We start from the raw sequence: 57,671 nt of genomic DNA, 5'->3' as shown, positions 1-57,671 counted from the left end.
GGTGCCACCGGCGGTGCGCGTGAGCTTGGCGTCGTTGAAGGCCGCGCTGGCCATCAAGCGCAGGCCCTGCTGGAGCTCGCCGTAGGCGGTGAGCTCGAGGCCGCGGTTGCGCTGCTCGCCGCCGAAGCTGTAGACCAGCGTGGCCGGGTCGGTGAGGGCGTTGGGCCGCGTGATCTGGTAGACGGCGGCCTGCGTCGTGAGGCGGCCCCAGTCGACCTTCACGCCGGCTTCGTACTGCTTCGACTTCTGCGGTGCGAAGGTCTCGCCGACGTTGGCCGTGCCCGGGCCGGCCGTGCCGCCGCGCGTGAGGCCGGCCGTGTAGTTGGCGTACACCGAGACGTTCTGCACCGGCTTGAACACCAGGCCCACCAGCGGCGAGGTCGCGCTGGCCTTGTAGCGGCTGGTCGACGCGCCCGAGGTCTGCGAGAAGTTCTCCTGCTCGATGGTCTGGTCGCGCAGGCCCAGCGTCGCGAGGAAGCGGCCGTCGGCGAAGGACAGGGTGTCGGCCAGCACCACGCTCGACTGCTTGAGCTCGGCCGACTTCACCGCGGGCGTGCGCGGCGTGGTCACCAGCGGCAGCGGAGAGGGAAAGTAAAGGCTCGACGGATTCGTGGTGCGCGAGGTCGCATAGAAGAAGCCCGACTCCTGGTCGAGCAGGTTCACGCCGAGCGCCACTGTGTGGCCCACGCTGCCGGTCTTGAACCTGGTGCGCACGCCGGCGTCGGCCGCGGTGGTCTTGCTGTAGAAGTCGTAGTAGGCGTTCGAGACGTTGAAGCTGCCCAGCGAATTGGGCCGGCCGCTCGGGAACACCTGCTGGTAGTCGAGGTCGGTGTAGCCCACGCTGCCGTAGACCATGGTGCTATCGCTGATGTCGTACTCGATGCGCGAGATGGCGGTCTTGACGTTGTCGTTCAGCTCGGTGCCCGGGTAGAAGTTCAGGCGCGCCGACGGCGGTTCGGGAATGCGCGTGATGCCGGCCGCGAAGCTGGTCTGCGGGCGGAACTCGCGCGTCTCGCCCTTGCTCGCGAAGGCGTCGAGCGACCAACGCAGGCGCGTGCCGAGGTAGTCGAGGCCCAGCGAGCCGAGGCCGAGCTTCTGCTTGCCGTTGTCGATGTTGCCCTCGCCGTTGCGGAACACGCCGTTGACGCGCACGCCCCACTGGTTCTCGTCGCCGAAGCGGCGGCCCACGTCGAGGTGCGTGCCGAGCTGGCCCTTGCCCATGTAGGTGGTGGTCAGGCGCGTGAGCGGCGCATCGGCCGCGCGCTTGGTCACCACGTTGATGCTGCCGCCCACGCTGCCGCTGGGGCCGACGCCGTTGGCCAGCGCGCCCGGGCCCTTGAGCACCTCGACGCGCTCGATCATCTCGAGCGGCACGCGCGTGGTGGGCGTGAGGCCGAACAGGCCGTTGAGCCCGATGTCGGCATTGGGCACCGTGAAGCCGCGGATCTGGAAGTCGTCGCCGAAGCCGCCGCGCGAGGTCAGCGGGCGCACCGAGGCGTCGTTCATCACCACGTCGGCCACGCTCAGCGCCTGCTGGTTCTGGATCAACTCGGCCGTGTAGTTGGTGGTGCTGAAGGGCACGTTCATCAGGTCGGTGATGCCCAGGATGCCGAGGCTGCCGCCGCGCGCGAACTGGCCGCCGGCATAGGTCTTCTGCAGGCCGCCGATGGCTTCGGCTTCGCCCGAGACGACGACTTCGCCGAGCTGGCCCTGCGCGGGCGCGGTGGCGGTCTGGGCCGCGGTGCCCGCGGCGGCGAAGGCCAGGCAGGCGGCCAGGCAATGGCGCGCCAGCGGGTGGAGGGAGGAGGGCGGAAGGGAAGAAGCGGTGCGGGACGGAGAAGCGGCGGACGAGGGCATCGGTCAGGAATCGGCGAGAAAAGGCAGGCACCGGCGAGCCGGTGCGGAGGCGGGGCGAGGTCGGAATCGGGACGGCACGACGCGGGTGGGCCAGCGTGGCCGGGCTCTGGCGAGCTTGTTATGAATGAAAACGATTCTCATCATAGATTGGGGGCGCTGCAAACCTTCCTATGCCTTTTGACCTTTGTGGACAAATGTGTCCCGAAGACCACAGCCGCCCGCGGCCCGCCGCCGCGGCGCGAAGCCTCGCGCGGCGACGCGCCGATACTGTGGGCCGATGCCTCCCATCCCCGCGCCCCCGCCGCTTCCGCTGCTTCGCCGACGCAGCTGCCTGATGCTGGCCGCGGCCGCGCTGCTGAGTGCCTGCACCGCGCCGCCGCCGAGGTTCCAGGGCAGCTTCCTGCAGCCCTGGAAAAGCCACGAGTCGCTCTCCCTCGACGAATGGCGGCGCCGATTGCGCATCACGCGCGCACTCGGTTGCGACGAGATCGTGTTGCAGTGGAGCGCCTTGTACGGCGGTGCGTTCGACTGGGCGCCGCCCGACAGCCTGCTCGCCATGCTGTTCGAGGAGGCCGCGCGCGAAGGCATGGGCATCCGCATGGGCCTGCCCTACGACGAAGGCTGGTGGAAGGCCATGGGCTCGAAGGACCCGGCGGTGTTGCCCGCGCTGCTGGCCACCGCGCGCGATCGCTGCCTGCCGTTCATGGCATCGGCCCGCTGGCCGAAGCTGCCGGGCTTTCGCGGCTGGTACCTGCCGTACGAGATCGACCAGTACAACTGGGCGACGGCCGAGCGCCGGCAGCAACTGGTGGACTGGCTCGATGGGATCGCGACCGTCGCCCGGAGCACGGGCGGCCAGCCGCTCGCGGTGTCGACCTTCTTCAGCCGGCTGCCGACCGAGGGCTCGCTCGCGGAACTCTGGTCGCAGATCCTCGACCGCGTGCCGCTGCGGCCCATGTTGCAGGACGGCGTGGGCGTGGGCGGCATGGACAACCTCGGGGGGCTCGAGCCGCTGCGCGCGCTGTTGCGGCGGTGTGGCGTGGCCTTCGATCTGGTGGTCGAGCTGTTCGAGCAGTTGCCTGCGGCGCCGGGGGGCGAGGAGGGCTTCAAGGCGCGCGCCGCGACGCCCGAGCGCGTGCGACGGCAGATGGAGATCGCGCGCGGCTATGGCGCCGAGCGCGTGATCGCGTTCGCGATCGATCCGTGGATGGTGGGGGATACGCCGGAGGCGAAGCGCTTGCTTCGGGAGTGGGGGCTAAAGCCTTCCTAGATGGAGGTCGTGCGCAGGGATTGTTGGCTGTCGTTATGCCATCTCGCATGAAAATTGTTCCGTTTTTTCATCGCACCGCATGCGTCACATACCGAACGGGGATCGCTCGCAGATAGGTGCTGCACAATTACTGCACTCTTGTTCAAATCCGGAAAGCCATGGATCGCATCACTAAATCACTGTTAGATGAATCATCTGCAGAACATGACCTTGCTTCTCTTCCGGAGGACAAGAGGTTCGAGCATTTTGCGGCACTCCTGACTATCGGTCGATTCGTATCGGAAGCGCTAGAAACAACGGACGTAGTTGTCGGCGCGGCCGGCGACACTGGTATAGATGCTCTGGCCATCATCGCAAATGGCTCTTTGATTGAGAGCGCTTCCGAGGTCGACGAGTTGGCCGAGCGAAATGGCTACCTTGACGTAGCTTTCGTTTTTGTTCAAGCAGAGCGCTCGTCTGCGTTTGAGACTGCAAAGATCGGGCAGTTTTCCTTTGGCGTGCAAGACTTTTTTAAAGAAAAACCTGCGCTGCCCCGCGGTCGAGATGTTTCGGAACTGGCCAATATCATGTCAGCTGTTTACAGACAGAGCAGCAAGTTCAAGCGAGGAAATCCAGTATGCCGCATGTACTATGTGACGACCGGTACTTGGACTGGAGACGTTGCGCTTGAGGCGCGACGTAAAGCTGCGGTGGATGACCTTGTCGCATTAAGAATATTTAGAGCAGTTGAATTTTTTCCTATTGACGCGGAAGGAATTCAACGTCTCTACAGAGAAAGCAGAAATTCTATTTCCCGGGAGTTTGAATTTGCACAAAAAACGGTGGTGCCGACCATTGAAGGCGTAACCGAGGCCTACGTTGGATTACTGCCTGCACCTGAGTTTCTTCGACTTATTGAAGATGAAACTGGCGAGATGCTCAAGGGGATTTTTTACGATAACGTCCGGGATTGGCAGGACTTCAATGCCGTAAACAGTGAAATTCGCACTACGCTTGAATCTCAAGCGACTAGGGCACGCTTTGCACTTATGAATAATGGCGTGACCATAATTGCAAAAACAATGCGGACAACGGCCAATAGATTTTATATCGAAGACTATCAGGTCGTGAATGGATGCCAAACGAGCCATGTAATTCATGATCAAAGATTGTCAATAGATAATTCAGTAATGATTCCCTTGAGATTAATCTCGACACAAGATGACGAGGTTATTGGTTCTATCGTTAAGGCAACAAATCGCCAGACGGAAGTTCGAGAGGAGCAGCTTCTTGCATTGTCGGACTTTCAGAAGAAATTGGAGGCTTATTTCAATGCATTTGAAGAGTCTCAACGACTCTACTACGAACGGCGTTCACGTCAGTACAGCAATGCTGGAGGAATTGAGAAAACACGCATTGTCACCCCAGGCGGACTTATTCGTGCTTATGCATCCATGTTCTTGGAGGAGCCGCACCGTGCGACAAGAAGCTATCGGCGAATTCTCGATCGGGTTGGTGTTGATCTTTTTGCGGCTGGAGACAAGCTAGAGCCTTATTATCTTGCTGCGTTAGCGGCGTATCGCTTAGAGTATTTGTTTAGAAATCAGGTGTTGGATGGACGGTTGAGGGCGGCGCGCTACGAAATCCTTCTCGCCGTTCGATTGGCTGAGATGCCTTCCCCACTACCTCGTATGAATTCGCACGACATGGAGCGGCTGTGTAAGCCGTTAAGTGCCAAGCTGTGGAATGCGGGGTTGTCAGAGAAAATGTTCTCCGCTGCTTCGGAAATGGTTTTGAAAGCGGCGAAGAATGATTTGGACGTTGCCTCACTAAGAACTGAGCCCTTTACGGATGCACTCAAGGAACTCGCCATGCCTGCGCGAAGGCAAGTGCACAAGCGTGCGCGACTAAATCCTAGGCGCTAGACAACCGCGGAACCGCATCTTTGAGTGAATTGATTGAACCTCAATTCTTTAATAGTTTTTGATTCCTTGTTTTTCCTAATACGACGTCTAGGGGAATTCGCTGCGTCCGCGCTCAAAGAAAACGGATATGGCTTCGTTTTCAATGACTTATTAGGGGAAGTCGGTCTTTGGGGCAACATGATGAAAGTCGCTCGCTCTGTGGAGCGACAGCCAATTAGGGCGAGCAACTAGCCAACTCTCGCGCAAGTGGCTTAGTACGACAACGTCAAATTCAAGAACACCCCCTTCGCCCGCCCCGCCACCCCTCCCAGCGTGGTCCGGTACTGCAAGCTCGCATCCACATGCGAGCGCTGCGCGTTGTAGCGGTCCTCGTTGAACCAGTAGCGCAGGTTGATGCCCACGCCCGCGCCGGCCGACCAGCTCGATCCGCGGTCGGACAGGGCCACGCTGTCGAAGCCCGCGATCGGCACGCCGTTCGCGCGGTTGCGGTTGGAGAACCAGTCCGCGGCGAGCGTGACGTGGGGGAAGAACACGAGGCGGTCGTTGTAGTCGGTGACGAAGCTGCGCCCGATGCGCACCTCGCCCGCAGCAAAGCCCTGGCCGCGCTTGAGGCGGCCGCTGCCGTCGGCGAGCACGTTGCCGGCGGTGTCGCGCACGGTGTAGGCGGCCGGCATGTCGAGCAGCGTGTAGCCAGCCTGCAGGTAGCCTTCCATCGTGAACCAGCTGCGCGTGTCGAGCCGCCGGCCGGTGCCCTCGTAGAAGCCGTAGAGCAGGTAGGCCTGCCAGCCGCCCGAACCGGTATCGGCGCGATAGTCGAGGGCCGCGGAGCGGTTGTTGAGCTGGCAGCGCAGGCTCGCGGGCGCGGGATCGATGGCGCCGGAACGCGTGGCGCTGCCCAGCATGAACTGCCGCTCGAGGCCGAAGGTGAGCCCGGTCGCGGTGTCGGGCGTGTAGCGCACGCCGAGGGCGCCGCTGGTCGAGGGCAGCCCCGCGATGCCGCGGGTGCGCTGCTCGGGCGTGATGCCGATGCCGCCGCAGGGGTTCTGCACGAGCTGCGCGGCGGTCACGTCGGTGCCGGCGTGCAGGGTGGTCGAGAGGCGGCCGTAGACGTCGAAGATGCTGCGGTTGGTGTTGAGCATGCCGCTCGGGCGCCAGAACACCTCGGTGGTGTTGAAGCTCGCGTTGCCGGGCACGGCCACCGGCTGGCCGGGCAGTCCGAAGGAGGCGGCATGCGCGCCGCGGTAGCCGACGGTGCTGTTCACGCCCCATTCGCGCGAATAGCTGGCGATGGTGCTGCGCAGGTCGTGGAGTTGCTGACGGTCGAGCGAGAGCCAGCCCACGTCCTCGTCGTCGACGGCCTGGCGCAGCGTGGCGGCCGCTCCGGCGCGGTCGCCGGTGCCTGCCGCCGCCTGGGCCTCGTCGAGCAGGTTGCTGCGCGGGGCCTGGCCGGTATTGCGCGCCGCGACGAAATCCTGCAGCGCGAGCGCGGGGTCCTTGTTGGCGATGTGCAGGTAGCCGCGCTGACGCAACAGGGTGGCGTCGGCGGGTTGCGCGGCGATCGCGGTGTCGAGCCGCTGCAGCGCCTGCTGGCGTTCCGCGGTCGTGCCCGCGGCGAGCGTGGTGGTCAGCAGCTTCTGGCGCGATGCGTCGTCGGGCCGTTCGGCCGCGGCCTGCTTCGCCAGCGCGATGGCCTCGGAATAGCGCTTCTGCGCATAGGCCGCGTAGGCGCGCGTGGCGGCATCGCCGGCCTTCGGCGTGTCCCAGGGCGCGAGCGCGCAGGCCGAGCCCTCGGGCGTGTCGTTGCAGAGCTTCACGGGCGCATAGGCGGTGACCGGCGGCGTGGCGGGCGAGCCCCAGCCGCTCGAGGCATCCTCGGCCCGCTGGCGGCGCGAGCGCACCTGCGTGTCGTCGGGCGGCAGCGGCGCGAGCAGCGTGCGCGCGCGTTCGCCGTCGCGCGCGGCCAGCGCGAGATCGGCGCCGATCAGGCGTGCGTCGCGGCGCTGTGCCTCGTCGAGCTGCGCGTCGGCGATCACGGCATCGACATCCTGTTGCGCCTCGCCGCCGCGCGACAGCTGCTGGCGCAGGTAGGCGCGCTGCAGCCGCAGCGGCGCGCTGTCGTCCTGCGCTGCCATTGCCTCGGTGGTCGCCTGTTCGGCGCCTTCGAGGTCGGGCACGGCCTGCAGCGCATCGATCAGCAACTGGCGATGGCTCGCGACATCGGGCGCGATGCGCACCGCCTCGCGCGCCTCGTCGACGGCCGCGCGCGGCTGCTGGCGCGACAAGGCGTCGTAGGCCTTCTGCGCATGCTGCAGCGCGATCGATCGGCCGGCCTGCCGCACGCGCGCGGCGATCTCGGCGGCGTTCGGCGCGCCCAGGTCCAGCGCGGTGGCCGCGGCCTGCACGAGTTCGTCGTGGCGCTGCTGCCGCGCGAGCGCGTCGAGCCACAGCAGTGCCCAGGGGCCCTGGCTCGGATCGGCGCGCACGGCTTGTTCGGCCGACTTCGCCGCCTCGGCATCGCGACCTTCGGCGTAGTCGCGGTAGGCCTGCGCCGCGAGCGGGAAGCCCGCGCGGTAGGCCTCGGTGCCGGGCGTGCCGTCGGCGGGCGTGGCGCGCAGGTTGGCCAGTGCCGTGCGCAGCGCCGCGTTGCCATGGCCCTGGTCGATGGCACGCTCGGCCGCGCGCGCGGCCTCGTCGGCGCGGCCCAGCTTCTGCAGCGCATACACGCGCAGCAGGTGCACGCGCTGCGCGGCGGGTTGCAGCCGCAAGGCGGCATCGGCGCGCGCGAGCGCGGTCTCGAAGTCGCCGCGGCCATAGGCCTTGAAGGCCTGGTCGGCCAGTTGCCAGGCACGGCCATGCGACGAGCGCTTGCGCGGCGCGGTGCGCGTCGGCACCGGCGCGGCGCCGGGCGTGGAAGCGGTTGAGGTCGAAGGCGCGGCCGGCAGCGAATGCACGGCGGCGAACGCGGGCACCGCGGGCCAGGCCGCGGCCAGCGCGACCGCCAGCAGCGTGCGGTTGTCGAGCCCCTTCATGCCGGCACTCCCTGCGCGCCCTGCGGCGCGAGCGGCGCCAGCACCGAATCGCCGCGCTGGAACGAGATCGCCTCCTCGAGCGTGCCCGCGTCGAGCCAGCCCTGTTCGAGCAGGATGCTGCCGAGCTTGCGGCCCGTGCCGCGCTGGATCGTGAGCGCGTTGTCGAGCTGCGTCTCGTCGATCGCGCGCCACGACAGCAGCACCTCGCCCAGGCGCTGGCGCTGCTGCACCAGCTGGTCGGCCGAGGGGAAGTCGTGCATGGTCTTGTCCCACACCAGCCGCTTGCCGAACAGCTTGTGCGAGAGGAACAGCTTCCACGCGCGCGCCGCGGCCATGGCATTGATGAAGTTGCCGATCACCATGCGCGGTATCGACAGCAGCCCGTGCTCCCAGCCATAGAGCGCCGACACGAAATGGAAGCGCTGCGCGAAGCGCAGCAGCAGCGCCACGGCATTGAGCTCCATCACCGTCATGAGCCAGCCGCCCGACTGGAAGATCGACGGGTAGTAGACGGTCCACCAGCCCATGGCGTCGGCGAAGAAGAAGACCAGGAAATTGAGCATCAGCAAATAGCCGAGGATGGCCACGAAGGCGGTGAACAGGCCCTTGCGGTCGCGGAACAGCAGGTACTTGGTGGCCAGCGAGCCGGCCCAGCCCATCTGTTCCCAGCCCTGCAGGCCGATGCCCAGGGTCCAGCGCGCCTTCTGCCGGTAGGCGGTACGGAAGGTGTCGGGGAAGTACTCGCGCACGCCCAGCGGCATGCGCAGCGAGCCGAGCTTCTCGCGGCCCGCGCCGAACCAGGCGGTGCGCCGCGTCACGTACTCGACGTCGAACTTGCCGAAGATCTGCTTCATGCCGAGCCGGCCCAGGCGCGCGCCGATGTCGTAGTCCTCGGTCAGGCTGGCGGTGTTGAAGGGCTGGTTGTCGAGCTCCGCGGCCAGCGTCTGCAGCGCGCGATGCGAGAAGCAGGTGCCGACGCCGGCCGAGGGCACCATGCGCGACAGGCTCTCGCGCACCACGAGGTCCTTGCTGTGCCACTCGGCGAACTCGTCCATGTAGGTGCCGGCCACCAGCTCGAACCAGTGGCGCTCGAGCGAGGTCACGGGCAGCTGGATGAAGTCCATCCGCGGCAGCAGGTAGTTGAAGTACTTGAGCTCGAGCGGATGCAGCACGTCCTCGCTGTCGTGCAGCACGACGCCCGCGAAGGGTTCGCCCATGGTGCGTTCGTGCTGGAACAGCGCCTGCACCACCCAGTTGAGGCAGTCGGCCTTGCAGGTGGGCCCGTCGTGCGGCACCTCCACGCGCACCAGCTGGCGGTAGCGCCGGCGCATGCGTTCCACCTCGGCGATGGTGCGCGCGTCGTTGCGGTAGGTGCCGACGAAGATGGCGTAGTTCTTGTACTCGAGCGTCGACACCATGTTGGCGAGCATCGGCGCGATCACGTCGTACTCGAGCCAGGCCGGCACCATGATGGCCATCGGCTGCTCGCGCGCCGCGCGCAGCTGCGCGGCGGTCAGGCGCCGGTAGCGGCGGCGCACGGTCAGCGAGCGGTAGATCTCGCGCACCCAGTACCAGGCGTCGACGAACAGGTCGTCGATGCTCGACAGCAGGATCACCACGCCGACGACCGCGGTCACGATCTCCAGACCGCGGTAGTAGTCGGCCAGCAGGAAGGGTCCGTAGAGCTCGAACATGCGGCTTCGGTCGGATCCTTACTGCTGCGACTTGCGCGCGTGGCGGCGCCGCGCGCGCCAGGCCAGCAGGATCAGCAGCAGCAGCGCGAACACGGCCACGCCGATCACCGGCATGCCCCAGGCGGCGTACGAACGCCATTCGAAGAACGCGCCTTCGCCGCCGCGCCGAGCGCTCTCGTCCGCGGGATTGCCGCTGTCGAGCCAGCTCACGGGGCCGTCGGCGCCGAGCATTGCGATGTCGCCGCGGTTCAGCACGAAAGGCTTGGCCGGCACCACGGGGCGCGCGCCGATCGGCTGCCATTGCATGCCGTCCTGGCCATGGGCGCGGCTCACCTCGATGGCGCTCAACTGCGACAGGTCGTCGAGCTCGAGCCACGGCGCCTTGCGGCCGTGGATGCGCAGGCTCGCGTCCTTGACCTCGACCTTCGAGGCGGCGCCGTCGACCGCCACCTGCAGCGCGAGGAAGGGCTTGCTCGGCGAGAAGGCGCCGGACTGGGTCACCACCAGCTCGGAGCGCACCGGCGTCACGCCGGCGGCCACCGCCATGCGCACCAGCCGCGCGAGGCTCGCGGGCGCGTCGGCCAGCCAGGCCTGCGGCACGGCGACCTGCGGGTTGCCCGACATCAGCGGCAGCAGGCCGACGAAGCTGCCGTCGGGCTGCGCATCGCCCGCGCGCACGAAGCTGGTGGGCAGCACGTTGACCGGGAAGCCCTGCGGCATCTCCTGGCAGTCGTTCGAATAGGGCTGGCGCTGGAAGGACACGCGCACCACGTTGCTCAGGCCCAGCGCATAGCCGGGAATGCGCGCATCGAGGCGCTCGGGTCGACCATCGGCCTCCAGGCGCTTGGCCGACAGCAGCACGTCGTTCCAGAACACCGAGGCCACGGGACGCGTGGACGAAGCGCCGGGCGCGGCCGCCACGTCGATCACCAGTTCGGAAGGCATGCGGCCGTTGGCCGCGACCACGCCCAGCGGCAGGGTGGCGGTCCACTCGCCGCGCGACACCACGTCGAAGCCGGCCTCGCTGGCGCCCAGGCTGTTGAGGCGGATCGCCGGACGTTCGCTCGCATCGGGCGCGTCGGCCGTGCGCACGCCCGCCTGGCGCGACACCAGCAGGTTGCGCCAGGTCTCGGCGAAGACGCCGGCGGCCTGCGCGCCTGCGTTCTCGGGCACCACGATCACCGGGTGCGCGCCGAGCGTGGCGAGGCGCACCTGGCCGGCGCTGGCGGCGTCCGCGGCGAGCGCGGTCTGCTGCTCGCGCCAGAGCGCGAAGGCGCGCAGCGCGTCGGTGTCGCCCGCGAACTGCACGGCCAGCGCCTCGAGCGCCTTGGCGATCTGCTGGCGCAGCGCCGCATCGGCCACCAGCACATCGCCGCTGGCCGCGGTGGCGCCGAGCACCAGCAGCGCGCCGACCTCGGCCTCGTTCTTGAGTTCGTAGCGCGCATTGCCGCCGGCGAGACCGGCGAAGGCCGGCAGCGCGGCGAGCCCCGCGGGCACCTGCCAGCCCGAGGTGTCGACGATGTCGCCGGCCACCGGGAAGGCCTGGATCTGCACGCGGCGGTTGGCCTGCTCGAGCGCGACGCCGAGGCGCCAGGCGCTGTCGTAGCTGGTCTTCGAGAGATTGCGCGAAGCCACCAGCAGGACCGGGCGCGCGGGCAGCGTGGCCCAGGCATCGGCGAGGCTGGTCAGCGCGCCGCTGTTGAAGCGGTAGTTGAAGCGCGTCTCGGGCGAGATCGCGAGCACGTTGCCGGTCGAGCGCTCGAGTTCGCAGACGCGGCGCGCCACGTTGTTGGACCACTGGACGCCGAGGCGCACGAAGTTCGCCGTGCGCGCGACGCCGGTGTCGACCTTGAGGTTCTGGCTCGCGTCGCCCTCGGCTGCCTCGATGCGGCGCGCCTGCACCGGCCGGCCGTTGACCGTCAGCAGCATCGAGGTGCTGCCGCCCTCGGCCTTGTGATAGCGGCCGCTGAAGTCGATGCTGGCCTCGGCCAGCGCGAGGCCGCGCGGCACCGGCAGGTAGAACTCCTGGCGGCTGTCGAAGCCGTTGAGCAGCACGGTGTCGCCGATGCCGAGGTCCGACAGCGCGAAGCTGCGGTTGACCCAGGTCTCGCCCTGCAGGCGTTGCAGCGCATCGCTCGCGGGGCTGGCGTGTGCGAGGAAGGAGGTGCTCAGGGCGAGCAGGGCGATCGGGGCGATCCGTCGTGAGAACAGAGAAGGCATGGAGAGACTCGGCAGGAAAACTTGAATAAAGAGGGGCGGCGTTCGGCGCTCAGGGCACGAACTCGGCGGTGTGCCGTTCGCACAGCACGTCCACGATGCGCTGGCTCGCGCGCGCGTCGCCGTAGGGATTGCCGCGGCGACAGAACTCGGCGTGCACGGCGGGGTCGTCGAGCAGGCGGCGCGCCTCGCCCACGATGCGCTCGGGCGAGGTGCCCACCAGCCGCACGGTGCCGGCGGCCACGGCCTCGGGGCGCTCGGTCACGTCGCGCATCACCAGCACCGGCTTGCCCAGCGAGGGCGCCTCTTCCTGCACGCCGCCCGAGTCGGTCAGGATCAGGTAGGCGCGCTGCATGAACCAGACGAAGTCGAGGTAGCCCAGCGGCGCGATCAGGTGCACGTTGGGCAGGCCCGACAGCTGGGCCTTGACCACGTCGTGCACGTTGGGGTTCAGGTGCACCGGGTAGACGATCTGCACGTCGTCGCGCAGCGCCAGTTCGCGCAGCGCGGCGCAGATGTTGCGAAAGCCCTCGCCGAAGTTCTCGCGGCGGTGGCCGGTGACCAGCACCAGCCGGCGCCTGGCATCGACCCAGCCGTGGCGCTTCTCGAGCGTGGCGGCCAGCGGGCGGTCGGACTCGAGCCGCTCGACCGTGGCCGCGAGCGCGTCGATCACCGTGTTGCCCGTGACCCAGATGCGCCCCGGCGGCTTCTCGGCGAGCAGGGCATCGCGCGAGGAGGGCGTGGGCGCGAACATCCAGCTGCTGACCGAATCGACGAAGCGGCGGTTGAGCTCCTCGGGGAACGGCGAGCGGATGTCGCCGCTGCGCAGGCCGGCCTCGACGTGGCCGACCGGAATGCGGCGATGGAAGGCGGCCATGGCGCAGGCCGCGGCGGTGGTGGTGTCGCCGTGCACCAGCACGCAGTCGGGTTGCTCGGCCTCGAGCACCGCGTCGGCGCCCGCGATCAGGCGGCCGTAGAGCCCGTTGAGCGACTGGTTGGGTCGCATCACGTCGAGGTCGTGGTCGGCCTCGAGGTCGAACAGCGACATCACCTGGGTCAGCATCTCGCGGTGCTGGCCGGTCACGCACACGGTGCTGCGCACGCGCGGCTCGCGGCGCAGGGCGGCGACGAGGGGGGCCATCTTGATGGCCTCGGGACGGGTCCCGAAGATCGACAGTACGTGCATTTCGAGGAGTCAGTGGCTGGTGCCGACGCACAGCCTCCCCGCGTGTGGACGCAAGGCGGCGGCAAGCCGGACACGAACAAATGAATAAAGGGGTACTCGCGTACCCCCTCAGGGCGGGACCGGTCTGCGCCGTCTGACCCTCGAAGCGGACAGTGTAACTAAAGATTTAACAAATCATCAACAACTGAAAACGGAAGTGTCTACTTTTTGGCAGTTCTGGCCGCCAAGGCGGCGGCCAGCCGGCTCGGCTAGGCGCGTCGCGCCACGTCCACCACCGCGGCCGCGAAGGCCTGCGGCGCTTCCTGCGGCAGGTTGTGGCCGATGCCGCCGTCGACCTGCCGGTGCTCGTAGAAGCCCGAGAACTTCTTCGCGTAGCTGGCGGGCTCGGGGTGCGGCGCGCCGTTGGCATCGCCTTCGAGCGTGATGGTCGGCACGGTGATCACGGGCGCCTTGGCGAGCCGGTCCTCGAGCGGCTGGTACCTGGCCTCGCCCTCGGCCAGGCCGAGGCGCCAGCGGTAGTTGTGGATCACGATCGCGACGTGGTCGGGGTTGTCGAAGGCGCGCGCGCTGCGTTCGAAGGTCGCGGCATCGAAGTTCCACTTGGGCGAGGCGAGTTGCCAGATCAGCTTCGAGAACGCGTTGCGGTTCTTGTCGTAGCCCAGGCGGCCGCGCTCGGTCGCGAAGTAGTACTGGTACCACCACTGGAACTCGGCCTCGGGCGGCAGCGGGTTCTTGCCGGCCTCCTGGCTGCCGATCAGGTAGCCGCTGACCGACACCAGCGCCTTCACGCGCTCGGGCTGCAGCGCCGCCATGATGCAGGCCGTGCGCGCGCCCCAGTCGCAGCCGGCGACCGTCGCGCTGCGGATCTGCAGCGCGTCCATCAGCGCGAAGATGTCGGCCGCCACCACCGACTGCTGGCCGTTGCGCGGCGTGTCGGCCGAGAGGAAGCGCGTGGCGCCGTAGCCGCGCAGGTAGGGCACGATCACGCGGAAGCCCGCGGCCGCGAGCAGCGGCGCGACGTCGACGAACATGTGGATGTCGTAGGGCCAGCCATGCAGCAGGAGCACCGGCGCGCCGTTGGCGGGGCCGGCCTCGAAATAGGCCACGTTGAGCACGCCCGCATCGATGTGCTTGAGCGGCTCGAGGCGCCGCGGCGTGCCGCCGGCGGACGGCGTGTTCGACTGCGCGAACGCGGGAACGACCGCCGCGAACTGGGCCGTGGCGAGGCCGATGGCGGCCTTGGCGAGGAACGAGCGGCGCTCGAGCGGGGAGGAAAGCGTCATGGGAACTCCTTGCGAATGGTGGTGGATGGCATCGGGCCGAAGGCCTGTCGCGCCGGTGTCGTTCGCGGTGCCTGGCGATCGATGGCGCGGATGTTCATTCGCGGGAGCGGCCGGGGGCCGGGGCTGCGTATCGCTGTGTATCCGGGGCGGGTTCGCAGACAGTAAATTTCGTTTTTTCGCGAGGAGGGTCGCTATGTCCAAGGAATCCGTATTCACGATGAAGCTGGAGTCTGAGCTGCGCGACTTCGTGCGCAATCAGCGCGAGGTTCCGGAGCTCGAAGCATTTGTGGCGCGAAAGGTGGAGGCCGGTCGACGCGACGTGCGAGTCGGAGAGGGGCGCCCGCATGACGAGGTCGAAGCGGACTTCGGCGCGCGACGAAAGCAACTGCTCCAACGAAGCATCAAGGCTGACGCGTGACGGTTCGGCGGACTCCTCAGGAATGAGACTATCGATAACTTGAGCCGTCGCATCCGCGCGGCCCGCCTGCCTGCCGACTTGCCCGCGCGGGCAGCTCCTACGTGACGCGGCCGCGCGCTCCATAGACTCGTTCTCAGTCATTGAAGACCCGGACAACGAGAGGACCATCCGAATGAGCTTCGAGGAAAGAATCGACCTGTGGGAGCACGCGTTCATCTGCCGTGCGGAACCCGACGGCAGCGGCCGCTACCTGGCGCGGCTCGACTATGCGGGCGGCCCCGCCTTCATCGCCGATGAACTGCCCGCGGACGACCTCGGGCACGGCAGTGCCGAGGAGGCGCTGCGGCAGGCCCAACTGCAGGCCATGCGATGGGTGCACGACCGAACGGGCGACGCGCAGGGCCATTTCTGACATTTCTGAGCCTCGCGCTTTGAGCGCCGAGCCTCGGCAGGCTCAGGTTGCCGGCGATTGCAGCGCGGCCGCGAGGAATTCCACCAGCGCCGCCACGCGCCGGCTCGGCGCACCGCCCGGAAAGACCGCGAACAGGTCGATCGGCCCCGCCACGTAGCCGCCCAGCACCCCCTCCAGCGCACCGGCCTCGAGTTCGTGCCGGATGTCCTGCCGGTTCTTGAAGATCACGCCCACGCCGTTCACGGCCCATTCGCGCAGCACCGAGCCGTCGCTGGCCTCGCGGTCGCCCGACACCTTGACGTTGAAAGGCCGACCGCCGTCGCGGAAGGTCCAGGCCGCGAGCGGCGCACCGGGGCGCGCGAGCACCAGGCAGTTGTGCTGCGCCAGTTCACTGGGATGCGTCGGCCGGCCGTGCGCGTTCCAGTAGGCCGGCGCGGCGCAGACCAAGCGCTCGCCGGGCACCAGCAGGCGGGCCTGCAGGTTCGAGTCGGGCAGCGGACCGAAGCGGATCGCGAGGTCCATGTGGGTCTCGATCAGGTCGATGGTGCTGTCGCTGAGATGCAGCCCGATGCGCACGCGTGGATGGCGCTGCTGGAAGGCGTCGAGCAGCGGCCGCAGCTGCGAGCGGCCGAAGTCGTTGGTGGCGGTGACGCGCACCGGGCCCGATAGCTCGCCCTGCTGGCGCAGGCCGCCCAGGGCCGCATCCCATTCCGAGACGATGCGGCGCGCATCCGCCACCAGCGCCTCGCCTTCGTGGGTGAAGGCCAGCCGTCGCGTCGAGCGCTGCATGAGCCGCGCGCCCACCTCCTGCTCGAGCTGGTTGATGGCCAGGGTCACGGTCGAGGTGGCGACGGCGCGCTGGCGCGCGACCCCCGAGAAGCTGCCCCATTCGGCGACGTCGATCAGCAGGCGCAGGGCATCGATCCGATCCATTGTTCGAAAATGTCGAAAGGTGATTTGGAGATGCGCCGGATTATCAATGGATCGATGCAGAAATACGATCGCGGCCATCGACCAAGGAACCCCATGAACATCCACTTCAACCACCGCCGCGTGCTGGTCACCGGCTCCACCAACGGCATCGGCTTCGCCACCGCCCGGGGCTTCCTGGCCGCGGGCGCCGAGGTCGTGATCAATGGCCGCAGCGAGGCCGGCGTGGCGGCCGCGTTGGCGCGGCTGGGCGACGCGGCCTCGCGCGCCCACGGCTTCGCGGGCGATCTCTCGACGTCCGAGGCCTGCGCCGCGCTGCAGGCGCGCCATCCCGAGTTCGACATCGTGGTGAACAACCTCGGCGTCTTCGGCCCGCAGGACTTCTTCGACACGCCCGACGCGGAATGGGAGCGCTTCTTCCAGACCAACGTGATGTCGGGCGTGCGCTGCGCGCGCGCCTATGCGCCGGGCATGGTCGCGCGCGGCTGGGGCCGCATCGTGTTCGTGTCCTCGGAGTCGGCGCTCAACATCCCGGCCGACATGGTTCATTACGGCTTCTCGAAGACCGCGCAGCTGGCCGTCTCGCGCGGCCTCGCGAAGCGGCTGGCCGGCACCGGCGTGACGGTCAATGCCGTGCTGCCCGGACCCACGCTGTCCGAAGGCGTGGCCGACATGCTGCAGGCCGAGGTGGAGGCCTCGGGCCGCGGCCTGGAGGCAGTCGCGGCGGACTTCGTCACCACGCAGCGCGGCTCGTCGATCATCCGCCGCGCCGCGCGCGTGGAAGAGGTCGCGAACATGATCCTCTACGCCAGCTCCGAGCAGGCCTCGGCCACCACCGGCGCCGCGCTGCGCGTCGATGGCGGCGTGGTCGACAGCATCGTCTAGCGCCGCCTCCTCTCCCGATTCCCTTCGTCCCGTTCCAGCCGCCCGCGCCACCGCGCGCGAGCGGAGGACGGGGCTCGTCCGCAAGCTTCCTCCAAGGAAATTCCCATGTCCCATCCGTACCCGATCCTCCAGGCCATCGAAGAGCGCCGCACCACCAACCTGTTCGATCCCGCGCGCGGCATCAGCGACGAGCGCATCGAGGAACTGGTGCGCCTGGCCACGACCGCGCCGACCTCGTTCAACCTGCAGAACTGGCGCTTCGTCGCCGTGCGCACGCCCGAACAGAAGGCGCGGCTGCGCGCGCTGGCCTGGGACCAGGCCAAGGTCAGCGAAGCCGCCGTGACCTTCATCGTCTGCGGCCAGCTCGCCGACCACCGCACGCTGCCCGATCGCCTCGCGGGCGCCGTCGAGGCCGGCTTCATGCCGGCGGAGATGGTCCCGGGCTGGGAGGGCGCGGCCAAGAGCCTCTACTTCGAGCAGCCGCAGCGCCAGCGCGACGAGGCGGTGCGCAGCGCGACCTTCGGCGCCGGCGTGCTCATCTACGCGGCGCACGCGATGGGGCTGGGCTCCGCGCCGATGATCGGCTTCGATGCGCCCGCGGTCGCCGAGGCCTTCGCGCTGGCGGCCGACGAGATCCCGGTGCTGCTGCTGGCCATCGGCTACGCCACGCCCCAGAACTGGCCGCGCAAGCCGCGCCGGCCGCTGGCACAGGTGCTGCAGTTGGTCTGAGCCGCGGCGCTGGGTTCGAGTCGTGCCTCTGGCGACGCGGCCCGAGCCGCCCCTGTCGGCGCAGGCCGACGCCCCGAAGGGCAAAAGGACGAAGGGCGGCGCGCGGCTTCCGGTGCGCAATGGGTTAAGGGGGTGAGGACTCCCGTCACCAGTTGCCCACCATGGTCGATCTCCCATCAGGTCACGACCCCTCGAGCGGTCCGTCGTCCGACGAACTCTCGCGGTGGGTGAGGAGCGATCAGCTGCTGTCGGTGCAGCGCAGCGTGCGTGCCGTCGTGCCCTCGGGCATGGCCGTGGGTTGCGTGACCGCCGGGGTCGCGCTCTATGCCTCGGCGCACTGGGCCGGGCCGGCCACCTGGCTGCTGCTGGTCGTTCTGTCCAATGCCTACCGGGCCCATGTGTGCCGGTCGCTGCGCGAGGTCGAGCAGGCCGTGGCCGGCATGGACGAGCGCGAACTCGCGAGGCGCTTTCGCCGCATCACCTTGTCGTCCCTGCTGTCGGGCTGCGTGTGGGCACTGCTGCCGTTGTTCTGCGACAGCGACAACCCGTCGGAAACGCTGTTCTTCCTGACCATCGTCTGCGGCGTCTGCGCCGGCTCCGTGATCTTCAGCGCGGCCTATGCGCCGGTGCCTATCGTCTTCGTGACGCCCGCGCTGGCCGCCGTCACCGCGTGGCTGCTCCATGCCGGCGGCTTTCATCACAACGCGCTCGCGGCGATGGTCTTCGCCTACCTGTGCACGCTGGTCTACGCCTCGCGGCGCGGCGAGCGCGCGTTTCGCGCCAGCAGCCGGCTGAAGAACGAGGCGCTGTTCATGGCGGCCGAGCTGCAGCGCACCCATGCCGAGTCCACGCGTGCGACGCGCGAACTGGACTTTCGCGCCAACCACGATTCGCTGACCGGCCTGCTCAACCGCGAGGGCTTCGCGAAGGCGGCCGCGCGCTTCGAGGCCGCGCAGGCGGACGTGGCGCCGCATGCCGCGCTGATGCTGGATCTCGACGGCTTCAAGGCCATCAACGACGCCTTCGGCCACAAGACCGGCGACCGCGTGCTGCAGGACGTCGGCCGGTGGCTGCAGCAACGGCTGGCGCAGCATGACGCGGTGGTCGGCCGCTGGGGCGGCGACGAGTTCGCGGTCTTCTATCGCCCACAAGGCGCGGCCGATGCGCCCGAGCACGTGGCGCAGGGGCTCATCGATTCGATCGGCCATGCCACCTCGCACTACGGCGGCCAGCTCGGCGTGAGCGTGGGCATCTGCACCAGCCTCGACCGCTCGGCGGAGGAGATGCTGAGCTTCTCGGACGAAGCGCTCTACGAAGCCAAGCGGCGCGGGCGCAACCGCTGCCATCGCTTCGACGAGGTGTTGCACGGCCGCCTGCTGCGCCGGCGCGACATCGAGCGCGACATGGTCGAGGCCATGGCGACGCGCGCCATCTGCGCCTGGTACCAGCCGATCCTCGCCGACCGCGGGCGGCGCCTGCACAGCCTCGAGGCCGTGCTGCGCTGGCGGCATCCGAAGCACGGCTGGGTCGCGCCGGGCGAAGTGATCTTCGCGGCCGCGAGCACGGGCCTGGCCGAGCGCCTGCTGCGCCACATCCTCGAGGAGGTCTGCCATGGCCTGGTGCAACTCGGTGGCATCGGCGGCGCCTTCGCCGAGCTGCCGGTGGCGATGAACGTGTCGCCGCGCGAGATGTCGCAGCTGCCGGTCGATGTCATCACCGCGCAGGTCCTCGCGGCGCACGGCCTGCCGCCGCGTCGCCTGCAGATCGAGATCACCGAGGAGGTCGCGCTCGACACCTCGACCGCGCGCGCCCGGCTGCGCGCGCTGGCCGAGTCCGGTGTCGCGGTCGCGATCGACGATTTCGGCGTCGGCTATTCCTCGCTGGCCTCGCTGCGCGGCGAGCACGTGCACCAGGTGAAGATCGACCGCAGCTTCGTGTTCGGCCTCGATTCCTCGCCCGCCAGTTGCCTGATGGTGGAGGCGGTGGTGCGACTGGGACGCTCGATGGACATCGAGGTGGTAGCCGAGGGCGTCGAGAGCCAGGAGGAGTTCGAGACGCTCACGCGGCTCGGCTGCCCGCTGCTGCAGGGCTTCTATTTCATGCGGCCGGCGCCGTTGGGGCAGGTGGTGGCGTGGGCGGAGCGGCGCCGGGACTCCCTTCCCGTCACGATGGCGTCGAGGTCCTGAGCGATGGATGCGGGCAGCTTGCGCGAAAGCCGTCGATCGACCCCTGCGTCGCCACCAGCTCCTGCGCCAGCCAGCCCCTGAACGCACGCAGCGGCGGATAGTCCTTCTTCTCGCCGGGATAGACCAGGTAATAGGCCAGGTCTTCGCTGGCCAAGTGGCGATAGGGCACGGCCAGCCGGCCTTGCTCGATGTCGTCGGCCACGAGGAAGTAGGGCGCGAGCCCGATGCCGAGGCTGGCGGTGACCACCTGCACGATCATCAGGTAGTGCTCGAACACCGGTCCCGGCGGCGTGTGTCCCATCTCCACGCCCAGGCTGCCGAGCCAGAAATTCCACGAGTCCATGCGCGAGGCCAGGTGCACGAGCGTGTAGTCCAGCAGCCGGCGCGGCTCGTCGAACGGGCCGTAGCGGCGCAGGAAATCCGGGCTGCAGATCGGCACCACCGCGTCCTGCAGCAGGAACTCCATCTCGGCGCCGCTCCATGAGGCCTTGGCGCCGAAATGAATGGCCGCATCGATGTCCTCGATGTGGAAGTTGAACGGCGACAGGTGGGTGGTGAGGTTCAGGATGACGTCGGGATGGCGCGCCGAGAAATCGGAGTAGCGCGGCATCAGCCACCGTGCCGCGATGCTGGGCAGCACCGCGAGGTTGAAACGGCCGCTGCTGCGGCCCCCGGCCTTGAGCTCGACCGACGCGGCCTCGAGCTTGTGCAGCAGCGGCTGGATGCGCCGCAGGTACGCATCGGCCGCCGGCGTGAGCGTCAATCGCTTGCCTTCACGCACGAACAGCAGCGTGCCGAGTTCGTCCTCCAGGGCCTTGATGAGCTTGCTGATCGCGCCCTGCGTCACGCACAACTCGTCGGCCGCGCGGGTGAAGCTGTGGTGCCGGGCACTGGCCTCGAACGCCAGCAGGCACGAAAGGGAAGGCGTGTGGGTTCGCATTCAATGCATGAGCGTTGGTCATCCACCAAGGAGGAAAAATCGCTTTCGGCCATGCAACGCAATTTTCATAATCGTCGCGGACACGCCGCATTCTAGGGAGAACAGGCGTAATTCCTATCGTTTTCAGGCACGCCATCTTTCTCCGGATCCATGAGCAATGGAATTGGTGGTGACGCCGAATCGGCCGCCTTGGCATGGACCGCACAGGAGAAGAAATTGCCTCACGAGACATCGTTGCCCCGGGTCGTTCGCGCCGCCCGCGGGACCGAACTTCAAGCCCGCAGCTGGCGCACGGAAGGGCCGTTGCGCATGCTGATGAACAACCTCGATCCGGACGTTGCGGAGAATCCCGCGCAACTGATCGTCTATGGCGGCGTGGGGCGCGCGGCGCGCAATTGGGACGCCTTCGATCGCATCGTCGAAACGCTCGAGCGGCTGGACGACGACCACACCCTGCTGGTGCAGTCCGGCAAACCCGTGGGCGTGTTCCGTACCCATGCGATGGCGCCGCGCGTGTTGATCGCCAATTCCAACCTCGTGCCCAAATGGGCCACGCAGGACCACTTCAACGAGCTCGAGCGCAAGGGCCTGATGATGTTCGGCCAGATGACGGCCGGCTCCTGGTTCTACATCGGCAGCCAGGGCACGGTGCAGGGGACCTACGAGACCTATGCGGAGGTCGGGCGCCGGCATTTCGGCGGCTCGATGGAGGGCCGATGGATGCTCACCGCGGGGCTCGGCGGCATGGGCGGTTCGCAACCCCTGGCCGGGCGGATGACGGGCGCCGCGATCCTCGTGGTGGAGTGCCAGCAGAGCCGCATCGACATGCGCCTGCGCACCGGCTACCTCGACGTGCAGGCGCGCGATCTCGCGCATGCGCTCGAACTCGTCGAGGAGGCGCGTGCGCAGCGCCGCGGGTTGTCGATCGCGCTGTGCGGCAATGCCGCCGAGGTCCTGCCCGAGATCGTTCGCCGCGGCCTGTGTCCCGACGTGGTGACCGACCAGACCGCCGCGCACGACCTGCTGCACGGCTACCTGCCCGCTGGCTGGGACGTGGCGCGCTGGGAGGCGGCGCGCGCGAGCGACCCCCGCGCGGTCGAGCAGGCGGCGCGCGCATCGATCGCGCTGCATGTGCGCGCGATGCTGGACTTCAAGGCGCGCGGCGCCGTGGTGTTCGACTACGGCAACAACATCCGCCAGGTCGCGCTCGATGAAGGCGTGACGCAGGCCTTCGACTTTCCGTCGTTCGTGGTGGCCTATGTCCGGCCGCTGTTCTGCGAGGGCAAGGGGCCTTTCCGCTGGGTCGCGCTGTCGGGCGATCCGCAGGACATCTACAAGACGGACGAGCGCCTGCGCGCCTTGTTCCCGCGGGACCAGGCGCTGGGCCGCTGGCTCACGATGGCGCGCGAATGCGTCAGGTTCCAGGGCCTGCCCGCGCGCATCTGCTGGCTCGGCCTGGGCGAGCGACATCTCGCCGGGCTCGCGATCAACGAGATGGTGCGCAACGGCGAGCTCAGCGGGCCGATCGCCATCAGCCGCGATCACATGGACTCGGGCTCGGTGGCCAGCCCGAACCGCGAGACCGAAGGCATGCTCGACGGCTCCGACGCCGTGGCCGACTGGCCGCTCCTGAATGCGCTGCTCAACACGGCCTGCGGTGCCGACTGGGTCAGCATCCATCACGGCGGCGGCGTGGGCATGGGCTACTCGATCCACGCGGGCATGGCGCTGGTGGCCGATGGCACGCAAGGCACCGACGAGCGCATCGCGCGGCTGCTCTGGAACGATCCCGCCACCGGCGTGATGCGTCACGCCGACGCGGGCTACGAGATCGCCGCGCGCACCGCGCGCGAGCGCCAACTGGACCTGCCTTCGCTGGCAGCCTGACTCTGAAGGAGCACGTCATGAAATGGACAAGGTACTTCCTGGCCCTCGGGCTCGTCGTCGGCGCGTCGATGGCCTCGGCGCAGACCAGGCACGTGGCGATCGCAAACATGGTCGACATTCCCCAGCTGATCCAGGTCAAGACCGGGCTCGTGGACGCACTGCGCGGCGCGGGCTACGTCGAAGGCCAGAACCTCAGGCTCGACTACCTGTCGGCCCAGGGCAACGCGGGCATCGCCACGCAGATCCTGCGCAAGTTCGTCGGCGATGCGCCCGACGTGATCGTCACCATCACCACGCCGATGGCGCAGGCGGCCTTGTCGGCCACGAGGACGGTGCCCGTGGTCTTCACCGTGGTGACCGATCCGCTCGGCGCCAAGGTGGTCCCGTCGCTGAAGCGTCCGGGCGGCAACGCCACCGGCATCTCCGACCTCGCGCCGATCGAGCGGCAGCTGCGCCTGATCAAGGCCTTCATGCCGCAGGCCAGGCGCCTGGGGGTGATCTACAACACCGGGCTCGATGGCTCGCGCTACCAGATCGAGGTGCTCAAGCCGCTGCTCAAGGCCCATGGCATGACGCTGGTCGAGGCGAACGCGCCCACCTCCAACGAGGTCGGTTCGGCCATGCGTTCGCTCGTGGGCAAGACGGACGTGGTCTGGATTCCCAACGATCCGACCGTGTACGCGGCGCTCGAATCGGCGGTGCGCATCGGCCAGGAACAGAAGATTCCCGTGTTCACGGCCGAGACCCGCACCGTGGAGCGCGGCGCCGTGGCCTCGATCGGCTTCGACTACAACGCCGTCGGCGAAGAGGCGGCCCGCCAGGTCGTCAAGATCCTCAAGGGCGCGAAGCCCGGCGATATCGACGTGGAAACGCCGCAGGTGTTTCGCACGGTCGTGAACCAGCGCGCCGCGCAGGCCGCGGGCCTGAGCATTCCGGACGACGTGGCCCGCCAGGCCAACATCGTCAATCGCTGAGGAGGGCGGGATGAATTTCTACGCCTTGCTGGGCGCGCTCGAGACGGGGCTGATCTTCGGCTTCGTCGCGCTCGGAACCTACATCACCTTTCGCCTGCTGAAGTTCCCCGACATCACGGTGGAGGGCAGCTTCCCGCTCGGCGGTGCCGTGGCCGCCGCATCGATCGTCGCGGGCGCCAACCCCTACCTGGCCACCTTGCTGGCCTTCGTCGCCGGCATGCTCGCGGGTTCGCTCACGGCCTTCCTCAACGTCCGGCTGCGCATCCTGCACATCCTCAGCGGCATCCTGGCCTCGGTCGCGATGTATTCGGTGAACATGCGCATCATGGGGCGGCCCAACACGCCCTTGCTGGGTACGGACACGGTGTTCACGGGGCTGGGTGCGCACTTCGTCGGCAGTGCCTATGCGGTGCCGCTCGTGCTCATCCTGCTGTGCGCGGCGATCGTCCTGCTGCTCAACCGCTTCCTCGCTTCCGAAACCGGCCTGGCCCTGCGGGCGACCGGCGCCAATCCGCGGATGGCGGCTGCCTACGGCATCCACACCGGCCGCATGACCTGGCTGGGGCTCGCCATGGCGAACGGGCTGTCCGCCCTCGGCGGTGCGCTTTTCGCGCAGACGCAGGGCTCGGCCGACGTCAACATGGGCGGCGGCGTGGTGGTCGTCGGCTTTGCCGCCGTGATCGGCGGCGGGGTGCTGATCAGGAACACGACCATCGTGCGCGCGACCTTGTCCGCGCTGGTGGGCGCCGTGCTCTATCGCATCGCGGTGGCGCTGGCCCTGGACGTCGACAGCATCGGGCTCACGCCCTCCGACTTGAACATGGTGACCGCGGCGCTCGTGGCACTGGCACTGGTTGCGCCCGGCGTGGGCCTGGCCGGTGCATTGCGCGGGAGAAAAGCATGATCAGGGTCGAGAAGCTCGATGTGGTCTTCAATCCCGGCTCCGCGCTCGAGAATCACGTGCTGCGCGGCCTGTCGCTGGACATCCCCCAGCAGCAGTTCATCACGGTGATCGGTTCCAACGGCGCCGGCAAGTCGACCTTGCTCAATGTGCTCGCGGGAGAGACGACCCCCACCGGCGGGGCCGTCACGATCGATGGCGAAGCCATCGCCGGCTGGCCGGTCGCGCGTCGCGCCGGGGCCATCGCCCGTGTCTTCCAGGACCCGCTGGCGGGCACCTGCGAGGAACTGACGATCGAGGAGAACATGGCCATCGCCCTGGCGCGCGGCCATGCGCGCGGACTGGGTCACGCGGTGACGGCGCCTCGGCGCGAGCGCATCCGCGCGGCGCTGGCCCGGCTCGGCCTCGGGCTGGAGAACCGGCTGCACGATCGCATGGGCCTGCTCTCGGGCGGGCAGCGCCAGGCGATCAGCCTGCTGATGGCGTCGCTCAACGCGTCGAGCCTGCTGCTGCTCGACGAACACACGGCCGCGCTCGATCCGCGCACCTCGGAGTTCGTGATGAAGCTGACGGATGACCTCGTGCGTGAGCTCAAGCTCACGGTGCTGATGGTCACGCACAGCATGCGCCAGGCACTCGATCACGGCGACCGGACCATCATGCTGCACCAGGGGCGCATCGTCTTCGACATCGCCGGCAGCGAACGCGAGCGGCTCGATGTTCCGGACCTGCTGGCGCTGTTCTCCCAGCGCAGCGGCAAGGAACTCAGCGACGACAGCCTTCTTCTGGGATGACCCTCTCATGACCCAACAACAACTTCTGAACGGCCTGCGCATCGTCGACCTGTCGCGCGTGATGTCGGGGCCTTACTGCACCGCGCTGCTGGCCGACGTGGGGGCCGAGGTGATCAAGATCGAGACGCCCGTGACCGGCGACGACTCGCGCCACTTCGGCCCCTTCGTCGACGGCCGCAGCGTCTACTTCTCCTTGCTGAACCGCAACAAGAAGAGCGTCACGCTCAATCTCAAGGACGAGCGCGCCCGCGAGATGCTGTATGCGCTGGTCGATACCGCCGATGCGGTGGTCGAGAACTTCCGCCCCGGCGTCGCGCAGCGGCTGGGGGTGGACTACGAGACGCTGAAGGCACGCAATCCCTCGCTGGTCTACCTGAGCATCTCGGGCTTCGGGCAGCAGGGCGAATTCAAGGGGCGGCCGGCCTATGACCTGATCATCCAGGCCATGTCCGGGCTCATGAGCACCACGGGCCGTCCCGGGCAGGAGCCCACCTGCGTGGGCGACTCGGTGGCGGACCTCGTGACGGGCCTGTTCGGTGCCTGGTCGCTGATGACGGCGCTGTTCGCCCGCGAGCGGGATGGCCAGGGGCGCCAGATCGACCTGTCGATGTTCGATGCGATGCTGGCCCTGCAGCTCACCAGCGCGAGCCGCCTGTTCGCCAGCGGCACGGCGCCGCAGCGCGTGGGCAACCGCCATCCCGTGACGTCGCCAGTGGACTGCTTCGAGGCCCGCGACGGCTGGGCGGTGATCGTGGTCAGCAACGACGGGTTCTTTCGCCGCTTCGCGCCGTTGATCGGCAAGCCCGAATGGGTCGAGGACCCGCGCTTCGTCGACAACCTGCAGCGCGCGCGCAACGAGCCGGCGCTGAAGGCGGCGATCACGGCATGGTCGCGCGAGCGGACCGTGGACGAGGTGGTCCAGGCCTGCCTGGAGGCCGACGTTCCGGCGGGCCCGGTCTGGGATCTGCAGCAGGCCCATGCGCAGTCCGCGCGGCAGGATCGAGGGCGGGTCGCCCAGGCGCAGGATGTCGAGCGCCCCTGGCCGTTCGTGCTGCAGCCGGCCGTGTTCTCTTCGGGGGATCCGGCGAAGGTCCAGGCCGACCCTTTGTTGGGTGCGCACACCGACGAGGTGTTGCAGGGCATCGGCATCGCGCCGGCGGATCTTGCGCAACTGCGCGCGCGGGGGGCCGTATGAAGTCGTGGATCGTCAGGGACGTCACGCAGCCTCCGGAGCTCATGGAGATGCCGCTGCCGCATCCCAAGCCGGGCCAGGTGCTGGTGCGGGTGGCCGCTGCCGGGCTCAACTTCTCGGACGTGCTGATGACGCGCGGCGCCTACCAGATCCGGCCGCCGCTGCCCTTCACCCCGGGCCAGGAGATCAGCGGCATCGTCGAGAGCGTTTCGGGCGGTGGCGCCTTCAGCCCCGGCGACCGGGTCGCCACCAAGGTCATGTGGGGCGGCTTCGCGCAGTTCGCCGTGGCCGAGGCCTCGTGGCTGGTGCGCGTGCCCGAGGAAGTCCCGCTGGCCGAGGCCGCCGTGCTGCCGGTGGTCTGGCCGACCGCGTGGATCGCCTTGTTCGCACGGGCCCGGTTGCAGGCGGGTGAGACGGTGCTGGTGCACGCGGCCGCCGGCGGGGTCGGGCTGGCGGCCACCCAGCTCGCGGTTCGGGCCGGTGCGCGCGTCATCGCCACCGCGGGTGGCCAGGACAAGCTCGCGCATTGCAGGGAGCGCGGGGCTTCGGTCTGCATCGACTACCGCGAGGACGACTGGGTCGAGCAGGTGATGCAGGCCACCGGTGGCAAGGGCGTGGATGTGGTCATCGATCCGGTGGGGGGCGATATCACGGACCGCAGCGTCAAGTGCCTGGCCCATGGCGCGCGCCTCTGTCTCGTGGGTTTCTCGAGCGGACGCATTCCCGAGATCCGCGCCAACCGTCTTCTGCTCAAGAGCGCGTCGGCGCTGGGCATCTACTGGAGCCACGAGCGCGACCTGCCGCTGATCGGGCAGGCGCTGGACGACGTGCTGGCGGGTTTCAGGCACCAGCAGCTGCACGCGGACGTGGGCGGTCGCTACGCTTTCAGCGAGTTGCCTCGCGCGTTGGCCGATCTGCAGGAGCGGCGCACCTTCGGCAAGCTGGTGCTGCTGCCCGACGGCAACCCCTGACCCGGCGTTCGGCGGCCTGGGCAAGCCCAGGTGCCCGCGCGCATCCTCCGACGCCTCGACCCGGCGCGAGCGCCGGCCGTCGCCTCGCTCGTATACATTCGCCACGAAAGCGGAACACGAGGGGCGAGGATGACGGTCGGCAAGGAACGGGGCATCGCCAGCAGCCGGATGGCGGCATGCCAGGCACGGGGATCCGGGGACGCGGTGCTCCCGTGTTCCCTTGATGGGCATGCCCGGCCATGAACGCGCAGGTGCTCGCGGCCCTGCAGTCGCTCGGCCTTTCGGAAGACACGGACGGCAAGGCGGTACGCCGCGCCTATGCCGCGCAACTCAAGCAGATCGACGTCGCCGCGGAGCCCGCGCGGTTCCAGGCGCTGCGCGAGCGCTATGAGCTCGTGCTGGCCTGGCTCGCGCACCGCGATGCCGCAGCGCGCGATGCGCCGGACCAGACACCCGCTTCGCCGGAGGAGGCTGCGCCAACCCCGGCGGCACCTGCGAGCGGCCCCGTCGACGACGCCGCTGCGCCGTCCCGAATGCAGCGGTCCGACGACTACGCCCGCGCCGTGTTCGACGCCCTCATGGCCCGCCTCGCCGCGGCCGGCACACCGGATCGGCACGAAGCGCGGGCGGCGCTGGATGCCGCGCTCGAGGATCCGCGGCTGCTGGATGTGGATGCACGGTTCCTGTTCGAGCTGGGCGTGGCCTCGTGGCTGGCCAACGGTTGGCGCCCCGGGCACGAGAAGGTGTTCGCCCCGGCCGTCGGTGCCTTCCGCTGGCGCGAGGAAGCGGCGTCGCTCTCGAGGCTGGGCCGTTCGGGCGTCATCATCGACCACGCGATCCAGGAGCTGGATGCGTACGACAGCCTGCCCGAGGCCACGCGCGAGCGCCTGCGCGAACCGATCCGGCAGCTGCGCTCGCCGGACAAGCCGGGCGTGCGCCGGCTCGCGAAGTCGCTGCCGCTGGCCGAGCAGGCGGTGCGCAACTTCCCCCACTGGCTGCACATCGTCACCAACCCCTCGAACATCGAGCGCTGGCGCGCATGGGAAGCGGCCATTCCGGCGTGGCGGCGCTTCGTGGCGTTCGCGCCCGCGCGGCCCAAGGCGCGGCCGGTGCCCACGGGCAACGCGGCGTCCGCCAGCAATCCGTGGGTGGTGGTGATGTGCCTGGTCGGCATGATGGGGCTCGCGTCGACGCTGTCGAGGCTCTCGACGCCGCCCGCCCCGGCTCCGGCGCCGCATCGCACGCTGGCACCCTTGCCGCGCGCGCCGAGCGCACCGGCGGCTTCGTTCCCGGCGCTTGCACCTTCGTCGCCGTTGCCCCTGGTCACGGCGCCGGCGCGACCTCCGGCGCCGACGGCACCGGTCATCGCACCGGCCGCGCTGGTGCAGCAGCCCTACGCCACGCTGCCGGAGGCAAGGAAGCTGGCCGCCTCGCTCGGCAAGGGCAAGGCCGACGTGCTCAAGTGCAACGACGCGATCCGCATCCTCGAGCTTCATGCCAGGGAATTCGAGAAGGGATCGTTCGGCCGCTCCTTCGACAGCCTGATGATCAACTGCCTCATGGGCAAGCTCGCGATGTTTCCCTATCCGCTGATCGACCGGGCGATCAAGCGCGAGTTCGGGCGGCGGGCGGGCGATGCGACCGCGGGGCTGTCGGAGGTTCGGGGCCTGTCGCCCCTGCCCGTGATGCCCCGGCCGGCACCGGTCCGTCCGGTAGTGGCTTCGCCGCCGAGCATGACGATGCCGTCCTCCGATCCGTCCGCGCCGTCCGTGCTGAGACCGCCGGGATCCGCGAACCCGTGGGCGGTGCCGCCGCCGGCGTCCGGCCCCTAGATCGCCCGGGACCGGTCGCGAGACGGCCTGCCCGCCGACGCGGCACAGCCCGCGGCGCCCCTACGATACCGACCCTGGACAGGCGCACCAAGGGATACGCCCAGCACGCGGACGCACTCATGAAGAACGGCGAGACACACGGCGGGCCCGGCACCGCACTGCAGCACGAGGGACATTTCCGGCCCGACGGCACGCTCGCCGCCACCTTCCTGCGCGAGCACGACTGGGCGCGCTCGGCGCTCGGGCCGCCGCAGGGCTGGTCCGGCGCGCTGCGCCACGCGGTGTCGCTGATGCTCGATTCGGCCCTGCCGATGTGGCTGGCCTGGGGCGACGGCCTGGGCATGGTCTACAACGAGCCGTACGCGCGGGTCCTCGGTGGCAAGCATCCCGCAGCTCTGGGCGCTCCGCTGGCCGAGGTCTGGGCGGAGATCTGGTCCGAGGTCGGGCCGCTGGTCGAGACGGCGCTGGCCGGCAGCCCGGTCCATCGCGAGGACCTGCCGCTGGTCGTGAACCGCGAGGGGCTGGAGGAACAGACCTGGTTCACCTTCTCCTATGCGCCGCTGCGCGACGAACAGGGCGCCGTGCGCGGCCTGCTGTGCACCGTCTGGGAGACCACCGCCCAGGTGCTGGCCCGGCGCCAACTGGCCGACAAGGAGGACGAGGCGACGCGGCGCCAGGCCCAGCGCACGGAGACCGAGGAGCGCTACCGGCTCGCGGTGCTGGCCACCAACGATGCGGTCTGGGACTGGCGCCTGTCCGACGGCCACGTGGTCTGGAACCAGGCGCTGACCACGCTGTTCGGCCACACGGAGGAGGAGACCAGCGCCGACTGGTGGCTCGACCACATCCATCCCGAGGACCGCGCGCGTGTCGAGACCGGCATCCATGCCGTGATCGACGGCGGCGGAACGGCCTGGACGCAGGAGTACCGCTTCCTGCGCAAGGACGGCAGCCATGCCGAGGTGTTCGACCGCGGCACCGTGCTGCGCGACGCGCAGGGCCGGCCGCTGCGCATGATCGGCGCCATGCTCGACCTGAGCGAGCGCAAGGCCTCCGAGCTCGCGCTGCGCGAGAGCCATCGGCAGTTCCGCACCCTGTTCGAGACCATCGACGAGGGCTTCTGCGTCATCGAATTCCTCGACGGCCCGCACGGCCCGATGAGCGACTACGTCCACGTGACGGCCAACCCGGCCTACCTGGCCAATGCCGGCATCGCCGACGTGGTGGGCCAGCGGGTGCGCGAGATGGTGCCCGACGAGGCCGACGGCTGGGTCGACATCTACCGCCGCGTGCTGCTCACGGGCGAGCCGGTGCGCTTCGAGCGCGAGCTGGTGCGCACCGGCCGCTTCCTCGAGCTGGCCGCCTTCCGCGTCGAGCCGCCCGAGCGCCGCCAGGTTGCCGTGCTGTTCCAGGACGTGACCCAGCGTCACCGCGCCGAGCGCGCGCTGCTCGAACTCAACGACTCGCTCGAGCACCGCGTGGCCGAGGAGGTCGCGCAGCGGCTGAAGACCGAGGAGGCGCTGCGCCAGGCGCAGAAGATGGAGGCGGTGGGCCAGCTCACCGGCGGCATCGCGCACGACTTCAACAACATGCTCGCGGTGGTGATCGGTTCGCTCGACCTGCTGGGACGGCAGCTCGCGGCCGACGACGTTCGCGCCCGGCGCTACGTCGAGGCCGCGCGCGATGGCGCGAAGCGCGCCGCGCTGCTGACGCAACGGCTGCTCGCCTTCTCGCGCCAGCAGCCGCTGCGCCCCGAGTCGCTCGATGCCAACCGGCTGGTGGCGGGCATGTCGGACCTGCTGCGCCGCTCGCTCAGCGGCGCGATCCAGCTCGAGACCGTGTTGGCCGGCGGCCTCTGGCGCACGCACGCCGACCCCAACCAGCTCGAGAACGTGATCCTCAACCTCGCGGTCAACGGGCGCGACGCCATGCCCGACGGCGGGCGGCTCACCATCGAGACCGCCAACACCCACCTCGACGAGCGCTATGCGGTCGAGCACCTCGGCCTCTCGTCCGGGCAGTACGTGATGATCGCCGTCAGCGACACCGGCTCGGGCATGCCCGCCGAGGTGGTCGCCAAGGCCTTCGACCCCTTCTTCACCACCAAGGAGGTGGGCCGCGGCACGGGGCTGGGCCTGAGCCAGGTCTATGGCTTCGTCAAGCAGTCGGGCGGCCACGTGAAGATCTATTCGGAGGTCGGCGAGGGCACGGCCGTGAAGGTCTACCTGCCGCGCCTGCTCGGCGCGCCCGCCGAGGACGAGAAGGCCGAGGCGGCTCCCGACACGCCGCTGGGCGGCACCGAGGAGCTGATCCTCGTGGTGGAGGACGAGCCCGCGGTGCGGCAGCTCACGGTCGCGGCGCTCACCGAGCTCGGCTACCGCGTGCTGCAGGCCGACGGCGCCGTGGCGGCGCTGAAGCTGATCGATGCCCATCCCGAGATCCAGCTGCTGTTCACCGACGTGGTGATGCCCGAGACCAACGGCCGCAAGCTGGCCGACGAGGCGCTGCGGCGGCGGCCGGAACTCAAGGTGCTGTTCACCACGGGCTACACGCGCAACGCGGTGGTGCACAACGGCGTGCTCGACGCGGGCGTGCACCTGATCGGCAAGCCCTTCACGATCGAGGAACTGGCGGTGCGCGTGCGCGAGGTGCTCGACGCGTCCTAGGACGCGGCGATCAGGGCAGCCGCAGCGCCTCGCTGTCGGCGAAGGCCCGGGCGAGATAGTCCATCACCGCGCGCACCGTGGCCGAGCGCTTGAGCTCACGGTGCGTGACCAGCCAGATCGCATGCTCGAAGGGCTCGCCGCCGGGCTCGAGCTTCACCAGAGCGGGCTCCGCGTCGCCGAGGAAGCAGGGCAGGCCCGCGACGCCGGCGCCGGCACGCGCGGCGACGAGCTGGCTGCTGATGTCGCCGAGCTCGCAGCCCACCGGGCGCTCGCCCGCGTTGCCGAGCAGCCAGCGCTGCTGGGGCATGTCGGCGAAGCGGTCGTCGTAGGCGATGAAGGTCCAGCGCGCGGGCTCCGCGAGGGCGGGGTAGTCGCGGCCCGCATAGAGCGCGAAGGGGATGCGGCCGACGCGGCGCGCGATGTTGTTCGGTTCGCTGGGCCGCACATGGCGCAGCGCGAGGTCCGCCTCGCCGCGGCTCAGCGAGACCTGCTGGGCCTCGGAGCGCACCGACAGCTGGATGTCGGGATAGACCGCATGGAAGTCCGCCATGCGCGCGGCGAGGAAGTGCGTGGCCAGCACCGGCGAGGCGCTCAAGGTCACCTTGCCGCGCAGCGACACCTGCCGTGCCTGGCTGCGCCGCGCGATGGCGAAGGAGGCGCTCTCCATCGCCTTGGCCTGCTCGAAGACCTCGAGGCCCGCGGCCGTCAGGCGGCAGGCGCGCGGCAGCCGCTCCACCAGCGGCAATCCCAGTTCGGCCTCGAGCGCCGCCAGCCGGCGGCTCACCGTCGCATGGTCGACGCGCAGCGAACGCGCGGCACCCGACAGCGTGCCGGCGCGGCCGACGGCCAGGAAATGGCGCAGGTTCTCCCAGTCGAACATGGTGTTGTTTATCTGTGCGTTTTCTCGCAGTGAGTCCGCGATTTTAGGGAATTCACGCACAGAGCGCCGCGGCCCACCATCGCCTCCTCTTCATGGATGCAAAGGGTGGAACATGCGAACCGGATCGTCTTCGCGCCGGGGCACGCTGGTGGCCGCGTCGCTGGGCTTCGTCGTGGTGCTGCTCGACGTGAGCGTGGTCAATGTCGCGCTCGATGCGCTGCTGCGCGAGTTCCGCACCGACGTGGCCGGGCTGCAATGGGTGGTCAATGCCTACACGCTGGTGTTCGCGGCCCTGCTGCTGAGCAGCGGCGCGCTCGGCGACCGCTTGGGGCCGCGCCGCATCTACCTCGGCGGCCTCGCGCTGTTCACCGTGGCCTCGGTCGCCTGCGGCGCGGCGCCCGGGCTCGGCATGCTGGTGGCGGCGCGGCTGCTGCAGGGCGTCGGCGCGGCGCTGCTGGTGCCCAACTCGCTGCTGATGCTGCAGCGGGCCTTCGCGGACCCGGTCGAGCGCAGCCGTGCGATCGGCTGGTGGGGCGCGATCGGCGGCATCGCGATGGCGGCCGGGCCGGTGCTCGGCGGCGTGCTGGTCGCGCATGGGGGCTGGCGCAGCATCTTCCTGATCAACCTGCCGATCGGCCTGCTGGCCGGGGCCCTGACCCTGCGCCACGTGGCCGCCGACGGGCCAGGCCATGCGCGGCGCCTCGACGGGCCCGGGCAACTGGCCGCCGTGCTCGCGCTCGCCGCGCTGACGGCGACGCTGGTCGAGGCCGGGCGGCTGGGCTGGACCAGCGCCTGGGTCGCGGGCGGGCTGCTGCTGGCGCTCGTGGCAGGCGGGGCCTTCGTCTGGATCGAGGCACGCAGCGCCGCGCCGATGCTGCCGCTGGGCCTGCTGCGCATCCGCGCCTTCGCGATCGCCTCCCTGTGCGGCGTGGTCGTCAACTTCGGCTACTACGGGCTGGTCTTCGTCTTCAGCCTGTTCTTCCAGGTCCAGCAGCACCTGTCGCCGCAGCAGACTGGCTTGGCCTTCCTGCCGATGACGCTGGTGCTGATGGGCGCCAGCGTGCTCGCGGGCCGGCTCGTCACGCGCATCGGCGCGCGGCGGCTGATGGTGATGGGGCTGGGCCTGGCGGCCTGCGGCTATGCGCTGCTGCTGCCGGTGCGCATCGAGGGCGCCTATGCCTGGCTGGTGTTGCCGATGCTGCTGGCCGCGAGCGGCACGGCGCTGTGCGTGCCGACGATGACCAACCTCGCGCTGTCCTCGGTCGAGGCCTCGCGCGCGGGCATCGCCTCGGGCGTGCTGAATGCCTCGCGCCAGGTCGGCGGGCTGCTCGGAGTCGCGGTGTTCGGCCACCTGGTGCGCCACACCGCGCCGCAGGCCTTCCTGCGCGGCATGCAGCTGTCGACGGGCATCGCCGCCGTGCTGCTGCTGCTGGGCTGCGCGCTGTGCTGGTGGCGGCTAGAGCCGCTGCCGCGCGGCCGATGAAGGCGGTGGCGGGCTGCGCTCAGGCCGCGGCGCGCACCGCGAGCCAGTCGAACAGCTGCGAGGCCGGCAGCGCGCGCGAGTACAGGAAGCCCTGCAGCTCGTCGCAGCCCATCGTCAGCAGGATGTCGCGCTGGATCTCGTTCTCGACCCCCTCGGCCACCACGCTCAGGCCCAGCGCATGCGCGAGCCGGATCACGGCGTCGACCACGGCGCGCGAATCCTCCTTGGATTCGAGGTCCTGCACGAAGCTGCGGTCGATCTTGACCTGGCGCGCCGGCAGCCGGCGCAACTGGCTCAGGCTCGAGTAGCCGGTGCCGAAATCGTCGATCGACAGGAACACGCCCACGGCCGCCAGGCCCTCGAAGGTGCGGTGCGTGGCGCGGATGTCCTCCATCGCCACCGACTCGGTGATCTCGCACAGCAGCAGCGAGGCCGGCACCGCATGCCGGGCCAGCGCGCGCTCGACGCGCTCGACGAAATCCACCTCGCGCAGCTGCATCACCGACAGGTTCACCGCCACCGGCATCGACAGGCCCTGCGTGCGCCACTGGGCGATCTGCCGGCAGGCCTCGTCGAGGATCCAGTCGCCCAGGCGCACGATCATGCCGAAGCGCTCGGCCAGGCCGATGAACTGCGCCGGCCCGATCAGGCCGAGCTCGGGGTGGTTCCAGCGCACCAGCGCCTCCACGCCGCTGAGCGAGCCGTCGCGGCCGTCCATCTTCGGCTGGTAGTGCAGCTCGAACTGGTTCAGGTCGACGGCCCGGCGCAGGTCGCTCTGCAGCCGCAGCTGCGCCGCCACGTCGGAGCCCATGTGCGATTCGAACATCACGTAGTTCGCGCCGCCGGCGCGCTTGGCGATGTACATCGCGGCATCGGCATTGGCCACGAGCTTGTCGGGCTCGCCCTGGCCGGGGTAGACCACGATGCCGATCGAGCAGGCGATCTGCAGCGGCTTGTCCTGCAGCGAGAAGGGCTCGGCCAGCTTGCGTAGCGCGCGGTTGGCGACCTGGGCGGCCTCGGCCGCATCGCTCACGCCTTCGAGCAGCAGCAGGAACTCGTCGCCGCCGATGCGCGCCACCGTGTCGCCGTCGCCCGCGACGTCCATCAGCCGCTTGGCCGCGGCACGCAGGATCTCGTCGCCGGCCGCGTGGCCGAAGGAGTCGTTGATCGGCTTGAAGCCGTCGAGGTCGACGAACAGGATCGCCACGCGTTCCTTCAGCAGCGGCTGGTTGACGCGCGCCATGCGCGCCAGCGCGTGTTCCAGCCGGTCCTCGAACAGCACGCGGTTGGGCAGGCCGGTCAGCGCGTCGGTGAAGGCATGACGCTGCAGCTCGCGGTTGGCGTGGGTGAGCTCGGCGTTGGCGTCCTCGAGCGACAGCGCCAGGCGCTGCGTGACCATCTGCATGCGCGCCTCGAGGATCGAGCCGAGCAGCGTGCCCAGCAGCAGCACGCACGACGCCAGCACCACGATGACCGTCAGCCCCGTGCCGTGCAGCTCGCCGGCGCTCAGGCAGACCGAATCGGGCGCGAAATTGGCCGCCGCCATGCCCGTGTAGTGCATGCCGCAGATCGCCACGCCCATCACCAGCGCGGCCAGCAGCTGCACGGCCGGGCGCCGGGCGGCGCTCACGCGGACCAGGTTGCGCATGATCAGCAGCGCCACCGCCGAGGCGCCTATGCCGATCAGCGCGGACAGCCCCACGATCACGGGCTGCCACAGGATGCCGGGCGCCATCTGCAGCGCCGCCATGCCGATGTAGTGCATGCCGCAGATGCCGCCGCCCATGACCAGCGAAGCCACGCCCAGCCGCCCGAGGCTGTAGTTGGGCCGGCTCGCGACCCACAGCGCCACCCCGGAGGCCGCGACCGCCGCGACCCACGACAGGAAGGTGTACCAGCCCGAGAAGCCCAGCTCGATCGGCAGCGTGAAGCCCAGCATGCCCACGAAATGCATCGACCAGATGCCCGTGCCCAGCACCACCGAGCCGACGCTCCACCACAGCGGCTGGAAATTTCCGCCGGGCCCGCGCATGCGCCGCGACAGGTCGAGCGCGACGAAGGAGGCCAGGGTGGCGATCAGCAGGGAGGCCGCGACGATCAGCGGGTCGTGGTGGGACGGGAGAAAAAGGGACGGGGCGTTCACCTCCCGAGTATCTCGCGAGCATGTAACAAGGGGTTGATGCGGGGGTACGACCCGCTCGGGCGTGGGCGCGTCACGTCGCGAGGGAAGGCGGCTAGCGCCGCGCGCCGAAGGCCGTGACCACGTAGTCGGAAAGCTCGAAGCCCAGTTCCGCCGCGATGACCTTCAGGCGGTTCTCGATCTCGGGGTCGAAGAACTCGAGCACGTCGCCGGTCTTGGTGCACACCAGGTGGCCGTGGTGACGCTCGCGGTCGTTGAGCTCGTACACGGCCTTGTTGTTGCCGAGCTGGCTCTTCTTGAGCAGGCCGGTCTGCTCGAACTGGGCCAGCACGCGGTAGACGGTGGCCAGGCCCAGGTCGGTCTGCTCGGCCAGCAGCTGGCGGTAGACGTCTTCCGCCGCCATGTGCCGCTGCTTGCTGGTGCGGAACAGGTCCAGCACCTTCAGGCGCGGCAGGGTGGCCTTGAGCCCCGTCTGCTTCAGGTCGGGAGCGGCGGCGTGCTCGTCCATGCGCGTGCGTCCGGTCGATGTTCGTCGGCGTGGGAAAAAAATGCATGGCTGGCCGGTGAACCGATGGCTAGCAAAAAACGACCCTTGGAGACCGTTGAGTCTCGGAGTCGCCCCACGATGAAACTGAAACTACTTGGTCAGGATGAGCTTGCCCAGCTTGGTGGCCTGCAGCCTGTACACGAATCCGTTGTGCGAGATCTCGACCACCTTCTGGCCGCGCAGCAATGCGGCGCTGTCGAGACTGGCCGTCACCAGCGCGGCGTCGTCGAATTGGCGAACCAACTCCGGCGCGGCGGCTTCGCGGGCGACTTCGTCCGCGAGCACCGGCTCGTGCACGAAGGCCTCCACCGTCAGGGCGACGGGCTGCGGCGTCGCAGCGCGGCGCACGCGCAGGGTCGGGCGGTGGCTGGTCAGTCCCGACGGGGACGGTTGGCTTCCTTGAGAGAGGAGAGCTTGCATGGTGGCGGTGGTCGCTTCGGGATGAAGCTGGTTGGTGACTTGGCTCGACTATAGCACTGAATGAGAGTGATTCGCATTAATGAAAACTGAATTTTCATGCGGCGGGTGAAAAGAGCGCGTTGAGCTCGCCGACCGACAGCATGCGTTCGTCCATCGCATCGAAGCGGCCGTGCGCGAAGGCCTCGCTCGCGAGCCGGCCCACCAAGCCCAGCGCCGCCTGCAGCGGACCGCAGCCCAGGCTGACGCGGCGCGCGCCGGCCTGGGCGAGGCTCTCGACCGTGGGCGCGCCGGCATAGCCCGCGTACACGTTGACCGGCAGGGCCACCGCGCGTGACAGGCCTTCGATCTCCTCGGGGCTCGACAGGCCGGGCACGAAGATGCCGTCCGCGCCCGCCGCCGCGCAGAGCGCCGCGCGGCGCAGCGTTTCCTCGAAGCGTGCCGCCGGGTCGTCCCAGGGGACGATGTGGGTGTCGGTGCGCGCATTGATGAAGAAGCGCGCATCGAGCGCGCGGATCGCGGCGATGCGCTTGCACAGCACGTCGGGCGGCACCAGCTCGCGCGTGCCGGGCCGCGTGCCGTCCTCGATGTTGATGCCGTCCACGCCCAGGTCGATGAGCGCGGCCGCCACGTCGCGCACCGCCTGCGTGCTGTCGCCGTAGCCGCGTTCGAGGTCCACGCTGACCGGCACGTGCGCCACGCGGCAGATGCGCGCGCAGGCCGCGATCAGGTCGCCGGCGGGCATCCGTTCGCCGTCCGAGTAACCCAATGACCACGCGATGCCCGCGCTGGTGGTGGCGATGGCACTCGCGCCCGCGCGCTCGATGACGCGGGCGCTGGCGGCGTCCCAGGCGTTCACGAGGATCAGGGGCGCGGGGGCCGTGTGCAGGCGATGGAAGAGGTCGGTCTGGGATGGCATGGGCTCTGGCTGTTGGATAAAGGTGGCCAGAGCTTAGGAAAGGCGCGTCGCAGCGGCTTGGAAAAAACTGCGGTCGCGCGCATTGGATAGTGCTGCCGGCGGAGGCGTGGTCGTCCCCAAGAAGCGGTCATTTGATGGAGAGATGGCAACAAATGGCGACCGAAATTTTCCGAATGTCGTCCTGCCTCGAATTCAAGCCCCCGGGTCGCTCATCCGCCTTGTCGCCAGCGAGGCTGCACTGTTTTCTCTTTGCAACGGCCCGAATTCAAGACTGACGAAAAACGGAACTAACAGTTAGGAAACGTTGCTACGCCATTCATAATTGTGTCAAAACGTTCTAACCGTAAACAAGACATCGAGACATCGCCATGAATATCGCCTTCAGAAGCCTGTGGAATGCCGCCACGGGCAGTTGGGTCGCCGTACCAGAAACGAGCCGTGCTCGCGGCAAGCGCAGCATGTCGACGGCGGTCGCAGGGGTCGCGATCACGCTTTTCGCCACCAGCTTCTTTCCCGCGCAGGCCGTGTGCACGGTGTCTGGGTCGAACGTGAACTGCTTCGGGGCCGCCAATCCGCTGGCGCCGAACTACTCCAACGGCGCGAACAACCTGAACGTCACCTTGAATCCCGGCGCATCCGTGGGCGTGCTCCTGGGCTTGGGCGGCAACGCGATGACGCTCAGCGGCACGGGTCTCACGGTGATCAACCATGGCCGGATCGATCCCACCGTGCTCGGGACCGGGTTGGGCGTGCTGTCGTCGGGCCTGGTCATGGGCAATGGGTTCGGCAGCACACAGACGGTGACCAACAACGGTGCGCTCAACGGTACGACGGGGTTGATCGTGGGCGTGACGGGGTTGGCGCTGGCATTGCAAAACGGCGCTGGTGGCAGCTCGAACATCACGAACACCGGCACGATGGCCACGACCGGCATCATCGGTGCGACCCTGCTGGGACCGGATGCCGGTGTGATGGCTGCGTACGGTGGTGCGCAAGTGAACGTGGACAACTCCGGCACCATCACCGGGCGCGTCGCATTGGGCACCTCGACCGGGGGCAACACCTTCACCAATTCGGGCACGGTCAACGGCAGCGTTTCACTCGGCGCGAACAGCAAAAACATGTTCGTGGCGACCACCGATTCGTCGGTCAATGCCGCGGGCGGAACCGCGTTGTCGACCGATCTTGCGATCGGTGCCATCACGATCAACTTCGCCGCGACGGGTACCGTCGACGGCGGCTCCGGCGGCGACAACACGCTGAGCCTGCGGCAGGGCACGTCGGTCACGGGCGCCATCGCCAACGGCAGCTTTCTCAATTTCAACAAGCTCGATGTCGAAAGCGGCACCTGGGCGTTGAACGGCGCCTCGGGCGTGAGCCAGGCGACGCTGGGATCGGGTGCGACCGCCGTGGTCGACAACGCGCAGTCGCTGGGCAAGGGCACGGTCACTTCGAACGGCGGGACGCTGGAAGCCGCGGTACCCGGTCTCTCGCTCGCCAACGACGTCGTTCTCGGCACCGGTGGGCTGACCGTCGCGGGCGCGAACAGCGTGCAACTCTCGGGCGTGATCTCGGGTGGCGGGGACCTCACGCAAGCCAGCGGCGCCACGCTGGTGCTCAGCGGCAACAACGTATACACGGGCAACTCGGTCGTGCGCAATGGCACGCTGCAGGTCGCCAGCGATGCCAATCTCGGCCTGGGTGGGCTCGCGCTCGACGGCGGTACGCTCGCAGCGACCGGCGATCTGACGAGCGCACGCAGCGTGGTGATCCTGGCCAACACGGGGCGCATCACGAGTTCGGGCTCCGCCATCACCCTGACCGGCGCCATCGACGGCGGCGGAGCGCTGAGCGTCCAGTCGAACGGTGGCGCGATCTCGCTCACGAACACCGCCAACGACTTCCGCGGCTTCGTCAACCTCGCGGGCGGCGCCACGCAGATCAAGGCGGCCAATTCGCTGACGCTGGGCGACATCGCGACCGCTGCGCTGACGGCCGAAAGCGGCGGCACGCTGTCGCTCGGCCAGGGCAGTGCCACATCGATCGATGCCACCAGCGCAGGCGGGGCCGTCGTCCAGGGGGGAGCGATCAGCGTCGTCGGCGCGACCACCATCTCCGCCGCGGCGGGCACTGGCGCCATCACGCTCAACAACACGGGCAACGACTTCGGCGGCGTGGTGCATCTGACCGGCGGTACGACGGAGATCGCCGACGCGAACGCATTGACGCTGGGCAACCTCGCAACGGGCGACCTCACCGCAACCAGCAACGGGGCGCTCTCGCTCGGCCAGGGAAGCGCCGCCTCGATCAATGCCACGAGCAACAACGGCGCCATCGTTCAGTCCGGCGCGCTGGCGGTTGCCGGCACCACCACGCTGAATGCAGGCACGGGCACCATCACGCTGACGGAAGCGACGAACAGCTTCGGCGGCGCATTGGGCATCGCCGGCGGCAACACCTCGATCGTCGCGGCCTCGGGCCTGACACTGGGCGACGGCTCGATCGGCGGCACGCTGGCTCTCACGAGCGGCGGCGCGATCACCCAGACCGGTTCGCTGTCGGTCGTCGGCACCAGCAGCTTCGGCGCCACGGGCGCCATCGCGCTGACCGATGCGAACAACGATTTCGGCGCCGCGGTCAGCCTCCAGGGCAGCAGCATCGCCATCCGCGACCGCAACGACCTCACCGTGTCGTCGCTGGCCAACGGCACCAATGGCAGCGTCTCGGTGATCGCGGGCGGCCAGCTCGTGCTGCCGAGCCAGGCCATCGATGCCGGCACCGGCAACGTGGTCCTCGCCGCGGAAGGCGGGCAACTGGGCATCAACAACGCCGTGCGCGGCGCCAACGTCACGCTGGGCGGGCGCGATGGCATTGCATTGGCTGCCGATGTCGAGACGGCCGGCACCTTGAGCCTGAACAGCGGCCAGGGCATCGCGCAGTCCAGCGGCATGATCACCGCGGGCACGTTGACCGGCAGCGCCGTGGGCGCGGTCACGCTGTCCAACGAGATCAACCAGATCGGCACGCTCGGCGACTTCAGCGCGCAGGGTCTGACCGTGAAAAGCAGTCTTCAGCTGAACGTCACCGGCAAGGTGGACGGCGGTGCCAGCACCTACCTGATGGGAACCAACCTGTCGATCTCGGGCACCGTGAGCGGGACCAGCACGGTGCTGAACTCGACCGGCTCGATCCTGCAGACCCAGTCGGGCGCGATCGTCGCCGACACCCTGAGCGGCAGCGCCGTGGGCGTCGTCGACCTGACCGGCGCCAACATGGTCGCGACCCTGGGCGATTTCGATGCCGGCAGCATTCCCAGCTTCGGAGACTTCAGCTTCGCCAATGGACGGGCACTGAGCATCACCGGCAACGTGATCGCCGGCAATCTCTCGTTCGACGTGAGCAAGGGCGCGGTGGTGACGGGATCGCTGGCGACGAGAGCGCCAAGCGGCACGACCACCATCGCCGCTGACACGCGGATCCAGATCGGCGATGGCGGCACGGCGGGCAGCATCTCGGGCGACGTGGTCGCCAACGGCGAGCTGGCCTTCGATCGTTCCGACACCGTGAGCTTCGGCGGCAGCATCGGCGGGTCCGGCAGCCTGGCGCAGGCTGGCAGCGGCAGCCTCGATCTCACCGGCGCCAGCACCTATGCGGGCGGCACGACGGTGGCCGCGGGCACGTTGAGCGTGAACAACAAGAGCGGCAGCGCGACCGGCACGGGTGCCGTGCAGGTCCAGGCCGGTGCCACGCTCGCGGGCAACGGCAGCATCGCGGGCGCGGTCACGGTGGACAAGGGCGGCGTGCTGTCCGCGGGCAACGGCGGTGCCGGCACGCTCACCCTGGGCAGCCTCAGCCTGAATGCGGGCTCGGTGCTGAACTACGAGCTGGGCCAGGCCGGCGTGGCCGGCGGCTCGCTCAACGACCTGATCAACGTCAACGGCAACCTGCAGCTCGACGGCACGCTCAACGTGAGCGAGACCGCGGGCGGCAAGTTCGGCGCGGGCCTGTACCGGCTCATCAACTACACCGGCACCCTGACCGACAACGGCCTGGACATCGGCACCACGCCGACGGCCGCGAAGAACCTGCAGGTGCAGACCGCGGTGGCGAACCAGGTCAACCTGGTCAACAGCGAAGGCGTGACGCTCACGCTGTGGGACGGCAGCGATCCTGCGAACTTCAACGACGGCAAGGTCGCGGGCGGCAGCGGCACCTGGCGCGCGGGTGGCTCGACCGCGAGCTGGACCGGCATCGACGGCAAGCTCAATGGCGGCTGGCAGCAGGACGGCGTCGCCATCTTCAGCGGCCAGGCCGGCACCGTCACGGTCGACAACAAGGGCGCGGGCGGGCCGGTGCGCCTGGGCGGCGCGCAGTTCGCGGTCAACGGCTACACGGTCAACGGCGACGCGCTCACGATCAGCGCACCCCAGACGGTGGTGCGCGTGGGCGACGGCACCGGCGCCAGCGCGGGCATGACCGCGACCATCAATGCTGCCATCGGCGGCACGGGCGGGCTGGTGAAGGACGAGGGCGGCACGCTGGTGCTGGGCGGCAATAACAGCTACACGGGCGGCACGATGGTCAAGGGCGGCATCCTGCAGATCGCGGCCGACAACAACCTCGGCGCGGCGGGCACGGGCCTCGCGCTCGATGGCGGCACGCTGCGCATCGCCACGGGTTCCGGGGCGCTCTTCGCTGCGCGGACGGTGGCATTGGGCGCGGGCGGCGGCACCATCGATGTCGGCAACAGCAACTTCGCGGTGAGCGGTCCCATCAGCGGCAACGGACAGCTCAGGGTCACGGGCAAGGGTGGCACCCTGGGCCTGGTGGCGGCCAACAGCTACAGCGGTGGCACGGTGCTGCAGGACGGCATTACCGTCTCCGCTGTTGCCAGCGGCGTATTCGGCAGCGGCGCCGTGCAACAACAGGGCGATGGTTCATTCGTATTCCTGTTGGGCTCGGCCAGTGCCGGCAACAACAGCTACAGCGTCGGGCGCGCGGCTTCGAGCGACCGCAACAACCGGCTCGCATTCGGACAGACTTCGACGGGCGGCACTGCGAACATCACGGTCAACGGCCTGGGCTGGTGGCAGGAGTTGATAGGCGGCAATGCGCTGCAGTTCGGCGATAACGCAACGGCCGGCACGGCCACGATCAGCAACCTGGGAGGCTCGGTCTACTTCCTGCAAAACGGCAGTGCCGGCAGCGCGACGATCGCCAATGGCAACAACAGCCTCTTGAACTTCCTCGGCTCGGCCACGGCTGGCAACGCGAAGATCACCAATGGGAGCGGCGGCCTTGTGCGTTTTGCGGACAGCTCGACGGGTGCGCAGGCGACGGTGATCAACGATTTCGGCGGCATGGTCGACGTGTCGGGCTCGACCGCCAAGACGGGTGTCGCACTGGGTTCGCTCTCGGGCGCTGGTGGTGTGGCGCTGGGCGCAACGCAGCTCACGCTCGGCTCGCTGAACACCAACGACACGCTCTCGGGCCCTGTCAACGACAAGGGCAGCCTCTTCTCGCAGCCGGGTTCGGGCATCGGCGGCTCGATCGTCAAGGTTGGCAGTGGCACGCTGACGCTGAGCGAGGCCAATAGCTACACCGGCGGTACCACGGTGGCGGCCGGCACGCTCAGCGTGAACAACGTGATCGGCAGCGCGACCGGCACGGGCGCGGTGCAGGTGCAATCGGGTGCGACGCTCGCGGGCAACGGCAAGATCGCAGGCGCGGTCACGGTGGCCAACGGCGGCGTGCTGTCGGCGGGCAATGTGGGCGTGGCCGGAGGTGCCGGCACGCTGACCATGGGCGGCCTCGACCTGAGCGCGGGCTCGGTGCTGAATTACCAACTGGGCCAGGCTGGCGTGGCGGGCGGCGCGCTCAACGACCTGATCAACGTCAACGGCAACCTGCGGCTCGACGGCACGCTCAACGTGGCGGAAACGGACGGCGGCAAGTTCGGCGCGGGCCTCTACCGCCTCATCAACTACACCGGCACGCTGACCGACAACGGCCTGGGCATCGGCAGCGCGCCGACCAGCAAGCTCTCGGTGCAGACCTCGGTCGCGAACCAGGTCAACCTGCTCAACAGCGACGGCCTCGTGCTGAACCTCTGGGACGGCGGCAACAGCGCCAACTTCAACGACGGCAAGATCGCGGGCGGCGCGGGAACCTGGCGCGCGGGCGCACCCGGCGACAACTGGACCGACGCCAACGGCCTGGCCAACGGCACCTGGGTGCAGGACGGCTTCGCGATCTTCGGCGGCAAGGCTGGCATCGTCACGGTGGACAACAAGGGCGCGGGCGGTGCGGTGCGCCTGGGCGGCGCGCAGTTCGCGGTCGACGGCTACACGATCAACGGCGACCCGCTCACCATCAGCGCCCCCCAGACGGTGGTGCGCGTGGGCGACGGCTCCAGCGCGAGCGCGGGCATGACAGCGACCATCGCGGCTTCGATCGGCGGCGCGGGCGGCCTCGTGAAGGACGACGGCGGCACGCTGGTGCTGACCGGCAACAACAGCTACGCGGGCGGCACCACGGTCAAGGGCGGCATCCTGCAGATCTCGGCCGACAACAACCTCGGTGCGTTCGGCAAGGGCCTGGCGATCGATGGCGGCACGCTGCGCATCGCGGCCGGTTCCACGCCGTTCTTCAGCATGCGCGCGCTCGCGCTGGGCACGGGTGGCGGCACCATCGACCTGGGCAACAGCGTCTTCGGCGTGGGCGGTCTCATCAGCGGCAACGGGCTGCTGACCGTCACGGGCAAGGGCGGCACCCTGGGCCTGGTGACGGCCAACAGCTACAGCGGCGGCACGCTGCTGCAGGACGGCGCGAGCATCACCACCACCGCGAGCGGTGTGCTCGGCAGCGGCGCGGTGCGGCAGCAGGGCAACGGCACGCTGCTGCTGTACACCGACAAGGCGAGCGCGGGCGGCAACGACTACACCGTGGGCCGCGCCGCGAGCGCGGACGCCGGCAACATGCTGCTGTTCTCGCAGAACGCCACCGCCGCGAGCTCGAAGATCACGCTCAATGGCGCGACCTGGCAGATGCTCGGCGCGAACTCGGTGCAGTTCAGCGGCAACACGAGCGCGGGCACGTCGAACATCACGAATGCCGGCGGGGCGATCAGCTTCTTCGAGAACGCCAGCGCCGGGTCGGCGACGATCGCCAACGGCGGCAAGAGCCTGCTGGGCTTCGGCGGCACCGCCACTGCGGGCAGCGCGCAGATCAGCAATGCCTTCGGCGGCCTGGTGCGCTTCGCCGACAGCAGCTCGGGCGCGGGTGCCACGGTCAGCAACGCCGCGGGCGGCGTGGTCGACGTGTCGGGCTCGACCGCCAAGACCGGTGTCGAACTGGGTTCGCTCTCGGGCGCGGGCGGTGTCGTTCTCGGCGCCACGCGGCTCACCGTGGGCGGGCTGAACACCACCGACACCCTATGGGGCACCGTCAGCGACAAGGGCAGCGTGTTCACGCAGCCGGGCTCGGGCACGGGAGGTTCGATCGTCAAGGTCGGTGCCGGCACGCTCACGTTGAGCGGCGCGAACACCTATACCGGCGGCACCACGGTGGCGGCCGGCACGCTCGCCGTGAACAACTTCAGCGGCAGCGCGACCGGCATAGGTGTCGTGCTGGTGCAAGGCGGCGCGACGCTCGCGGGCAGCGGCAGCATCGCGGGCGCGGTGAGCATCGCCAAGGGCGGCGTGCTGTCGGCCGGCAACGGCGGTCCCGGCACGCTGACCGTCGGCGGCCTGAGCCTTGCCGATGGCGCGGTGCTCAACTACGACCTGGGCCAGGCCAACACCGTGGGCGGTCCGCTCAACGACCTCGTCAACGTCAACGGCGACCTGCGCCTGGACGGCACGCTCAACGTCGCGCAGTCCACGGGCGGCAGCTTCGGCGCGGGCCTGTACCGGCTCATCAGCTACACCGGCGGCCTGATCGACGCCGGCCTGGACATCGGCACCGCGCCGGGCGCCAAGACCGACCTGCAGGTGCAGACCTCGGTGGCCAAGCAGGTCAACCTGGTCAACCGCGCGGGCCTGTCGCTGAACTTCTGGGATGGCGGCGACCCGGGCAAGTACAACGACGGCCAGATCGCCGGCGGCAGCGGCACCTGGCGCGTGGGCGTGCCGGGCGATGGCTGGACCGGTGCGGACGGCAAGATCAACGCCGCCTGGGTGCAGGACCAGTTCGCCGTCTTCAGCGGCACCGCCAGCATCGTCAGCGTGGACGGCGGCAACGGCACAGTGCGCATCACCGGCGCGCAGTTCGCCACCGACGGCTACCGCGTGCAGGGCGACGCGATCCAACTCGGCAACGCGGCCACCACCGTGCGCGTGGGCGACGGCACCGCGGCTGGCGCGGGCATGAGCGCGACCATCGCGTCCTCGCTCACCGGCACGGGCGGCCTGGTCAAGGAAGACCTGGGCACGCTGGTGCTCGAGGGCAGCAACAGCTACAGCGGCGGCACCACCATCAAGGGCGGTATCCTGCAGATCGCATCGGACGCCAACCTCGGCGCGGCCACCGGTGGCCTCGCGCTCGAAGGCGCCACCCTGCACGTGACCGGCGACACCGCCGGCACGCGTGCCGTGAGCCTGGGCGCGGGCAGCAACACCTTCGACATCGACCTGAGCCGCACGCTGGCGCTCAACGGCTCCGTGAGCGGCGCGGGCGGCCTGCGCAAGACCGGCCTGGGCACCCTGCAACTCGGCGCGGCCAACGGCTATGCGGGCGGCACCGAAGTGGCGGCGGGTTCGCTGCAGGCGCTGGTCACGGACGCGCTGGGCACGGGCCCGGTGTCGGTCGCGGGCAATGCCTCGCTGGCCTTCACCAACAAGGCCGACGCGGGCAAGCTCGCGATCACCTTGGCACAGCGCGGCAGTGCGCCGACCGACAACGGTGGCTTCCTGGCCTTCAGCGACAGCAGCTCGGCCGGCAGCGCGACCATCACGGCGAACAAGGACGCCACGGTCGAGTTCCGCGACACCTCGAGCGCGGGCAATGCCGTGATCGAGAACCGCGGCGGCATCACCACCCTGTGGTTCAACGCGAACGGCGGCAAGGCGCAGATCACCAACTTCGATGGCGGCCAGATCAACATGCTCGACAACGCGAGCGCCGGACAGGCGCGCTTCGTCAACGAGAGCGGCGGCCTGATCGACCTGTATGACCGCGTGAGCGCGGACCAGGCGACGGTGGTGAACAACAAGGGCGCGCTGCTGCGCATCAGCAAGCTCGCCGCCACGGGCGTGGGCATCGGCTCGCTCGAAGGCGCGGGCGATGTGCTGCTGGGCGCGAAGGCGCTGACCACGGGCGGGTTGAACACCAGCACGACCGTGTCGGGCACGATCAGTGGCACGGGCGGTTCGATAGTCAAGGTGGGCAGCGGCACGCTGTCGCTCACGGGGGCCAACACCTACACCGGCGGCACCACCATCGCCGCGGGCACGCTCGCCGTGAATAACACGAGCGGTAGCGCGACGGGTACGGGTGCGGTTCAGGTGCAGGGCGGTGCAGCGCTCGCGGGCAACGGCAGCGTCTCAGGTGCGGTCAGCATCACCAAGGGAGGCATCTTGTCTGCAGGCAATGGCGGCGTCGGCACGCTGACGCTCGGCAGCCTCAGCCTCGCCGAAGGCGCGGTGCTCAACTACGACCTGGGCCAGGCCAACACCGTCGGTGGCGCGCTCAACGACCACGTGCAGGTCAACGGCAACCTGCAACTCGACGGCACGCTCAATGTGGCGCAATCGAAGGGCGGCGTGTTCGGCGCGGGCATCTATCGCCTCATCGACTACACCGGCAGCCTGACGGACAACGGCCTGGACATCGGCAGCGCGCCGATCGCGGCCAAGGACCTGCAGGTCCAGACCTCGGTGGCCAAACAGGTCAATCTGGTGAACCGTACAGGCCTGTCGCTGAACTTCTGGGACGGCGGCGACAACACGAAGTACAACGACGGCAAGATTGCGGGCGGCCCGGGCACCTGGCGCGTGGGCGTGCCGGGCGATGGCTGGACTGGTGCGGACGGCAAGATCAACGCGGCCTGGGCGCAGGATCAGTTCGCGGTGTTCAGCGGCACGGGCGGCACGGTCACGGTCAGCAATGCCGGCGGCACGGTGCGCATCAATGGCGCGCAGTTCGCGGCTGACGGGTATGTGCTGCAGGGCGATGCGATCGAGCTGGGTGCTTCGGGCACGGTGGTGCGTGTGGGTGACGGCTCGGGCACCGATGTGACGCGCAGCGCAAGCGTGAACGTCGCGCTGACCGGCGCAGGTGGCCTAGTCAAGGACGACGTGGGTCGCCTGGTCCTCCGAGGCACCAACACCTACACGGGTGGCACCACGGTCAAGGCCGGCGTTCTGCAAGGCAATACGGCGAGCCTGCAAGGCGGCATCGTCAACGATGCCGAGGTCGTGTTCGACCAAGACAAGACCGGCAGCTACGCGGGCATGATGAGCGGCAGCGGCAAGCTGCGCAAGATCGGCACGGGCACGCTGACGCTGACCAGCGCCAACAGCTACGCAGGCGGTACCTTCGTCGATGCCGGCACGCTGGCCACTGACGTGACCGGCGCCCTCGGCAGCAGCGCGGCGAGCGTGGCCTCGGGCGGCACGCTGCAACTGGGTGGCAGCTTCGATGCAGGCACCACGTCCATCGGCAACCAGGGAACAGTGCGCTTCCAGGGCAAGGCGAGCGCGGGAACGTCGACCATCACCAATGCCGCGGGCGGCGTGCTGGCCTTCGCGGACGACGCGACGGCCGACAAGGCCACGGTGCTCAACCAGGCCGGCGCGCAGGTGCGCATCGACCAGGCGACCACGGGCGTGAGCTTCGGCTCGCTGAGCGGCGCGGGCGAGTTCGTGCTAGGCGCCAAGGCGCTCACGTTGGGCGCGAGCGGCGACAACACCACGCTGTCGGGCACGATCAGCGGCAACGGCGGTTCGATCGTCAAGGTGGGCGGCGGAACGCTGACGCTCACGGGCGCGAACACCTACACCGGTGGTACCACCGTCGGTGCGGGCACGCTGAGCATGAACAACAAGAGCGGCAGCGCGACGGGTACGGGCGCGGTGCAGGTGCAATCGGGCGCGACGCTCGCTGGCAGCGGCAGCATCGCGGGCGCGGTCACCATCGACAAGGGCGGCATCCTCGCGGCGGGCAACAGCCCGGGCACGCTGACGCTGGGTGCGCTCACGCTCGCGAGCGGCTCCACGCTGAACTACGAGTTGGGCCAAGCCGGTGTTCCCGGCGGTGCGCTGAACGACCTGATCAACGTCACGGGCAACCTGCAACTCGACGGGACCTTGAACATTGCGCAGTCGGCGGGCGGCAGCTTCGGCCCGGGCCTCTACAGGCTCATGAGCTACGGCGGCAGCTTCACCGACAACGGCCTGGACATCGGCACGGTGCCGGGCTCGGCCAAGGCGGCGGACCTGCAAGTGCAGACCTCGGTGGCGAACCAGGTCAATCTGGTGAACAAGGCTGGCCTGTCGCTGAACTTCTGGGACGGCGGCGACAGCACCAAGTACAACGACGGCCAGATCGCCGGCGGCAGCGGCACCTGGCGCGTGGGCAACCCGCAGCCCTCGATGGATGCCTGGACCGACATGGACGGCAAGGTCAACGCCAACTGGGCGCAGAACCAGTTCGCGGTGTTCGGCGGCAAGGCCGGCACGGTGACGGTGGATGCGGTCGGCGGCGCTGTGCGCATCGCGGGTGCGCAGTTCGCCACCGACGGTTATGTGGTGCAGGGCGATGGCATCGTGGTGGACAACGCCAACTCGGTGATCCGCGTGGGCGATGGCACGGCCGCGGGCGCGACCATGACGGCGACCCTCAATGTGGCGCTCTCGGGCACAGGTGGCATCTCGAAGGAGGATGCGGGCCGACTGATCCTCGGTGGTACCAACACCTATACCGGTGGCACCACCGTCAAGGGTGGTGTGCTGCAGGGCAGCGCGACGAGCCTGCAGGGCAACATCGTCAACAACGCCGAGGTGGCGTTCGACCAGGGCAAGACGGCGGGCACCTACGCGGGTGTGATGAGCGGCACGGGCAAGCTGCGCAAGATCGGCACGGGCACGCTGACCTTGAGCAGCGCCAACAGCTACAGCGGTGGCACGCTGGTGGATGCGGGCACGCTCGCCACCGAAGTGACAGGCGCACTCGGCAGCGGCGCGGCAAGCGTTGTATCGGGTGCCACGCTGCAGTTCGGCGGCAAGGCGGATGCGGGCAAGCTCGCGATCGCCAATGCCGGCACGCTGCAACTGCAAGACACCGCTAGCGCTGCAGGCGCTACGGTGACCAACGCGGCGGGCGCGCAGGTGCGCATCGATCTGACGACCACTGGGACGAGCATTGGCTCGCTCGGTGGTGCAGGCGATGTGGTGCTCGGCACCAAGGCGCTGACTACCGGTGCGCTCGGCACTGACAACACGATCTCGGGCGCTATCACCGGCACCACGGGTTCACTGGTCAAGGTCGGTGCGGGCACGCTCACGTTGGCAGGCACCGCGACCTACAGCGGCGAGACCCGCATCGCGGCAGGTACCTTGAAGGCAGGCGCCACCAACGCCTTCAGCGCTGCGTCCAGTGCTGTAGTCGCCAGCGGCGCCACGCTCGACCTCGGCGGCTTCAGCCAGAAGATGGCCGGCCTCACCAACGCTGGCACGGTCTCCCTGCTCGGAACAGTCCCAGGCACCACCTTGACGCTGACCGGCCCCTACGTCAGCAACAACGGCGTGCTGCGCCTCGGCGCCAAGCTCGACAACCCGGGCATCGCAGACCGCCTGGTGCTCGATGGCGCTACCGCATCCGCCAGCGGGAAGACCACCGTGCAGGTCACCAACCTCGGTGGCTTGGGCGCCCGCACGAGCGGCGCGGGCATCGAGCTGATCAGCGCGAAGAACGGCGCAACCACTACCGCACAGACCACTAAGGACGCCTTCGTGCTCTCGGGCGGCCGCGTCGACGCCGGTGCCTACGAGTACCGCCTGTACGCGGGCGACGCAGGCGGCGAGGGCGAGAACTGGTACCTGCGCACAGAAGCAGAACCCGGAGCCTCGCTGCCGACGTACCGCGCCGAAACTTCATTGTTCGCTGCCCTGCCGAACCAATTGCGCCAGAGCAACCTCGGCATGCTCGCCAGCCTGAGCCAGCGCATCGGCGACGACGATGTGCGCGGCAGCGGCGGCGCAAGCTCGAGCATCGACGGTGGTAACCGCCGTGCTTGGGGCCGTCTGATCTCCACCGACATGGACATCCGCCAGGGCGGCACTGTCTCGCCGCACGCCGAGGGCCGCGTGAGCGGTCTGCAGGCCGGTACCGACCTGTGGGCCAATGCGAACTGGCGCGCAGGCATCTATGTCGGCCAGCTCGAAGGCGATACACGCGTCAGCGGCTTCAGCAGTGGACTCCTGAACGGCGCCGCCGGCCGCAACGACCTGCGCAGCCAGTACCTGGGCCTGTACGGTACGTTCACGAGCGACGACGGCTTCTATGCGGACACGGTGCTGCAAGCCGGCCGCCACCGCTACACGGTGCAACCGCAACTGAGCGCGGGTGTGACAGGCAAGGGCAACAGCTTCCTGGCCTCGATCGAGGTCGGCAAGGCCTTCGCACTGGGCACGGGTGGCTGGTCGGTGGAGCCGCAGCTGCAGCTGATTCATCAGCGCCTGCGGCTGGACGACGTGGCGATCTCTGGCGCGCTGGTGCAGCAGGACGCCGACAGCAGCTGGACCGCACGCGCAGGCGTGCGCATCAAGGGCAGCTTCGCGACGAGCGCGGGCACGCTACAGCCCTACGCGCGCCTGAACGTCTATCGCAGCTCGAAGGGCAACGACATCGCCCGCTTCGTGAACCCGGCAGCCATCACGCCGGTGGGCGCACCAATCGGCGGCACGAGCACCGAACTGGCAGCAGGCTTCACGCTGGCGCTGAGCCAGCGCACGAGCCTGTACGGCGAACTCGGCAAGCAGTGGGCCTCGGGTGGCGTGGCGCGCGTGGGCAGCTCGGTCAACGCGGGGGTGGGCGTTCGCGTGAAGTGGTGAGGATGAGGACCGGGCAGGCGGCAGGCGCGACAACCGCGACTACGCCCGCCCGTTCTCGCCCGCGGCCCGGATCCATTTCGCCCCGGTCCATTCGCCGCTCTCGACGGCGGCCTCCATGCAGCGCTTGAGTTCGCCCACCACGCATTGCACCGCCGTGGAGGTGCGGCGCGTCGTGGGCAGCGCCAGGTAGATGCTGCGCGCGAACTCGGGCGCCGCGATCGGGGCCGCCGACAGCAGGCCGCGTTCGAGCTCGCTGCGGATCGCGACCGCCGGCAGCACCGAGAAGCCCACGCCCTGAACGACGAGGTCGCGCTGGACCGACAGCGCATTCGTCTCGGCAGCGATCCGAAACGGCACGTCGGCGACCGCGCATGCATGCTCGACGAGCCCGCGCAGGTTATGCGGCCGGCTCGGCAGCACCAGCGGTGCCTGGCCCAGCGCGCGGACCTTCACCGGCTTCTTCAGCGAGAGGCCGTGCGCCGCCGGCGCAGTGAGGCACAGCACCTCCTTGAGCAAGGGCTCGAGACTCACGCTCGGCCGTTGCGGGGCGTCGTACAGCAGCGCCATGTCGAGCTCGCCCGTCTCGAGCCAGCGCGCGAGATGGTCCGTGTAGCCCACCGACAGCGACACCTGCACGCCGGGGTAGCGCTCCTTGAGCGCCAGCACCAGCGGCGCGGCGAGCAGCTCGCAGCTGCTCGGCAGCAATCCCACGTGGACGATGCCCGCGATCGACGGGCCCGAGGGCTGGATCTCCGACCTCGCGTTGTCGAGCTCGCGCAGCGCGCGCCGCGAGTACTCCACGAGCGTCCTGCCCGCATCGGTCAGCACCATGCCGCCGCGGCTGCGCTCGAAGAGCAGCGCGCCGAGGTCGTCCTCCAGCAGCTTGAGCTGCCGCGAGATCGCGGGCTGCACCACATGAAGAAGCTCGGCGGCGCGCGTCACGCTGCCGGTGTCCGCGATCGCCAGAAAGGCCCGAATCTGCCGCGTGTCCATCGCGTTTCCTGCCAGCAAAAAAAGTGATTTATCGATCAGAAATGGTAATTCGACGGCATGTGAAATGCAAATTTATGATCCGCCCACTTCACACCGACACCCGCATCCGCGAGTGACCCGGCAGACCAGGAGACAGGACCATGGACATTCAGAAGAACCTCATCGGCGGCGAATGGATCGCCGGCCAGGAATCGATCGCCAGCATCAACCCGTCGGACACCCACGACGTGGTGGGCCACTTCGCGCTGGCCGACGCGGCACAGGTCCGCCAGGCCGTGGCGGCCGCGCGCGCCGCCCAGCCGGCCTGGGCGGCAACGACCACGCAGGTCCGCAGCGACCTGCTGCAACGCACGGCGCACGAGCTCTTCGCGCGCCGCGAGCAGATCGGCGAACTGGTCTCGCGCGAAGCCGGCAAGACGCGCGCCGAAGGCATCGGCGAAGTCACGCGGGCCAGCCAGATCTTCGGCTTCTTCGCCGGCGAGGCCGTGCGCTACGGCGGCGAGAACCTCCCGTCGGTGCGGCCGAACATCGGCGTGCAGACCAGCCGCGAGCCGATCGGCGTGGTGGGGCTCATCACGCCGTGGAACTTCCCCATCGCCATCGCCGCCTGGAAGATCGCACCCGCGCTGGCCTTCGGCAACACGCTGCTGCTCAAGCCCTCCGAAGAGACGCCCGCGGTGGCGAGCGAGCTCTTCCGCGTGCTCGAGCGCAACGGCCTGCCCGCGGGCGTCGCCAACCTGGTGAACGGCCATGGCGCGGTCGCGGGCGCGGCCATCGTCGAAGGCGTCGACGCGCTGAGCTTCACGGGCAGCGTCGCCACCGGCCGCAAGCTGGCCCAGGCCGCGGTCGCGAGGATGGTGCGCGTGCAGCTCGAGATGGGCGGGAAGAACCCGCTCGTCGTGCTCGACGACGCCGACCTGCCGCAGGCGGTGGAGTGCGCATTGAATGGCGCCTTCTTCTCGGCCGGCCAGCGCTGCACCGCGTCGAGCCGGCTGATCGTCACCGACGGCATCCACGACCGCTTCGTCGAGGCCCTGCGCGCACGCATGCGCGAGGTGCAGGTGGGCCACGCCCTGGCGGCGAGCACCGACATCGGGCCGGTGATCAACCAGCGCCAGCTCGACATGGTCCAGCGCTACATCGCGGTCGGCAAGGACGAGGGCGCCCGGCTCATCGAAGGCGGCACCGTGCTCGAGCGTCCGACACCCGGGTTCTTCATGGCGCCCGCGCTGTTCGTCGACACCCGCAACGACATGCGCATCAACCGCGAGGAGGTGTTCGGCCCGTTCGCCACGGTGATCCGCGCGCGCGGCTACGAGGAAGCGCTCGCGCTGGCCAACGACACCGAATACGGCCTGTCGGCCGGGATCTGCACCCAGTCCCACAAGCACGCGACCCACTTCCGCCTGAACGTGAAGAGCGGGCTGGCCATGGTCAACCTGCCGACCGCGGGCCTCGACTACCACGTGCCCTTCGGCGGCACCAAGGGCTCGAGCTTCGGCCCGCGCGAGCAGGGGAGCTACGCCGCCGATTTCTACACGCTGACCAAGACCGCCTACATCGGGCATTGATACCAGGAACCACCGGAGACATCGAATGGAAAAAATCGGCTTCATCGGGCTCGGGCGCATGGGCAAGTCCATGGCCCTCAATCTTCGAAAACAGGGCTACCCGCTGGTGGTCCACGACCTGAACGCCGCGGCGGTCAACGAGCTGGTCGATGCCGGCGCGGCGAGCGCGCAGAGCATCGCGCAGATCGCGCGCGAGTGTTCGATCGTCGCGACGATGCTGCCCAGCTCGACCGAGGTGGAGCAGGTGGCCCTGGGCGCGGAAGGCATCTTCGCCAATGCGCGCAAGGGCAACATCCTGCTCGACATGAGCACCATCGATCCGCTGGCCACCGACCGGCTGGCCGTGGCGGCCCGCGCGGCCGGGCAATCCGTGGTCGACGCGCCCGTGGGCCGACTGGCCGAACACGCGGACCGCGGCGAATCGCTGTTCATGGTTGGCGCCACCGACGAGGACTTCGCCCGCGTGCGGCCGCTGCTCGATGTCATGGGCTCGACCGTCTACCACTGCGGCGACGTCGGAACGGGCGGGCGGACCAAGCTGGTCAACAACTACGTCGCGGTCACGCTGTGCCAGGTCAACGCCGAGGCGCTCGCGCTGTCGCAGCGTTTCGGGCTCGACATCACCCGCACCCTGCAGGTGCTCTACGGCACCTCGGCGACCAACGGTCAGTTGCGCTTGAACTTCCCGAACAAAGTGCTGGTGGGCGACACCACGCCGGGCTTCACGATCGACCTCGCGCACAAGGACATGGCGCTGGTGATGGGCGCGGCCCACGCGGCCAGGGTGCCGATGCCGGTGGCCGCGGCGGTCTTCGAATCGTTCAGCCTGGCGCGCGCCAGCGAGTACGGAAAGATCGATTTCTCGGGCATTGCCGATGCGGTCTGCGACCTCGCGAGGATCGAGCGCGCACGGGTGCCCACGGGCTGGAAGGCCGCCTGAGGACGGCCAGCGCTTTCGAACGGAACGAGTCCGACAAGAGGCTCGATCTCTAGCTTCCCGATCCACATAAAGCGCAGCCGAAGCATCGGCTGCCTAGGAGACAAAAAATGAGAATGCATGCCATCGCCCTGGCCGTCCTCGCGGGACTGCCCTGGATCCAGAACGCCAGCGCGCAAGCCGCGCCCGATCGCTTCAAGATCGGCTTCGTCACCGACATGTCGGGGCCGTACTCCGACTTCGACGGCGCCGGCGGTCTCGACGCGGTCCGCATGGCCATCGCGGATTTCGGCGGCAAGGTGCTGGGCCGGCCGATCGAGGTGCTGTCCGCCGATCACCAGAACAAGGCCGACATCGCGGCCAACAAGGCGCGCCAGTGGTGGGACCAGGACAAGGTCGAGCTGGTCATCGCGGGGTCCAACTCCTCGGCGTCGCTGGCGATCAGCAACATCTCGAAGGAAAAGAAGAAGGTCTTCATCTCCGCCGGCGCGGGCGCCGACAGCCTGACGGAAGAGGCCTGCCAGCCCTACCTCGTGCGCTACACCTACAGCACCTCGGCCCAGGCACGTGGCACGGCGACGGCCATGGTGGAGCAGGGCGGCAAGAGCTGGTACTTCGTGACCGCGGACTATGCCTTCGGCTACTCGCTCGAGAAGGCCAGCATCGACGTGGTCCAGGCCAGCGGCGGCACCGTCAAGGGCAGCGTGCGCCATCCGCTGAACGCGAGCGACTTCTCGTCCTATCTGACGCAGGCGCAGGCATCGGGCGCGCAGGTGGTCGGCCTCGCCAACGGCGGCAGCGACCTCATCACCTCGATCAAGACGGCCAAGGAGTTCGGCATCAGCAGCAAGATGCGCCTCGCCGGCCTCATGGTGTTCATCACCGACGTGCACAGCCTCGGCCTCGACACCACCAGCGGCATGTACCTGACCGATGGCTGGTACTGGGACCTCAACGACAAGTCGCGCGCCTTCGCGACCCGCTTCTACGAGAAGCACAAGAAGATGCCCACCACCTTCCAGGCCGGCGACTACTCGGCCACGCTGAGCTACCTGAAGGCGGTGGAAGCGGCGCAGAGCACCGACGCCGACAAGGTGATGGCCGCGCTCAAGTCGCTCAAGATCGACGACATGTTCGCGCAGGGCTACATCCGCGCGGATGGCGCGATGGTGCACGACATGTACCTGATGCAGGTCAAGAAGCGCAGCGAATCGAAGCAGCCGTGGGACTACTACAAGGTGGTCTCGAAGATCCCGGGCGAGCAGGCCTATGCGCCGACGAAGCCCGGCGCCTGCCACCTGATGCCGAAGAGCTGATCCGCGCCGAAGCCGCGCCGCCGCCGCGTTTCGCGCGGCGCGCGGCCGCACGGCTTTTTTCCTTGCCCCACTCTCTTTTCCATGTCGTATCGCACGGACATCATTCTCGAAACACGCCAGCTCACCAAGGAGTTCAAGGGCTTCACTGCTGTCAGCAAGGTCGATCTCTCGGTCGTGCGCGGTTCGATCCACGCGCTCATCGGACCCAACGGCGCAGGCAAGACGACCTGCTTCAACCTGCTCACGAAGTTCCTCGAGCC

General features: G+C 68.9%; 35 protein-coding genes (1 of these 35 running past the window's edge). 21 read left to right on the top strand and 14 right to left on the bottom strand.

From position 1 onward, the window contains the following. On the bottom strand, positions 1–1,857 hold the 5' portion of the coding sequence (locus tag BM109_RS32410) for a TonB-dependent receptor (protein WP_093352298.1). It extends 327 nt beyond the left edge of the window; 1,857 of the gene's 2,184 nt are visible here — the first part of the coding sequence; the start codon lies at positions 1,855–1,857; its stop codon lies beyond the left edge, outside the window. A 334-nt stretch (positions 1,858–2,191) separates the two neighbouring features. Here BM109_RS32410 and BM109_RS32405 point away from each other — a divergent pair, with 334 nt between their 5' ends. Together BM109_RS32405 and BM109_RS32400 are read left to right on the top strand one after the other, a co-directional pair. Beyond that, complete coding sequence (locus tag BM109_RS32405; RefSeq protein ID WP_256222910.1) at positions 2,192–3,127, top strand: DUF4434 domain-containing protein; 936 nt, start codon at positions 2,192–2,194, stop codon at positions 3,125–3,127. A gap of 158 nt (positions 3,128–3,285) precedes the next feature. Then, positions 3,286–5,031: an AIPR family protein gene (locus BM109_RS32400; protein WP_093352658.1), complete on the top strand. Its 1,746-nt coding sequence runs from the start codon at positions 3,286–3,288 to the stop codon at positions 5,029–5,031. A 251-nt stretch (positions 5,032–5,282) separates the two neighbouring features. On the opposite strand, the gene BM109_RS32395 is transcribed toward BM109_RS32400, so the two are convergent. The 5 genes from BM109_RS32395 to BM109_RS32375 all read right to left on the bottom strand — a co-directional run bounded on the left by BM109_RS32395 (position 5,283) and on the right by BM109_RS32375 (position 14,440). Beyond that, the gene (locus BM109_RS32395) at positions 5,283–8,060 is read right to left on the bottom strand and encodes an NfrA family protein (RefSeq protein WP_093352293.1); all 2,778 of its coding nucleotides are present in this window, start codon (positions 8,058–8,060) and stop codon (positions 5,283–5,285) included. After that, positions 8,057–9,754 carry a glycosyl transferase family protein gene (locus BM109_RS32390; RefSeq protein WP_093352292.1) on the bottom strand — a complete coding sequence of 566 codons (1,698 nt, stop codon included), beginning with the start codon at positions 9,752–9,754 and terminating at the stop codon, positions 8,057–8,059. Before BM109_RS32390 ends, BM109_RS32395 begins: the two co-directional genes overlap by 4 nt. Positions 9,755–9,772: 18 nt before the next feature. After that, the gene (locus tag BM109_RS32385) at positions 9,773–11,974 is read right to left on the bottom strand and encodes a cellulose biosynthesis cyclic di-GMP-binding regulatory protein BcsB (protein ID WP_093352288.1); all 2,202 of its coding nucleotides are present in this window, start codon (positions 11,972–11,974) and stop codon (positions 9,773–9,775) included. 49 nt (positions 11,975–12,023) lie between these two features. Next, positions 12,024–13,157: a non-hydrolyzing UDP-N-acetylglucosamine 2-epimerase gene (gene wecB, locus BM109_RS32380; protein WP_093352286.1), complete on the bottom strand. Its 1,134-nt coding sequence runs from the start codon at positions 13,155–13,157 to the stop codon at positions 12,024–12,026. A 248-nt stretch (positions 13,158–13,405) separates the two neighbouring features. Continuing rightward, a complete protein-coding gene (locus BM109_RS32375; protein ID WP_093352283.1) occupies positions 13,406–14,440 on the bottom strand; it encodes an alpha/beta fold hydrolase in 1,035 nt (344 codons plus the stop codon). A gap of 193 nt (positions 14,441–14,633) precedes the next feature. Between BM109_RS32375 and BM109_RS32370 the strand changes: the two genes are divergently transcribed. Then, positions 14,634–14,858, top strand: a complete 225-nt coding sequence (locus BM109_RS32370; protein WP_093352281.1) for a hypothetical protein — start codon at positions 14,634–14,636, stop codon at positions 14,856–14,858. A gap of 172 nt (positions 14,859–15,030) precedes the next feature. After that, the gene (locus tag BM109_RS32365; RefSeq protein ID WP_057594656.1) at positions 15,031–15,270 is read left to right on the top strand and encodes a hypothetical protein; all 240 of its coding nucleotides are present in this window, start codon (positions 15,031–15,033) and stop codon (positions 15,268–15,270) included. A gap of 42 nt (positions 15,271–15,312) precedes the next feature. On the opposite strand, the gene BM109_RS32360 is transcribed toward BM109_RS32365, so the two are convergent. After that, complete coding sequence (locus BM109_RS32360; RefSeq protein ID WP_093352278.1) at positions 15,313–16,203, bottom strand: LysR family transcriptional regulator; 891 nt, start codon at positions 16,201–16,203, stop codon at positions 15,313–15,315. Between the two features lie 93 nt (positions 16,204–16,296). Here BM109_RS32360 and BM109_RS32355 point away from each other — a divergent pair, with 93 nt between their 5' ends. The 3 genes from BM109_RS32355 (at position 16,297) to BM109_RS32345 (ending at position 20,000) form a co-directional block, all read left to right on the top strand. Next, positions 16,297–17,085 (top strand): SDR family NAD(P)-dependent oxidoreductase, encoded by a 789-nt coding sequence (locus BM109_RS32355; RefSeq protein WP_093352276.1) that lies wholly within the window; start codon positions 16,297–16,299, stop codon positions 17,083–17,085. 105 nt (positions 17,086–17,190) lie between these two features. After that, positions 17,191–17,814 (top strand): nitroreductase family protein, encoded by a 624-nt coding sequence (locus tag BM109_RS32350; protein WP_093352273.1) that lies wholly within the window; start codon positions 17,191–17,193, stop codon positions 17,812–17,814. A 161-nt stretch (positions 17,815–17,975) separates the two neighbouring features. After that, positions 17,976–20,000: a putative bifunctional diguanylate cyclase/phosphodiesterase gene (locus BM109_RS32345; protein WP_093352655.1), complete on the top strand. Its 2,025-nt coding sequence runs from the start codon at positions 17,976–17,978 to the stop codon at positions 19,998–20,000. Here the strand turns inward: BM109_RS32345 and BM109_RS32340 are convergent. Further along, positions 19,978–20,940 (bottom strand): LysR substrate-binding domain-containing protein, encoded by a 963-nt coding sequence (locus BM109_RS32340; RefSeq protein WP_093352271.1) that lies wholly within the window; start codon positions 20,938–20,940, stop codon positions 19,978–19,980. The two genes, BM109_RS32345 and BM109_RS32340, sit on opposite strands and share 23 nt — an antisense overlap. A 150-nt stretch (positions 20,941–21,090) precedes the next feature. Here BM109_RS32340 and hutU point away from each other — a divergent pair, with 150 nt between their 5' ends. The 8 genes from hutU to BM109_RS32300 all read left to right on the top strand — a co-directional run bounded on the left by hutU (position 21,091) and on the right by BM109_RS32300 (position 32,157). Further along, entirely contained in the window at positions 21,091–22,827 is a 1,737-nt protein-coding gene (hutU, locus tag BM109_RS32335) for a urocanate hydratase (RefSeq protein ID WP_093352268.1), read from the top strand. Positions 22,828–22,844: 17 nt separating this feature from the next. Continuing rightward, on the top strand, positions 22,845–23,801 hold the full coding sequence (locus tag BM109_RS32330; RefSeq protein ID WP_093352266.1) for an ABC transporter substrate-binding protein: 957 nt from the start codon (positions 22,845–22,847) through the stop codon (positions 23,799–23,801). Positions 23,802–23,811: 10 nt separating this feature from the next. Further along, entirely contained in the window at positions 23,812–24,705 is an 894-nt protein-coding gene (locus BM109_RS32325) for an ABC transporter permease (protein ID WP_093352263.1), read from the top strand. Beyond that, entirely contained in the window at positions 24,702–25,496 is a 795-nt protein-coding gene (locus BM109_RS32320; RefSeq protein WP_093352261.1) for an ABC transporter ATP-binding protein, read from the top strand. The genes BM109_RS32325 and BM109_RS32320 overlap by 4 nt, the downstream gene beginning before the upstream one ends. Positions 25,497–25,503: 7 nt before the next feature. Further along, entirely contained in the window at positions 25,504–26,691 is a 1,188-nt protein-coding gene (locus BM109_RS32315) for a CaiB/BaiF CoA transferase family protein (RefSeq protein WP_093352257.1), read from the top strand. Positions 26,692–26,738: 47 nt separating this feature from the next. Then, the gene (locus BM109_RS32310; protein ID WP_177239514.1) at positions 26,739–27,659 is read left to right on the top strand and encodes an NADPH:quinone oxidoreductase family protein; all 921 of its coding nucleotides are present in this window, start codon (positions 26,739–26,741) and stop codon (positions 27,657–27,659) included. 239 nt (positions 27,660–27,898) lie between these two features. Beyond that, positions 27,899–29,491, top strand: a complete 1,593-nt coding sequence (locus tag BM109_RS32305; protein WP_093352252.1) for a hypothetical protein — start codon at positions 27,899–27,901, stop codon at positions 29,489–29,491. 119 nt (positions 29,492–29,610) lie between these two features. Beyond that, positions 29,611–32,157, top strand: coding sequence for a hybrid sensor histidine kinase/response regulator (locus tag BM109_RS32300; RefSeq protein WP_093352250.1), 2,547 nt, complete (start codon positions 29,611–29,613; stop codon positions 32,155–32,157). A gap of 10 nt (positions 32,158–32,167) precedes the next feature. On the opposite strand, the gene BM109_RS32295 is transcribed toward BM109_RS32300, so the two are convergent. Further along, positions 32,168–33,037: a LysR family transcriptional regulator gene (locus tag BM109_RS32295; protein WP_093352247.1), complete on the bottom strand. Its 870-nt coding sequence runs from the start codon at positions 33,035–33,037 to the stop codon at positions 32,168–32,170. A gap of 112 nt (positions 33,038–33,149) precedes the next feature. Between BM109_RS32295 and BM109_RS32290 the strand changes: the two genes are divergently transcribed. Beyond that, positions 33,150–34,520, top strand: coding sequence for an MFS transporter (locus tag BM109_RS32290; protein ID WP_093352245.1), 1,371 nt, complete (start codon positions 33,150–33,152; stop codon positions 34,518–34,520). Positions 34,521–34,539: 19 nt separating this feature from the next. On the opposite strand, the gene BM109_RS32285 is transcribed toward BM109_RS32290, so the two are convergent. From BM109_RS32285 to BM109_RS32270, 4 genes are all read right to left on the bottom strand, one after another. Beyond that, positions 34,540–36,663 carry a putative bifunctional diguanylate cyclase/phosphodiesterase gene (locus BM109_RS32285; protein WP_093352242.1) on the bottom strand — a complete coding sequence of 708 codons (2,124 nt, stop codon included), beginning with the start codon at positions 36,661–36,663 and terminating at the stop codon, positions 34,540–34,542. A 91-nt stretch (positions 36,664–36,754) separates the two neighbouring features. Further along, positions 36,755–37,168 carry a ferric uptake regulation protein gene (locus tag BM109_RS32280; protein WP_093352239.1) on the bottom strand — a complete coding sequence of 138 codons (414 nt, stop codon included), beginning with the start codon at positions 37,166–37,168 and terminating at the stop codon, positions 36,755–36,757. Between the two features lie 129 nt (positions 37,169–37,297). After that, on the bottom strand, positions 37,298–37,450 hold the full coding sequence (gene hemP, locus BM109_RS41845) for a hemin uptake protein HemP (protein ID WP_371269083.1): 153 nt from the start codon (positions 37,448–37,450) through the stop codon (positions 37,298–37,300). A gap of 271 nt (positions 37,451–37,721) precedes the next feature. Further along, on the bottom strand, positions 37,722–38,543 hold the full coding sequence (locus tag BM109_RS32270; protein ID WP_093352237.1) for an isocitrate lyase/PEP mutase family protein: 822 nt from the start codon (positions 38,541–38,543) through the stop codon (positions 37,722–37,724). Between the two features lie 368 nt (positions 38,544–38,911). Between BM109_RS32270 and BM109_RS32265 the strand changes: the two genes are divergently transcribed. Continuing rightward, the gene (locus tag BM109_RS32265) at positions 38,912–52,594 is read left to right on the top strand and encodes an autotransporter-associated beta strand repeat-containing protein (protein ID WP_093352234.1); all 13,683 of its coding nucleotides are present in this window, start codon (positions 38,912–38,914) and stop codon (positions 52,592–52,594) included. A 39-nt stretch (positions 52,595–52,633) separates the two neighbouring features. On the opposite strand, the gene BM109_RS32260 is transcribed toward BM109_RS32265, so the two are convergent. Next, positions 52,634–53,587, bottom strand: a complete 954-nt coding sequence (locus BM109_RS32260) for a LysR family transcriptional regulator (RefSeq protein ID WP_093352231.1) — start codon at positions 53,585–53,587, stop codon at positions 52,634–52,636. 146 nt (positions 53,588–53,733) lie between these two features. On the opposite strand from BM109_RS32260, the gene BM109_RS32255 reads away from it, so the two are divergent. The 4 genes from BM109_RS32255 to BM109_RS32240 form a co-directional block, all read left to right on the top strand. Further along, positions 53,734–55,158, top strand: coding sequence for an aldehyde dehydrogenase family protein (locus tag BM109_RS32255; protein ID WP_218159435.1), 1,425 nt, complete (start codon positions 53,734–53,736; stop codon positions 55,156–55,158). Beyond that, positions 55,154–56,098, top strand: coding sequence for an NAD(P)-dependent oxidoreductase (locus BM109_RS32250; protein ID WP_371269080.1), 945 nt, complete (start codon positions 55,154–55,156; stop codon positions 56,096–56,098). The genes BM109_RS32255 and BM109_RS32250 overlap by 5 nt, the downstream gene beginning before the upstream one ends. Positions 56,099–56,205: 107 nt before the next feature. Beyond that, entirely contained in the window at positions 56,206–57,411 is a 1,206-nt protein-coding gene (locus tag BM109_RS32245) for an ABC transporter substrate-binding protein (protein ID WP_093352225.1), read from the top strand. 81 nt (positions 57,412–57,492) lie between these two features. Continuing rightward, positions 57,493–57,671 (top strand): ATP-binding cassette domain-containing protein (locus BM109_RS32240; RefSeq protein ID WP_143129295.1); only part of this gene is annotated, 179 nt, incomplete at its 3' end.

The organism is Variovorax sp. PDC80 (assembly GCF_900115375.1).
Taxonomy (GTDB): domain Bacteria; phylum Pseudomonadota; class Gammaproteobacteria; order Burkholderiales; family Burkholderiaceae_C; genus Variovorax.
This window is presented reverse-complemented; position numbering and strand designations above follow the sequence as displayed.

Bases quoted from the DNA above. Each gene is read 5' to 3' on its own strand.
- BM109_RS32305 (WP_093352252.1), top strand. From the start codon at position 27,899: ATGAACGCGCAGGTGCTCGCGGCCCTGCAGTCGCTCGGCCTTTCGGAA.
- BM109_RS32400 (WP_093352658.1), top strand. From the start codon at position 3,286: ATGGATCGCATCACTAAATCACTGTTAGATGAATCATCTGCAGAACAT.
- BM109_RS32270 (WP_093352237.1), bottom strand. From the start codon at position 38,543: ATGCCATCCCAGACCGACCTCTTCCATCGCCTGCACACGGCCCCCGCG.
- BM109_RS32360 (WP_093352278.1), bottom strand. From the start codon at position 16,203: ATGGATCGGATCGATGCCCTGCGCCTGCTGATCGACGTCGCCGAATGG.
- BM109_RS32405 (WP_256222910.1), top strand. From the start codon at position 2,192: ATGCTGGCCGCGGCCGCGCTGCTGAGTGCCTGCACCGCGCCGCCGCCG.
- BM109_RS32265 (WP_093352234.1), top strand. From the start codon at position 38,912: ATGAATATCGCCTTCAGAAGCCTGTGGAATGCCGCCACGGGCAGTTGG.
- BM109_RS32290 (WP_093352245.1), top strand. From the start codon at position 33,150: ATGCGAACCGGATCGTCTTCGCGCCGGGGCACGCTGGTGGCCGCGTCG.
- BM109_RS32295 (WP_093352247.1), bottom strand. From the start codon at position 33,037: ATGTTCGACTGGGAGAACCTGCGCCATTTCCTGGCCGTCGGCCGCGCC.
- BM109_RS32310 (WP_177239514.1), top strand. From the start codon at position 26,739: ATGCCGCTGCCGCATCCCAAGCCGGGCCAGGTGCTGGTGCGGGTGGCC.
- BM109_RS32355 (WP_093352276.1), top strand. From the start codon at position 16,297: ATGAACATCCACTTCAACCACCGCCGCGTGCTGGTCACCGGCTCCACC.
- BM109_RS32395 (WP_093352293.1), bottom strand. From the start codon at position 8,060: ATGAAGGGGCTCGACAACCGCACGCTGCTGGCGGTCGCGCTGGCCGCG.
- BM109_RS32390 (WP_093352292.1), bottom strand. From the start codon at position 9,754: ATGTTCGAGCTCTACGGACCCTTCCTGCTGGCCGACTACTACCGCGGT.
- hutU (WP_093352268.1), top strand. From the start codon at position 21,091: ATGAGCAATGGAATTGGTGGTGACGCCGAATCGGCCGCCTTGGCATGG.
- BM109_RS32385 (WP_093352288.1), bottom strand. From the start codon at position 11,974: ATGCCTTCTCTGTTCTCACGACGGATCGCCCCGATCGCCCTGCTCGCC.
- BM109_RS32350 (WP_093352273.1), top strand. From the start codon at position 17,191: ATGTCCCATCCGTACCCGATCCTCCAGGCCATCGAAGAGCGCCGCACC.
- BM109_RS32375 (WP_093352283.1), bottom strand. From the start codon at position 14,440: ATGACGCTTTCCTCCCCGCTCGAGCGCCGCTCGTTCCTCGCCAAGGCC.
- BM109_RS32300 (WP_093352250.1), top strand. From the start codon at position 29,611: ATGAAGAACGGCGAGACACACGGCGGGCCCGGCACCGCACTGCAGCAC.
- wecB (WP_093352286.1), bottom strand. From the start codon at position 13,157: ATGCACGTACTGTCGATCTTCGGGACCCGTCCCGAGGCCATCAAGATG.
- BM109_RS32365 (WP_057594656.1), top strand. From the start codon at position 15,031: ATGAGCTTCGAGGAAAGAATCGACCTGTGGGAGCACGCGTTCATCTGC.
- BM109_RS32340 (WP_093352271.1), bottom strand. From the start codon at position 20,940: ATGCGAACCCACACGCCTTCCCTTTCGTGCCTGCTGGCGTTCGAGGCC.
- BM109_RS32260 (WP_093352231.1), bottom strand. From the start codon at position 53,587: ATGGACACGCGGCAGATTCGGGCCTTTCTGGCGATCGCGGACACCGGC.
- BM109_RS32345 (WP_093352655.1), top strand. From the start codon at position 17,976: ATGGTCGATCTCCCATCAGGTCACGACCCCTCGAGCGGTCCGTCGTCC.
- BM109_RS32325 (WP_093352263.1), top strand. From the start codon at position 23,812: ATGAATTTCTACGCCTTGCTGGGCGCGCTCGAGACGGGGCTGATCTTC.
- BM109_RS32370 (WP_093352281.1), top strand. From the start codon at position 14,634: ATGTCCAAGGAATCCGTATTCACGATGAAGCTGGAGTCTGAGCTGCGC.
- BM109_RS32330 (WP_093352266.1), top strand. From the start codon at position 22,845: ATGAAATGGACAAGGTACTTCCTGGCCCTCGGGCTCGTCGTCGGCGCG.
- BM109_RS32245 (WP_093352225.1), top strand. From the start codon at position 56,206: ATGAGAATGCATGCCATCGCCCTGGCCGTCCTCGCGGGACTGCCCTGG.
- BM109_RS32320 (WP_093352261.1), top strand. From the start codon at position 24,702: ATGATCAGGGTCGAGAAGCTCGATGTGGTCTTCAATCCCGGCTCCGCG.
- BM109_RS32280 (WP_093352239.1), bottom strand. From the start codon at position 37,168: ATGGACGAGCACGCCGCCGCTCCCGACCTGAAGCAGACGGGGCTCAAG.
- BM109_RS32315 (WP_093352257.1), top strand. From the start codon at position 25,504: ATGACCCAACAACAACTTCTGAACGGCCTGCGCATCGTCGACCTGTCG.